Raw genomic sequence first — 44,812 nt, 5'->3', positions numbered from 1 at the left:
TGGATCTGCGCGAGCAATTCCTTCGGCACCGCGCCGTCGACCTCGACCAGAGCGATAGCGTCGCCGCCAGCGGCCACGCGGCCGAGATGGAAGGTCGCGATGTTGATCTTGGCGTCGCCCAACAGGCTTGCGAAGCGGCCGATGAAGCCCGGCTTGTCCTCATTGGTCACATAGATCATCGACTTGCCGAATTCGGCGTCGACGCGGATACCCTTGATGTCGACCAGCCGCGGCTTGCCGTCGGCATAGACCGTGCCGGACACCGCGCGCTGCTGATGCTCGGTGGTGAGGGTGACCGTGATCAGGCTTTCGTAGTCGCTCAGGCCGGCGCGCAGGATCTCGTCGACCACCATGCCGCGCTCCTTGGCGACGACAGGCGCCGAGACGACATTGACTTCGCCGAGCATCGGCCGCAGCAGGCCGGCCAGCACCGCCGAGGTCAGCGCCTTGGTCTTCATCTCGGCGACGTGGCCCTCATAGGTGATCTGGACCTTGTGAATGCTGCTTTCGGTGAGCTGGCCTGCGAACGAGCCGAGCTTCTCGGCGAGCGCAATGAACGGCTTCAGCTTCGGCGCCTCTTCGGCCGTGATCGAGGGAAAATTGATCGCGTTCGAGATCGCGCCCGTGAGCAGATAGTCCGACATCTGCTCGGCGATCTGCAGCGCCACGTTCTCCTGCGCCTCCGTCGTGGAAGCGCCGAGATGCGGCGTGCAGATCACATTGGCATGGCCGAACAGCGGATTGCTGGTCGCCGGCTCCTCGGCGAACACGTCCAGCGCCGCACCCGCGACATGCTTGGAATTGAGCGCATCGAGCAGCGCCGCCTCGTCGACGAGGCCGCCGCGCGCGCAATTGATGATGCGCACGCCCTGCTTCATCTTGGCGATGGCTGCGGCATCGATGATGTTGCGGGTCTTGTCGGTGAGCGGCGTATGCAGGGTGATGAAGTCGGCGCGCTTCAACAGCTCGTCGAGATCGACCTTCTCGACGCCGAGGTCAACGGCTCGCTCCTCGGTCAGGAACGGATCGAAGCCGATCACCTTCATGTGCAGGCCCTGGGCGCGGTTGCAGACGATCGAGCCGATATTGCCGCAGCCGATCACGCCTAAGGTCTTGCCGGTGATCTCGACGCCCATGAAGCGGTTCTTTTCCCATTTGCCGGCCTGGGTCGAGGCGTCCGCCTGCGGAATCTCACGCGCCAGCGACAGCATCATGGTGATCGCATGTTCGGCGGTCGTGATCGAATTGCCGAACGGCGTGTTCATCACGATGATGCCTTTGGCCGTGGCAGCCGGGATCTCGACATTGTCGACCCCGATGCCGGCCCGGCCGATCACCTTCAGCCGCTTGGCGCGCTCGATGATCTTCGCGGTGGCCTTGGTGGCGGAGCGGATGGCAAGCCCGTCATACTCGCCGATGATGTCGGCGAGCTTGTCCTTGTCCTTGCCGAGATTCGGCTGGAAATCGACCTCGACGCCGCGATCCCTGAAGATCTGCACGGCGGCCGGAGAGAGCGCGTCGGAAATGAGAACCTTGGGCTTGGACATGTTGTGTATCCTGCAAAGCGGAATTGGCATGGCACTCCAGACCGTCTCCGCTTATGGGAGAAGGCCGGGCGTAGCTCGAAAGCTTGGTAGGGTGGGCAAAGCGAAGCGTGCCCACCGTTCTTTCGTGTCAGCTAACATTCCTGGTGGGCACGGCGCGTAGCGCCTTTGCCCACCCTACAAGAGAGATCAGCGTCGCGCGCGATCTACGCCGCCTTCGGGAGCGCCGCCTTGGCCTCAGCGAAGGCCCAGTCGATCCACTGCGTCAGCAGCTCGACGTCATCAGCCTCCACCGTGGCGCCGCACCAGATGCGCAGGCCTGCCGGCGCGTCGCGATAATGAGCGAAGTCGAAACCGGCGTTCTCCTTCTCGACCAGCGCCACCAGCTTCTTCGCGAACTCGGCCTGGGCATCGGCCGACAGCGAGGTGATGGCGGGGTCGATCACCTTCAGGCACACCGAGGTGTTGGAGCGGATCGCCGGGTCCTTGGCGAGGAAATCGATCCAGGGCGTCCGCGCCTTCCAGTCGGCGAGCACCTTGGTGTTGGCGTCGGCGCGCGCAATCAGCGCCTTCAGGCCGCCGACCGACTTGCCCCAGTTCAGCGCATCCAGATAGTCCTCGACGCAAAGCATCGACGGCGTGTTGATGGTCTCGCCCTCGAAGATGCCGGCATTGAGCTTGCCGCCCTTGGTGAGGCGGAAGATCTTCGGCAGCGGCCAGGCGGGCTTGTAGGTCTCGAGCCGCTCGACCGCGCGCGGGCTGAGGATCAGCATGCCGTGTGCAGCCTCGCCGCCGAGCGCCTTCTGCCAGGAGAAGGTAACGACGTCGAGCTTCGGCCAGTCGAGCGTCTGCGCGAACGCCGCAGAGGTGGCGTCGCAGATCGTCAGGCCGGCGCGGTCAGCGCTGATCCAGTCGGCATTCGGCACGCGCACGCCCGAGGTGGTGCCGTTCCAGGTGAAGATGATATCGGTCGCAGGGTCGACCTTGGAGAGATCCGGAATCTCGCCATAAGCCGCGTGCAGCTTGGTGACATCCTTGAGCTTCAGCTCCTTGACGATGTCGCTGACCCAGCCTTCGCCGAAGGATTCCCAGGCGATGGTGGTGACAGCTCGCGCGCCGAGCAGCGACCACAGTGCCATTTCGACTGCGCCGGTGTCGGACGCCGGCACGATGCCGATCTTGTAGTCGGCCGGCACCTCGAGCACCTCGCGGGTCAACTCGATGGCCTGCTTCAACTTGGCCTTACCGATCTTGGCGCGATGGGAACGGCCGAGCGCCGCATCCTTGAGATTTTCGGGGGTCCAGCCGGGGCGCTTGGCGCAGGGGCCGGAAGAAAAATGCGGCACGACCGGCCGCTGAGCGGGCTTCGCTGCAGTCATGATCTACCCTTCCAGATAGTAAGCCTCCCGTTGGGGGGAGGTGTCCCGCCGTCGTGACTAAAGGAAACGCGCTGCAGCGTCAAGGAAGTTCGCGCGGGGCGCGAGATCGCTCACGCGGATGTGGCCGGTTGCGGCGTGCGCTACTCCGGCGCCGCGCCGAGCGGCGCCTGTCCCGCCGGCGGACGATGCAGAAATGTCATCGACGCATAAGCGCCGATCCACGAACCGATCGCGGCGAACCCGACATAGACCCAGTTCTCGGTGTAGCTGATCACCGCGAAGGACGAGAGCATGTACCAGATCGAGCTCCAGGTCGCAGCAGAGACACGCCGCCGCGCCACCACGGCCGAGGTGAACATCACATAGACCGCATCCGTCGCCGCGGTCGCAAGCACGACGCCGAGCGCCGTGAGCGGGTTGATCGCCGACATCGCACCTCCTCCCCTCATCCCTGTGCCGTGCCGCACAAACCGACTTCATTGTCTCGTCAATGATGATCATGCACAATGCGGCGGGGCAGCCATCTGCGCGGGTACGCGCCAACAAAAAGGATACAGCAATGGAACGCGTCCGTCTCGGGAGGAGCGGTCTCGAACTCACCCAACTCGGTCTTGGCACCGCCCCATTGGGCGGGCTGTTCACAGCGGTCAGCGATGTTGATGCGGAAGCGACGATCGCGCGCGCATGGTCGCTCGGCGTGCGCTATTTCGACACGGCGCCGCTCTATGGCTTCGGCCTCGCCGAACAGCGGCTCGGGCGCTTCCTGCGCACGCAACCGCGGGAAAGCTATGTGGTCTCGACCAAAGTCGGCCGGCTGCTGCGCGCGGCCGGTCCCGCCTCGGTGGAAGACGACCACTACAAGGGCGTGCCGGACCTGCGGCCGCAATTCGATTTCAGCTATGACGGCGTGATGCGCTCGGTCGACGAGAGCCTCGCGCGGCTTGGTCTCGATCGCATCGATATCCTGCTGGTGCATGATCCCGACGATCATTTTGACGGCGCCGTCAACGGCGCGTTCCGCGCCCTGCAGCGGCTGCGAGAGGACGGTTCTGTCAAGGCGATCGGCGCCGGCATGAACCAGTCGGAGATGCTGGCGCGCTTTGCCGAGCGCGTGCCGGTCGACTGCTTCCTGCTGGCCGGCCGCTATACCTTGCTCGATCAGGGCGCATTGGCTGAGCTGTTCCCGATCTGCCGGGCGCAGAACATCGGCATCATTCTGGGTGGCATCTACAACAGCGGCATTCTGGCCGACGCCTACGGCGCGGCAAAGTTCAACTACGAAGACGCCGATGCCGCCCTCGTTGCACGCGCACGTGAGCTCGATGACCTGTGCAAGCAGCACGGCACCGCGCTGAAAGCTGCGGCTATCCAATTCTGTCTTGCGCATCCGGCGGTCACGGTGGCGTTGCAAGGTGCGCGCACGGCTGACGAGGCGGCCGAAAACATCGCGATGGCGGGGATGCTGGTGCCGCCGTCCTTCTGGCGGGAGTTGCGCGCGCGCAACCTGGTCGACCCGCAGGCGCCGCTGCCGGGAGATCTTCCATGATGATCGATGCCCACCAGCACTTCTGGGATCCTGCAAGCGCCGATTATCCGTGGATGGAGGGCGCCGCGTTGGCACCGATCCGCCGCGCCTTCGGTCCCGCCGATCTGGCGCCCCTGCTTGCCGCGAACGGAATCGATGCCAGCATTCTCGTGCAGACCCGTTCCGCACTTGCGGAGACGCAAGAATTTCTACGCATCGCCGACGCGACGCCGTTCATCGCCGGCGTGGTCGGCTGGGTCGATCTGACTGATCCTGGCGTCGGCGATACGATCGACCGGCTGCGCACCCTGCCCGGCGGCCGCAAGCTGGTCGGCATCCGTCACCAGGTGCATGACGAGACTGATGCCGACTGGCTGTTGCGTGACGATGTCCAGCGCGGCATTGCGACCGTCATTGCGCGCGACCTGACCTATGATTTTCTGGTCCGCACCCGCGAGCTGCCGGCAGCGACCGCGACCGCGCGCGCATTCCCACGCGGTCGCTTCGTGCTCGACCATTGCGCCAAGCCGCCGATCGCAACTGGGTTCGATCAGTCCTGGGCGGACCGGCTCGCCGAGCTTGCCGCCTGCGGGAATGTCTGGTGCAAGATTTCGGGCCTGGCGACCGAAGCCGTGTGGACCGATTGGGATGCCGAACGGCTGTATCCGTCCGTGGCGCATGCCGCGCGCTGCTTCGGCGAGGACAGGCTGATATTCGGCTCGGACTGGCCGGTCTGCCTGCTCGCAGGCGACTATGGCACCATCAGCCGCGCACTGGAGCAATGTCTGGCCAGGCTTGGCCCCGTGGTCCGCGACAAGGCATTCGGCGAGAATGCGAAGACGGCATATCGGCTGCCGGTCTAGCCCGGCCTCAAAACCGGATGGTCATGCCCACATGGCTTCGTTCGAAGCCGAGCCGCTCATAGAAGCGCTGGGCATCGACGCGGCTGTGATGGGTGAGCAGCTCGATCAGCTTGCACCGCCGTTCGCGCGCCTGGCCGATCGCCCATTGCAACAGCTGTTCGCCAATGCCGCGGCTGCGCCGGTCGGAGGCAACGCGGACATCCTCGACCAATGCGCGCGAGGCGCCTTGCGAGCTCAGGCCGGGCAGGATGCAAAGCTGCAGGCAGCCGACCACCCGGCCGGCCTGCTCGGCAACGACAAGCGTGAGATTGGGATCACGAACGATCGCCTCGAACGCGGCAAAATACACGGCCGGCAGCGGATCCTCGATCCGTTCGCGCGCGCGGCCGAGATGATCGTCGGCGAGCATCGCGACGATGGCGGCGACATCGTCGCGGCGCGCATTGCGGATCGTGATGGCGGGTTCATTGATCATGAAGCGTCCTGACTTGGCTCAGCTGAGCGGCGCAAGGCCGAGGACGGCTTCTGCATCGCCGATCCAGCGCCGGATTGCGTCATAGCGGGCAAGATCGAAACCGCCCTGATGCGCCATGCGCGTGTACGCCAGCAGCGCGACGTCGGCGAGCGTGAGCGCCTCGCCGACCAGGAAGCGCGTGGCTTCAAGTTGGCGCTCCATGTGATCGAGCGCGCGATAGCCGCGGATGAAGAGATTGGGATCGAGCGCGCCGACAGACTTGCCGAGATAGGCCACCTGGAATCGCGCCACCGCGATATAGGGCTCGTGGCTGTACTGCTCCCAGAACAGCCAGGAATCCATCTGCGCGGCGGCAAAGGCATCCGCGGGAATGAAGCGGCTGTCGCGCGCCAGGTAGCGGATGATGGCGTTGGATTGAGCGAGCCTGCGGCCGTCGTCGAACACGACAGTGGGCACTTGTCCCCAGGGATTGAGCGCGAGGAAATCGGCGGTGCGGGTCTCGCCCTTCACCACGTCGACATCGACCCACGTGTAGGGCAGCGCGAGCTGGTCGCACACCCATTTCACCTTGAGACAATTGCCCGATATGCGATCGCCGTAGATTTTCATGCCCGCTGCCCCGTGATAAATCACAGAGCAGCAGGTGAGCACGATGGTGTCAACCGCCGGAAGCGATCAGCAGGCCCGAGAAAGTTTCAGAACTTGTAGCCGAGACCGGCGCGCACCGTGTTGATATTGGTATCGACGCTGGTGGTGAAGCGGACGTATTCATATTCAAAGCGGGCAAACAGTCCGGCGACCAGATTGACATCGACACCAAGACCGGCGGAATAGCCGTAGATGAGGCGATTGTGCTGGCCTTCGGCTGCGCTCAGCGACGCGCAGAACGGCGGCGTTGCGCTGTTGCAGGGCGAGACCGCAACGGCGTAGGTTGTGGCATAATTGTCGTCGACGGACACGGTCCGGGTGGTATCGGCTTTTCCCAGTGCCAGCCCGAAGAATGCGTAGGGCAGGAAGCTGCCCATAGCGTAGCCGGCCCGACCGCGAATGGTGGCCATGTCGGAGATCGATATGGACGACGTCGCGGTCGACGTGACGGCATGATAAAAGCCGTTCACGGGAGAGCTAAATGAACGCGACATGCTCGCGGACGCGGTACCACCGAAGGAGCCGTGCATATAGCTCATTTCAACGCCGAGGACGACGTCATCCCACTGAGAGTTATATCCTGCGAAGGCTCCATAGGCACTGGTTTGCGCCGTCGTCTTTCCGAAGGGGAGTGGCCACTGCGACACGCCATAGGCGCTTTCGATGGCAGTGTTGGCGAGCAGAGCGGCCGTCATCGTCTGATTGCTGCCGCTGAAACTCTCGTCCGACGAGCCGTAACCGCCCTGAGCACCGACATAGAAGCCTTCCCAATTGGTCCTGGACGCGGTGAGACCGTCGGTGACGCTGCCCCGCAGAATGGGCAGGTCGGGCAGATCGGCGGCATGGGCAGCAGCGGAAGCCAGGCCGCACATCACACCCGCCAATACAAGGCTACGCATTGCAACGCTCCAAATCAGACACCTGAACTCTGACGCGATCATCGCGCGTTAACCTTAATCATTCGTGTCCAAAGCTGCCGGGCTGCAAATCTTTCAGCCCCCCGGCTCGATCGGAGGATCGAGCGGGCAAAAGCAAACGGCGCGGGAGGACCCGCGCCGCGAAGCAGTCATGAGTTGGTGCCCGCTCAGCCCTTGCGGACGATGGGCATCATCGGAGGCGGCGGCGGATTGTCGAAATTCCAGCGCACGCCGAGCTTCAGGTCGTGCGAGGTGATGTCCTTGAACTTGTAGTAGTTGCCCGTCGTCGTTCCGTCGTAGGCCGTCAGGATTCCGGTCCGCCCTTCCCCCATGTCGACGTAGCTGTAGGCAAGCTCGAGCACGAGGTTGGTGTTGACCTGATAGGCGACACCCGCATGGGCCGCCCAGGCGAAATTCCACTTCGAGGCGCTCGGTGCGCTGGCGAAGCTCGGAACGCCGGTGAAGCTGTTGATGCCGGTATCGGTGAAGTTCGAGATGGTCACGCGCGCGCCGCCAACGCCGGCGCCGATGAAGGGAGTGATGCACCACCAGGTGCCGAGATCGACATAGGCGTTGGCCAGAACCAACCATTCGGATTTGCTGGCGCTGTAATTGTCGATGCCGGAATAAGGCGTACCGAATGCAGTCGCGGTGAAACGGTCCGTCCCCTTGAAGTTCGAATTGCCGCGGTACTGCCCGGTGACGTCGGCACGAAACCAGTTGTTGAAGCGGTAGCCGACGCCGACGCCGAAGATGCCGGCGGTGTCGAATGCCGTGGTCTGGCTGAACGACGTCATCGGCGTATAGGCCGACTCCCGAGTGTAGTGAACGTTACTGGTCCGCTGATTGCTGAAGCCGATTTCGCCGCGCAGATACCAACCGCCGAAGTCGGCCGGCGGCGGCGCGTAGACCGGCGGCGGTGCAATCGGCATGTCGGCTGCAAAGGCCAGTGTGGAAAACAGTGAGGCCGCTCCTGCGGCGATCAAAGACTTAACGCTACGCATTCCCTACGTCCCTTTGGCCGGTGAGGCGGCCGAAATCCGGGCCTCACATCAAAACTGACGGCCTTACGATGGCAGCAATTGCTTAAGCGGCGCTTAACCCTAATAATTAAGGTTGACATCTGCTTACCGTGCCAGATCCTGAAAACACGCGGCGCGGCTCGCGTCCTCAGCAACATTTCCTAACAATGTATTGACGAACCGAGCGGCGAACTTGCGCCCGCTCGTTCTGATGAGTTCACTCGAACCGGATTTCGAGCACGAACTAACAACGTTCAAAGACAGTTGAGCCGGCCGTCAACTCAATGACGACCGGCCCGAGACGTCGCGAAGCAAAAACGAACTAACAGCTCACGCCGCTGCGGCGGCGTGGCCGAGCGCATCGACAATGTTGTCGACAACCTCTTCGACCAGGATGCGATCATCACCCTCGCCCATGACCCGGATCACGGGCTCGGTGCCGGAAGAGCGCACCAGCAGCCGGCCGTGGCCATTGAGCCGCTTCTGGCCGCTGTCGATCGCAGCCTTCACCTCGGCGTCGTCGAGCGGCTTGCCGCTGCGATAGCGCACGTTCTTGAGGATTTGCGGCAGCGGATCGAAGCGATGGCAGACTTCGGAGACCGGCCTGCGCAGCTTCTGCACCGTGGCCAGCACCTGCAGGGCCGCGACGAAGCCGTCACCGGTGGTCGCGTAGTCCGACAGGATGATATGGCCGGACTGTTCGCCGCCGAGATTATAGCCGCCGGCCAGCATGCGCTCGAGCACGTAGCGGTCGCCGACCGGCGTGCGCACCAGCTCGAGCCCCTGCCCCTGCAGGAAGCGCTCCAGGCCGAGATTGGACATCACGGTGGCGACGATGCCGGGCCGCGCCAGCCGGCCGTCTTCCTTCCAGCTCTGCGCGATCACCGCGAGCAGCTGATCGCCGTCGACGATGTGGCCGCGCTCATCGACCAGGATGACGCGGTCGGCATCGCCGTCGAGCGCGATGCCGATATCGGCGCGCATCTCCCGCACCTTGCGGCACAGCGCCTCCGGCGAAGTCGAGCCGCATTCCTTGTTGATGTTGAAGCCGTCGGGCTCGACACCGATCGCGATGACGTCGGCGCCCAATTCCCACAGCGCTTCCGGCACCACCTTGTAGGCGGCGCCGTTGGCGCAATCGACGACGACGCGCAGGCCATCGAGCGAGAGGTCGCGCGGCAGCGTGCGCTTGGCGAATTCGATGTAGCGGTCATGCACGCCATCGATGCGGCGGGCGCGCCCAAGGCTGGCGCTCTGCGCCAGCTTCTTGTCGAGCGACTCGTCGAGCAGCTGCTCGATCTGCTTTTCGACTTCATCGGAGAGCTTGAAGCCCTGCGGCCCGAACAGCTTGATGCCGTTGTCCTCGAACAGGTTGTGCGAGGCCGAGATCATGACGCCGAGATCGGCGCGCATCGACTTGGTGAGCATCGCCACCGCCGGCGTCGGCATCGGACCGACCAGGAGCACGTCCATACCGACCGAGGTGAAGCCCGCCACCATGGCGTATTCGATCATGTAACCGGACAGGCGGGTATCCTTGCCGATCACGACGCGATGGCGATGGTCGCCCCGCTGAAACAGAAGACCCGCGGCCTGGCCAACCTTGAGCGCGAGTTCCGGCGTGATCAGGCCGTTGGCGCGGCCACGTATCCCATCCGTCCCGAAATAGTTACGGCTCATAAAACCCCCAGCAACAGCCCCCTGGATTCCCGTACCGGGGTCGCGAATCAGTCGATCCGTTCCAATCACCGGCCAGCCGCGGGGTTATAATCGCGTTACTGCTAAGATGGCTTCAAAAAATATGATGAATCATTACCGCAAAATTTCCGCATTGCGGTTAAGTCATTGTTAATACTGATATTTATCGAAGGAAGTAGCGCTTTATTGGCGTCGCCCTCTACCGCCTTTGTCGCGAGACGGCGCCGGCTGCGCAGCGCTCACGGGGTCCGAGGCCGGGAAGGTTTCTTCCAGTCCCTCCTCCAGCTCTTCCTCGAGCCGCGCCTTTTCCTTGGCATCACGGTCTTTCGGCTTGGTGCTCATGGCTGGCCTTCTCTCCGCTCGTGTTGACGCCTCGGCATCCACACCAGTTCCAAGTTCGATTTGGCAGCTGCCGCAAAGATGCTAGATGACACCCCGCGGGCCAAAAGCAAGACGGGGACCGGGAGGCAAATAGCGATGAAGCACATCACCTGCATCGAGGATCTGCGCGAGTTGCACAAGCGCCGCGTGCCCAAGGCCTTCTTCGACTATGCCGATCGCGGCTCCTATGCCGAGGAGACCCTACGCGCCAATCGCGAGGACCTGCAGAAGCTCAAGTTCCGGCAGCGCATCCTGGTCGACGTCTCCAAGCGCGACCTGTCGACCACGATCCTGGGCGAGCCATCCACGCTGCCGATCATCCTTGCCCCCGTCGGGCTGTTGGGCATGCAGCATGGAGACGGCGAGATCCATGCCTGCCGCGCCGCGCAGGCCGCCGGCATCCCGTTCACGCAGAGCACGATGTCGATCTGCTCGATCGAGGACATCGCAGGCAGCGTGCAGAAGCCATTCTGGTTTCAGCTCTACGTCATGAAGGACCGCGGCTTCATCAAGGCGCTGATCGAACGCGCGATCGCCGCCAAATGCAGCGCACTGTGCCTGACCGTCGACCTGCAGGTGATCGGCCAGCGCCATCAGGACATCAAGAACGGCATGAGCGTGCCGCCGGAATGGTCGCTGTCGAAACTGTTCGATTTCGCGACCAAGCCGGCCTGGGTGTCCGGCGTCTTGCAGGGCAAGCGCCGCACCTTCGGCAACATTGCCGGTCACGTGAAGAACACCGAGGATCTCACCAAGCTCTCAGCCTGGACCACGGCGCAGTTCGACACCAGCCTGAACTGGAAGGATATCGACTGGATCCGCACGATCTGGCCCGGCAAACTGATCCTGAAGGGCATTCACGACGTCGAGGACGCCAAGCTCGCCGCAGACACCGGCGCGCAGGCGCTCGTGGTGTCGAACCATGGCGGCCGTCAGCTCGACGGTGCGCCGTCCTCCATCCATGTGCTCCCCGGCATTGTGGACGCCGTCGGCGACAGGATCGAGATCATGTTCGACGGCGGCATCCGCTCCGGACAGGATGTGATGCGCGCGCTGGCGCTCGGCGCGAAGTCGTGCATGATCGGCCGCGCCTATGCCTATGGCCTCGGCGCCGCCGGACAGGCGGGCGTTGCGAAGGCGATCGACATCATCAGGAACGAGCTCAACACCACGATGGGCCTGTGCGGGGTCAACACCATCGCGGAGATCGACCGGCACGTGCTGGCGAATTAGGGTACGGCCTCAAGTGACGTGAAGTCGCCCCAGCCGACGGCATCAGGCGACAGCTAAATTGAGGCCGCCGAAACAAATTCGGCGGCCTCTTGTGTCGGCGAGGTTGCGGGGCACCAGCTCCACGTACCAGCCTACAATTACTTGAAGTATGCAAGAGAACTACCGCGTCCGGCCTCGTTCCGTAGCTCGGTGAATTGCTAGCTGGTAGATCTACGGGTTAGACGCGCTGCTCTGAGGCGCACTGGATGGTGAAGGCGGCATCAGGCCGCACCCGTCGTCAATTCGCTGCAGCATCGGGGCGTGGCTCGATCGGCAGAAGGATTTCGAACTGCGCGCCGCCGCCCTCTCCGGACGAGGCCAACAGTTGACCGCCGTGGCGCTCCACGATCATTCGACAGATAGCCAGTCCCAACCCCATGCCCTGGGATTTAGTTGTCACGAAGGCATCGAAGATCGTGTCGAGCCTCTCCGGATCGATGCCGGGTCCGGTGTCCGTGACCTTGATGCCAATCCCATCGTTTGGCCGCCTTTCGCTCGTCAATCGCAAGACCCGGAATTTACCTTGGCCTGCTTCCATGGCCTCGGTCGCGTTGCGAATCAGGTTGAGAAGGACGTCCTGCAATTGCCCGCGATGGCCCCAGACGGGCGGGAGTTCCGGCTGAAGTTCGGTCTGCACTTCAATGCGGTGGTCTGCCAGCTCGACATGCAAACTCTCCACGATGCTTGAGATGAGTTTGTTCATATCGATCGTCGTCCGCTGATGATTGGATTTCCGAAACAGGTCACGAATGTTATCGAATATCTCACTCGCTCGGCGTCCTTCGATTACGATCTTGTTGAGGGCCGACCGGGCCTTTTCGACGTCCGGCGGGGTATAGCCCAAGAACCGCAAAGCAGTGCTCCCTCTCATCACGATGGCAGCCAAGGGCTGCTTGACCTCGTGCGAGATCGACGCAACTGCCGCTTCCAAGTTCATCAACTTGTTGTCGCGTTCGCGTCGCAACATCGCGTTTGCGCGAGCAAGACGCGTGTACAACCCGGTTGTCTCCGCCAGCAGGATGACGAGCACAATGGTCGAGGTGGCAATTGACAGCATGCGGCTGACGTAAAATCCAAGACTAAAGCGGACCACCGTAAGAGCCAGTTCGCCGATCATTGCGCAAAGTACCACCATCAACCAGAGATCGAGAATAGATCGCCGATGTACCCACATCAACACGAGCGAGAGCACACAGAACAGCAAGTCAACCGACGGGATGAACGTACCGAGCGTAGTAAGACCCGTTGCGCTTGAGAAGAGGCGTGGCAAATACGGATCTGCCGCAATTGCGATTCCCGTTAGCACTAATACGATTGCAACCGTGATCGCCACGCATCGGCCGATAGCGGACCGGATCGAGCCTCGAATTCCGGACGGGTTGTCTTTCAGCAAGGCATAGGCTGAGAGCGCCGCTGGGAAACCAAAATGCCAGAAAATATAGAGCCAAGCGGTGGTCTGGATACCAGCGCCAAGGAAGCCTGTCGGAGAAAAAGCGCCCGGAAAAGTCAGCGCATGAGGAATGACAATGAGCGCCGTGAAAAGATAGCCGCCCGCAAGCACCAGAAGCGCGCGTGATCGGGAGATCGAGAACTGGGCGAACAACAGTATCGCCGTGATCAGATCGGTGACGAGAATCGTGGCGTTCAGGAATGGTATGAACGCAGCAAACATCGGCAGCGCGACTGATGCGAAGGGAGCAACAGTCGCCACCATAAAGAATACAAGCACGACGACTGCGAGCGCGATTCGACTTTGACTGGCCGTCGGCTGAAGATAGATGAGTCCGATCTCGCCGCCGAAGGCCTCGTCGGCAGGCGGCCGGCTAATGGTGTCTCCGTCACACGCACCTTTAGAGCCAGCTTGGTCGCTCATTTAGATTGCGCGAGATTGCTTGAGAGCCACAGACGAACCAGATCTGGCAGCGCTTTTGCCGCCAGCTTTTCCATGATATGCGCCCGATGGAATTCCACGGTGCGCGGGCTGATGCCGAGTTCGACTGCGATCTCCTTGTTTGCCTTTCCGGTCACCAGACGCTTGAAAACTTCGTCTTCTCGTGGCGTCAACTTCTGGAGGCTGCGGCGCGCCGTTTCGGCGTCGACAGTCCCGATATCGCTTTGCTGGGGATGCAGAGCCACATCAATCGCAGCCAGCAATGCATCAGCTTCAAACGGCTTTTCCAGAAAATCAACTGCGCCCAACTTCATTGCCGCTACGGCCATCGAAACGTCGCCATGGCCCGTGATCAGCATGAGCGGCAACTTCGAGCCAGCGGCCCGAAGCCTGCAAAGAAGGGTAAGACCATCCACGCCCGGCATGCGGACATCGCTGACGATGCAGCCGGGTTCCAACGCTGCGCATCGCGCCAGCAGTTCCTCAGCCCTGTTGTAGGCGCGAACCTTGTAGCCGGCATCTTCGAGCAGATCGAGCAGGGACTCGCGCATCGATCGATCGTCTTCGACGACATGGATCACCGATTTGCCAGGCACATCGTTTCCCCTAGCGTCAGCCAGCAAGCCGGATAGCAGCCGCGCCAGCCTCCGAGTTGATCAGGATCAACTCTCGTTTCTGAGCAGCGCCTTGGACCTACCCAGGCCGGCGGTATTTCGGCGCTCGAGACGCTCAATCCCGTAGGTCTACTAGCTCGCGAATTCCCGAGTTACGCGCCCACGCGTCCACCGCTAGGCTTTTTACGAATGGTCAAATGGCCGGGCCGCGAGCAGGCGCCGCAACTTGGAAAAGGCGAAAGGAGGGCTCATGAAGGTGGTCGATCCCCCAAATATGCAGTCTTGCGACGGTTCGCATGTTGATGCGTTGGCGACCTTCGTCACTGCTCAGAACATTGAGCTCTACAAGGCACGGCTGGCGACCGAAGCAAACCTGGGCAGGCGAAGAGTGCTGCTCGAGCTGCTCGCGAACGAGTTTGCGAAGCTGTCCAAGACACGGAGGCGCGTTGAGCAGATGAAGGTGGACCTGTCCTAGATCTTAATCGCCGTCTTCGGTCGGTGTGATGACCCAAACCGCCCCCACGGTTGTCCCCACATCACACGCGAACCGCGAAGGCCGTCGAACGGCAAGTTTCGACGGCCTTTTTTTTGGAATCGCCAGCAGGGTGAGGGAACGGTAGCCATGTCAGATACCAGCAAGGTAGTTGTTCCTGGTGCGATTGCAGCGGCACTGACCGTCGGAGCCGTGCAGTTTGCGCCAGGGGACGATTTGACCGTGGGGCTGCTCAGCGCAGCTTTAACCACAACCAACTCAGTCAACCGGTCCGCCAAGGCGGATCGCGCAGAGGCTCTGCCCGCCATCGGGCAGACTAAGATCATCTCGCTTCACTATTCAGTGTTTGCCAATACGTCGTTTCTCCTCCGTATTCCGGCCGCGGCGCCGGCTCCGGCAGAAACCGTACGCAACACAACAGGCACGGCAGCTTCATCGTCGCAACCCGTGATCAAGTCTGGGGCGATCAAGCCGCAGGACACCAAGCGCCCGATCGCCTGCGAGCCAAGCGTGAGCATCCTGACCGAGATTGCCAAGAGCCTGCAGCCCGGCCGCTGCGTGACCTGATCACGAGCGAAAACCGAGTGGTGCGAAGCGGAAAATCGACTTTCCGCCAGCGACAGCAAATCGTCTCTCTATGTCGGTGAGTTGCTGGCGAGGGAGCCGACACGGCAACTGTTCCACGACAAGAATCCTAGCTTTCGCGGAGTAGCGTCATGTCACCTGTCACGCTCCATCAGTCTCGAGCCGATCGTTGCACCATCTTACGGGATGTTCTACGAGACGCCGCCCGAACGGTGCCCGGTCCGATGCGGACCCCGCCATTGTTGGCATGTCTCGCCGAGAAGATCTTGACCCTGGCGGCCGACGGCGAGTTGGACCCCGCGAGTCTGCGCCGCTTGGCAATCGACCGGCTGCAGGAGTCATGTCCCAGCTGTCGCGGATGCGACGGCTTGCGACTGCATCAGCGCGCCCCGACAGGAGAATAGCGTCGGTTCGAATCTTTGTGAGATGTGCAGGCTTGGTCGAACGTTCAGTTTGCGTCGCCAGAAGCTGATCAGAAACAGACGAAGTCAATTAGTCCCAAAGTTGATCCGCATCGCGGTGCGGAGATTTTGGGTCCCTGCTTTCGCAGGGACCACACTGTTGTTGTGGCCCGCATTGCAGCGGAATGACAAGTTCGGCGTCACATCGGCGGCGTGATGCCGTCGCGGCCGACATTGACGCGGTTGGCCTCGAGCATGTCGTCCTTCTTGGTGGCGCCGAAGATGATGATCTGCGCGCCCGGTTTCACTTCCGACTTGTCGCCGGCGACGAAGGTGACCACGGGCGTGTCCGGTGGCACCACGACCTTCTTCTCGCCGTCCTTGTACCTGACCAGGATGTTCTGACCGTCAGTCCCCTTGACGGTCTGCGCGACCGTCGCGTTGGTCATGGTCGAATTTGCCCGCAGATCCCAGGGCCGGAAACCTTCCGCAGCGCCCCGCTGGTTTTCCGGGAAGATGTGCACGGCGATGGCCTTCTGCGTGCCGTCCGGCTGCGGCATGCCGGTCACGCCGATATAGGATCCCTCCTTGATCTCGGACAGCGCGGTCTTGACGACGCCAAACACCGCGACGTTGTCGGTCATCTTGACCTTCACATCGCTGCCCTCGCGGGTCTTGATGGTGAGCACGGGACCATCGACCGCCTCGATCTGCCCGCGAATGCGGACGGTCGTTGGCTGCTGAGCGAGCGCAAGCGTGGAGACGAGACCGAGTGCAAGCGCCGCAAGGCCCGACTTCAAGGACAACAGTTTTGACATAACCTCTCCTACCGATGCTGAACGATCCACCACTGCGAACCCCGCCGCTGGAAGGCTATTCCTGTGACGGGGGCGCGGCGGATCGTGGGAACTACGTACCGAAGCGGCGTCTGTTACATCGGCGGGGTGATGCCGTCGCGGCCGACGCTGACGCGGCTGGTCTCGAACGAGCCGTCAGCCAACTGCTTCATGAAGGCGATCACCTTGGCGCCGGCCTTCAGCTCGGACTTGTCGGCGGGCACGAACGTCACGACCGGCGTATCCGGTGTCACATCGACCTTCTTCTCGCCGCCCTTGTACTTGACCATGAGCGTGTGGCCGTCATTGGAGACGACGCTTTCTGACACCGTCGCATTGGTCATGCTGGAATTCGGTTTGAGATCGTAGGGCCGAGAGCCCTCGCCGGTGCCGCGCATGTCCTCCGGAAAGATATGCACCTCGACTGCCTTAGGCACGCCGTCCGGCCCCGGCACCGTGGTGGCGCCGATGAAGGAGCCGACCTTCACGTCTGAAAGCTGCGCCTTGACCACGCCGACGACGCGCAAATCGGGGGTCATGTGCAGCTTGACGTCCTCGCCGCTGCGCGACTTCACCGTGATCACGTTGCCATCGACGCTTTCGATGGTGCCGCGCACCCGCGTCGGCACCGGCGCCTGTTGCGCAATTGCGAGCACAGACGGCGCCGCAACCATTGCGAGTACGACAAGAGGACGGATCAAGGCAGAACGAACAGACATGATAGGCTCCGGAGCTTACCAAGGATGAACTCTCATCCAGGTCCCGCACGAGATCGTACGGGTGACGAGGAGTAATACGCCTCGTCGCCGGGCTTATTCCGTCCTCAAGCCCTTGTGAGATCGGCTTCGACCAACGCTCGCAGTTCCCCAGTCACTTGCGGGCGCTCGCCGAACCACAGTTCGAACCCGCGCACCGCCTGGTGCAGCAGCATGCCGAGGCCGTCAACTGTGCGCAGGCCCCTCGCCTGCGCGGATGCCAGCAATTCCGTCTCGAGCGGCACATAGACGAGGTCGGCGACTACGCATTGTTCCGGTAGCGCACCGACGTCCAATGCGAGCGGCGGCTGGCCGTGCATGCCGAGCGAGGTGGTGTTGACGAACAGGCCGGCACGCGGCAGCAGCGCGCCGACGCTGTCCCACCCGGCCGGCACCACGCGCGCGCCGAACTGATCGGCGAGGCCTTGCGCCCGCGCCAAGGTGCGGTTGACGATATGAACGCGACCGATGCCGCGCTCCAGGAGCCCGAATACGACCGCGCGGGCGGCGCCGCCCGAGCCCAGCACCAGCGCCTCGTCGGTGCGATCCCAACCGGGCACCGCGGCATCGAGATTGTCGACGAAGCCCTCGACGTCGGTGTTGGTCGCACGCAGCACACCATCGCCGTCGTACCAGAGCGTGTTGGCAGCGCCGACCGCGCGGGCGCGGTCATCGGGCTCGGTCAATGCGAGCACACGCTCCTTGTGCGGGATCGTGACATTGGCGCCGATGAAGCCATGCCTCGCAAGATGCGTGATGAAGTCGGCCAGTTCCTCCGGCGGGACGGCTTCGATCGAGTAGCCACCGGCAATGCCAAGCTTATGCAGCCAGTGATGGTGGATCAGCGGCGAGCGCGAATGGGCCGCCGGCCAGCCGATCAGGCAGGCGGCGCGGGGCTTGGGAGCGGCGGTCATAGCCGTGACATCGGCCAAGCGGGCCGTTGAGTCAATGCTTGCGCGCAACGGTTGCGGCCACGAACACAGCGAGCAGGAACGCAAATCCGGCGGCAACCCCGATAGCCATCAGGTTGATCCGGAGATAGGTCCAGGCGCCGACGGCCGAACCTGTCACCAGTGCGGCCCAGAGCAAAACGTTGGGAACCCAGCCGAACCAGGGTCCGCCGGTCAGCGCAGCCGCAAGCTGCTGGCCGACCTTGACCAGCGCGCCGGTCACATACGTCAAGCCCAGTCCCCCGCCACCCCGGATCTGGAATGCCGCGTTCTCAAGTCCCATCGCCAGCACGATGCCGGCCACTGCGCTCTGCGGCAGGCCCATCAGATGGCACAACGTTGCCGCGGTCAAAAGCCCACCTTCGAGCATCAACAGCAGCACCTGCGAATAGGCGCTGCGAAGGCGCATGATCAGGCTGCCAAGGGCGGCGCCCGCCACGAACAGGCCGATCAGGCCGGCCGCATAGGCCGCGTCCCCCCAATGCGCCTCGGCAAGGCTGACACCCATGCGGGTCGAGTTGCCGCTCATGAAGGAGACGAACAGGCCGCCGAGATGCAGAAACCCGATGCCATCGACGAAACCTGCGAGCGCGCTCAACGCGAGGGCGAGGAAGAGGTTGCGGGGTGAATCAAGCATGCTCAGCTAGAGTCCCGGCGTTAGCGGCCCTTTGGCGCCAAGGCTCGCAAGAGTTCTCGCGGGCGGGAATGCGAATGCTGGCCTCGGACTCCTAGCTTCGTGCACGCCACTCGTAGACCTCCTTGTCATAAGCCTCCACGAACCCCGCGCGTTGCAGATTGCGGTAGGAATGCTCGAGCATGTGTAGCGTCTCGGAAACCAGGACTTGGCAGCCGAGGCGCTCGGCCTGTGCCACGCGCCTCGCAATCAACGCCTGCTGTGCGCCGCGCCGGCGGTCGCTCTCCGCGGTCGCCGCCATTGCGAGGTAGCCAATGTCCTCGAACAGGCAGAGCACTCCGATCGCGACCGGCCGGTGGCCATCGAACGCCATATAGTGGAAGAAGCCGTCCTTCCCGGCAGACGTCGCATACGTCGGCCAGAGCGTGGACCCTAACTGCTCGCGATATGCCGCGATCTCGGCGCGGCTGACCTCGCGAACCTCAAGATCTGTCTCGGCACGCACCGGTTCCCGACCTTCACGGATGAGCGTCGGATAGCCGGTCCAGGGATTGCGCGCGAAGCCGAAGGCGTCGAGCAGCCTTCTTGCCTCGTCCATGTCCGGTCCCGGGCTGAGCCAGACAAAGAACCGCTGCACCCCATGGTCAGTGAAGAACTCGATCAGGCGCCGGACGCCATCGGCACTCATGCCGTGTTCCGCGCCGCAGAGGTGGACCCGGTTGAGGTTACCGGAGGCGTTCGGCGCCTGATGTTCAGGATCAATCGTGAGATAGGCGTCCCCGAACGGGAGGCCCTGGAAGCGCCTGCCGGCAAGGCCGTCCGGCTGGAGCCGTGTATCCAGCCAAGCCGTCAGCCGTTTCATCCTCCGCGCCAGATCAAACCTGTCCATGCTGTGCACCGAAGCCGCGGCGCACAGTCTGGACGAAGGCTGGAGAAAATTCAAAGTGCTTGGGCGTCTCAGCTCGCGGCCAGCGCCTCGGCCGCGATGTCTTGCGCCGCTTCGCCGCTCTTGATGTCGGCGACCGCCCGCTCGATGCTCTCACGGTAACGCGCCATCGGCGGGCGCACGCCATGCATCAGCAGCGCGCGGCGCACGGTGGGCGAAGCGCCGGTGATGAAGAGCCTGATGCGCTGGCGCTTGGCTTTCGCCGCTACCCGGCTCATGGCGTTGGCGGCGGTCGAATCCAGGAAGGGTACGGCGGAGAAATCGACCACGAAGGCCTTGCGGCGGTCGGCAATGGAATCGAGCACGCTGCCGACCGTCGAAGCCGCGCCAAAGAAGAAGGCGCCGGTGATGCGGTAGATCAGCACGTCCTTGTCGGCGCCGAGCTTGGGATTGTAGGGCACGCGCGCATCGTCGAAGTCCGGGCGATCTTCGGCGACCAGCGGAGTGCCGTCCTCGACGCCGGTCATTTCCGCCATGCGGTGAATGAAGAGGACCGCGCCGAGCGCGAAGCCGACCAGGATGCCCTCGGTGAGGTCGCGGAAGATGGTGAGCAGGAAGGTCGCGAGCAGCACGACGGCATCGCCCCAGGAGGAGCGCAGCAGCGTGACGAATTCCTGCTTCTCGGCCATGTTCCAAGCCACCACGACCAGCACCGCGGCCAGTGCGGATAGCGGGATGTAGCTCGCAAGCGGCGCCGCGATCAGCATGAACGCGAGCAGGAACACCGAGTGCAGCATGCCCGAGACCGGCCCGCGGGCGCCGGCACGCACATTGGTCGCGGTGCGTGCGATGGTTCCGGTGACGCAGATGCCGCCGAACAGCGCCGAGCCGACATTGGCGAAGCCCTGCGCCACCAATTCGCAATTGGAGCGATGACGCCGGCCGGTCATGCCGTCGGCGACCACGGCCGACAGCAGCGACTCGATCGCACCGAGCAGCGTAAACGCAATCGCGTCCGGGAACACGGCCTGCACCTTGGCCAGCGAAAACGCCGGCAGGGCTGGCAGCGGGAGCTCGCGGGGAATGCCGCCGAAACGGGTGCCGATGGTTTCGACCGGAAGATCGAAAGCCCAGGTGATGGCAGCGGCGACCGCCACCGCGATCAGGATGCCGGGCCAGGTCGGCCGCAACCGCTTCAACCCTACGATGATCAGGATGGCCGACGCAGCGAGCAGGACCGCAGAGGTGTTGGCCGTCGGCGCGCCATGCGCCAGCGCGACCAGCTTGGGGATCAGTTCGCCCGGCTCCTTGGCCGTCAGCGTGATGCCGAACAGATCCTTGAGCTGGCTTGCGAAGATGATCACGGCAATGCCGGCGGTGAAGCCGACCGTCACCGGATAGGGGATGAACTTGATGTAGGTGCCGAGTCGCAAATAGCCGGCGATCACCAGCATCATGCCGGACATGATGGTCGCAAGGATGACGCCGTCGAGACCATGGACATCAACGGTGTGGGCCACCAGCACGATGAACGCGCCGGCCGGACCGCCGATCTGGAAACGGCTGCCGCCGAGCAGCGAAACCAGGAAGCCGCCGACCACCGCGGTGTAGAGCCCACGGCCCGGCGACACGCCGGACGCGATCGCGATCGCCATCGACAGAGGAAGCGCGACGATCGCAACGGTCAGGCCGGACAGCGCGTCCGCGCGCAGGTCAGCGAAGCCATAGCCCTCGCGCAGCACCGTGAGCAATTTTGGCGCATAGAGTTCGGCGAAGGTCGGCTCATGCTGCCCGACCCGGCTCCGCGTCCCGCGCTCGCTGGCGATATCCATATCCGCAATGCTCCCGCGATACCGTCCAGCGCCCTGCCCACGCGGCGCGACGGCGACCCTGGACACGATCAGACAACAGCCCATCGTGCCGCGCGACAAGCCTATGATGCGTCGCGCTCTGTCTCGATGTGACGGCCCACGCGGCGGGGCGGCCCCGGCTCTCTCAGGCGAACCCCGCGCCCGCCATCGTCGCTGCGCGCATGCTCGCCAATCAGATCCACGCCCGCACGATTGAACGCGTCGATGACCTTGGTCAGCGTATCCACGACGCCGCGGACATTGCCCGTCGAGGCTTCCATCCGCTGGATCGTCGGCAAGGACACGCCAGCCAGTTCGGCCAAAGCTTTCTGATCTATCCCGAGCAGCGCCCGCGCTGCCCGCATCTGGAACGACGTGATCACGATGGCCTCACGTGACATACACCATAATTGATGCATGAGATAAAGACAATGATGTAAAATACATCATCAAGGGACGTGAAGCAAGCACAAGCCCCACCCTCGTGGGAGGGTGAGGCTTGCACGAGAATGACGGGCGCTGCGGTGGCAATCAGGCCGCGTCGCGATGTGCGGCGATGATGTGCTCGGCGGCGCGGCCCGTCACCTCGGCCATGTGGTCGAATTGGCGGGTGAAGCTGCCGGCGCCGGCGGTGGCCGAGCGCAGTTCGACGATGAGCTCGCCGATCTCCGCTTCCGGCATCATCGCCCGCACGCAATCCCAGCCCGACCAGCCGTCGCGGGTGTCGAACGATAGGATCTGCCCACGCCGCGCCGACAGGATCGCATTGATCTTGGCGGTCGCATCGGTCGGGCAGACGATCTCGACCGTATAGATCGGCTCGAGCAGCACCGGCGCGCACTGCGGCAGCGCCTCGGCGATCCCGACCCGCGCCGCCGTGCGGAACGCAAGATCCGACGAATCGACGCTGTGATAGGAGCCGTCGGTCAGGGTGACCGCGACATCGATCACGGGAAAGCCGAGCGGCCCGCGCGTGAGCCCATCGACGACACCCTCCTCCACCGCCGGGATGTAGTTGCGCGGCACCGCGCCGCCGACCACGGACTCCGCGAACTTGAAGCCCTCGCCGCGCGGCAGCGGCTTGATGTCGAGCACGACGTCGCCGAACTGGCCGTGGCCGCCGGACTGCTTCTTGTGCCGGCCGCGCTGGGTGATGGCTTTGCGGATGGTCTCCTGATAGCCGATCCCTGGCGCATGCGATTTGACATTGACGCCGAACCGATCGCGCAGACGTTCGAGCGCGACCCGCAAGTGCATCTCGCCCTGCCCCCACAGCACCGTGTCATGGGTGCGCTGGTTCTGCACCATCGACAGCGAGGGATCCTCTTCGTTGAGGCGCAACAGCGCCTGGCCGAGCTTGACATCGTCCTTGCGGTCGACCGCAGCGATCGACATCGCCAGCACCGGCGAACACGGCTCGACCTTGGCGAGCGCCGCAGGCGCGGTCTTGCCGGTTGCGACAGTGTCGCCGGTCTTGACCGGGTCGAGCTTGCACAAGGCCACGGTGTCCCCGGCCTCGGCCGCCGCACGCTTGCTGTCATAGCTGCCATTGGCGGCCAGAATGCCGGAGACCCGCGCGGCCTCGCCGGCGGCCGCATGCAAGGTCGCGCCGTCGTCAAGGTGACCGGCGAGCAGCCGCGTCAGCGACAGCTTGCCGCCATGCTGCAGATGCAGCGTCTTGAACACATAGCCGAGCGCCTCCTTCGTCTCCTTGATGCCGAGACGCTTGGCGGTTTCGGCAACGCCGGGCGCCTCATGCCGTAGCGCCTTCAAAAGCCGCAGCACACCGTTCTCGCGCAGCGCCGAGCCGAGCAGCACCGGGCAGATCTGGCCCTCGCGCAGCTCGCGGGCGAGATCGTCGAACACGGCGTCGCGCGGCGGCTGGATGTCCTCGAGCAGCTGCTCCATCAGCGCGTCGTCATGGTCGGCGAGCTTCTCCAGCATCGAGAAGCGCGCCTCCTTCTCGCGATCGAGATCGCCGCCCTCGAGCGCAATCACCTCGGAGGCCTTGTGCTCGCGATAGACGAAGGCGCGCTCCAGCGCGAGATCGACGAAACCTTCGATCAGCTCGCCGTTCCAGATCGGAATCTGTCGCAACACCAGCGGGACGCGCGAGGCCGGCTGCAACGTCGCCAGCGTCTCCCGGATCCGCGCATTGGCGCGATCGATCTTGTTCAGGAACAGGAAACGCGGAATGCCGAGCTCTTCCAACTCGCGCAGGATGATCTGCAACTGCGGCAGCTTCTTCTCGTCCGCCTCGCAGACCACGATCGCAGCGTCCACCGCCGGCAGCGCAGCGCGCATGTCATGCGCGAATTCGATCGAGCCCGGGCAGTCGAGGAAGGTGTAGCTGTCGTCCATGAACGTCGCGGTCGCGACCGTCAGCGCGGTGCTCATCTTGTGATGGCGCGCCTCAGGGCTGGCATCGCCGACGGAGGTGCCGGCATCGACGCTGCCGACGCGAGGGATTGCGCCCGTCCGCGCCAGGATCGCCTCTAACAGGGTGGTTTTACCGCTTTGGAAAGGGCCCACCAGTGCGATGCACCGTGGACCGCGGGGACTTCTGACGTCTTGTCCCATTCGCCGTCTCCTCGATGTGGAGCTCGGCCCTTGATTGGGTCGGCGATCGTCCATGCTCTGCCTGTGCTGCTGCTTTGGCAAGCTGGAAAACGTCGCTGCAATGCAGAGAGCGCGACCCCTCCCTACCTGGGGAGAGGTCATGTTCACAATGAGAGGAAGATTAACGTCCCGGACGCAGTTCCAGGCTTTCGAGGCCGGCAGACACGGCGAGTCCGACCTGCCCCTGCACACTGAGCGGCTGCAGCGCGATCGAATTGGCGGAGCCGCCGATCAGCACGTTGCCGCCGAGGCCGACGCCGACGGCCGCAGAGCCCTGCGCACCGGCGTAGTCACCGGAGAGATCGCCGATTCCGAGCCGGGCAACCGGCGCATAGACCACCCAGGCGAGCGTCGATTCCTCGGTAATGCCGAGATCGACGCCGACTTTCCGGATGGTGGCGATGTAGCGGTCCTCCGGCACGCCGTCGGCGCGCAGCACGCAGCCGAGATGGGTCACCGAGCCGACGATAAATCCAATGCTCGCGCCGCCGCGGCATTCGAGCACACCGACGCGGACGCGATCCATCTGCTGCGCGTTGGCGGCGACGCAACTGCCGGCCATGACGATGGCTGTGAGCCCCGCAAGGAGAGACGAGCGCATGAACAAAACTCCGGATAAAATGAAAGATGTGATGCAGACCCGATGATCAGGACGCGCGATCAGCGGATGTCACATCTATGGCACAACGAAACGCCTCCTGCCAGAAGCCCGCTGGCATATTGCTGCAAATAACAATCAGGAAACATGAACGATGAACGCGCGCGCGGACTAAGTGTTCGCCAAGGCCAAGACATCACCATTGATAACAAGTTTTTCTGAACCGTTGTTCATGCACCCTGCTGAGTCCTCAACGATAGAGTCGTGCGAAATAGGAAGACGGATGGCTCGGACTGCGATGCAGTGGCAGCACCGGCAACAGCTCGACCTCGGCGACGCCGGCGGCGACGTTGAGGCCGGTCTGGCCCTGCAGGCTGATCGGCTGCAGCGCGGCGGCGCGATCCGATCCACCGAAGAGAAAATTGCCGCCGAAACCAACACCGGCCGAGCCATTGGCCGTGAACCCGCCATAACGTCCGCGCAACTCACTGCGACCGAACTCGTTGATTGGTGCATTCACGACCCAGGCGAGCCTGGTGTGCGCGGTGACGCCGAGGTCGAGACCGAAGCGGCGCAGTTTCGCGGCATAGCGCTCGGGGCGGTGGCCGTGGCTGCGAAACATGCAACGCAGGCGCGCCGACGAGGTCACGAAAAAGCCCGCAGCCCTGCGGCCCTCGCATTCGAGGATGCCGGCGCGCATCGGCCTGATCTCGTTGACCGCGATCTCACGGGCCGTGATCTCATGGGCCCTGATCTCATTGGCCCTGATTTCGTGGGTATCGGCGCGCGGCGCGAATACCGCCAGCAACAGGACGAGGCGCTTCAACGCGATCTCCGCAAACGCTACAAACTTGCAACGAGACACAAAGAAAGCGCCATGTTGAAAACATGGCGCTTTCCCGAGCGGAAATTGACCTTTTTGGATTCGAGGAGTCTGTTGCTCGACTACCTCAAATTGCCGCAGAAGCGCTGGATACGCTTGCAGGCATCTTCGAGATCGGAGGTCTTGGTCGCGTAGGAGATGCGGAAGGCCGGGCCAAGGCCGAACGCCGAGCCGTGCACGACCGCGACGCCTTCTGCTTCCAACAGCTCCGTCACGAACGCCTCGTCGTTCTCGATCACCTTGCCGGACGGCGCGGTCTTGCCGATCGTGCCGGCGCAGGACGGATAAACGTAGAACGCGCCTTCGGGCCGCGGGCATTCGATGCCGCTGGCCTGATTGAGCATCGAGACCACGAGGTCGCGCCGCTCCTTGAAGATCTTGTTGTTCTTCGGAATGAAGTCCTGCGGACCGTTCAAGGCTTCGACCGCGGCCCATTGCGCGATCGAACACGGATTGGAGGTCGACTGCGACTGGATGGTCGCCATCGCCTTGATCAGCTGCGCGGGGCCGCCGGCATAGCCGATGCGCCAGCCGGTCATGCAATAGGATTTCGAGACGCCGTTCACCGTCAGCGTGCGGTCGAGCAGGCTCGGCTCGACCTGCGCCGGCGTCGTGAAGACGAACTCGTCATAGACCAGGTGCTCGTACATGTCGTCGGTCATGATCCAGACATGCGGATGCCTGACCAGCACATCGGTGAGCGCCTTCAGCTCGGCCTTGCTATAGGCCGCACCGGTCGGGTTCGACGGCGAGTTGAGGATCAGCCACTTGGTCTTCGGCGTGATCGCCTTCTCCAGCGCTTGCGGCTGCAGCTTGAAGCCGTGCTCGGCGGTGCAGACCACCGACACCGGCTCGCCGCCGGCCAGCGCGACCATCTCGGGATAGCTGACCCAATAAGGTGCCGGCACGATCACCTCGTCGCCCGGATTGATGGTCGCCATCAGCGCGTTGTAGAGCACCTGCTTGCCGCCGACGCCGACGATCACCTGGTTCGGCTTGTAGGACAGCCCGTTCTCGCGCTGGAACTTGGCGATGATCGCCTCTTTCAGCTCAGGAATGCCGTCAACCGCGGTGTACTTGGTCTTGCCGTCCTGGATCGCCTTGATCGCCGCCTGCTTGATATTGTCGGGCGTGTCGAAATCCGGCTCGCCAGCACCAAGGCCGATGACGTTGCGGCCCGCCGCTTTGAGGACGCGCGCTTTGTCCGTGACCGCGATGGTCGCGGACGGCTTCACACGGTCGAGCGCAGCGGCGAGAAAAGGCATCATCAGCTCCTTGAGCAGGCGTCATGGGTCGTTGTCCGGCCACGACGCGTCATGTTGGGGAAACAGCGTATCGTACGGCGTGCCGCGCTGCATCGCAAGAACGTTGGCGCAACCCTGCCAACAGTTTAGGGAACGTTAAAACGGGCCGGCTACGCTGCCGCGCAACATTATTCGGATTTGCCGGCCAAAATGAACGAGATCCTTCGCGCCTTGCGAACCGGCGACTGGCTGACGGCCGCCCGCATCAAGAGCTACAGCGTGATGCTGCTGGGCTTCACGATGGTGGCCGTCGTCGGCTGGATTGCGCTATCCGACCACCTGGTCGACCGCAACGGCAAGCCGATCGGTACCGATTTCTCCAACGTCTATGCGGCAGGGATACTGACCCTTCAGGGCAAGGCGGCCGACGCCTATGACCCGCCGCTGCAGCACGCGGCGGAGAAGGCCGTCTTCGACGGCCGCGACGTGCCGTTCTTCGGCTGGCACTATCCGCCGTTCTTCTTCGCCATTGCCGCCGTCACGGCGCTCTTGCCCTATGCCGGCGGGCTGGCGCTGTGGGTCTTTGCCAGTCTCGCCCTCTATCTCGCTGTGATGCGAGCGATCCTGCCGCGCCCCGAGACCCTGCTTGTCGCCGCTGCCTTTCCGGCCACGTTCGTCAATATCGGTCATGGCCAGAACGCGTTCTTCACCGCGGCGCTGCTCGGCGGCGCGATGCTCACATTGGAGCGCAGGCCCTGGCTGGCCGGTGTCCTGATCGGCCTGCTCGCCTACAAGCCGCAATTCGGCGTGCTGATCCCGCTCGCGCTGGTCGCGGGCTCGCGCTGGTCCACCATCGCAGCCGCTGCCGCCACCGTCGCAGCCCTGGTCACGATCAGCTACCTCGCGCTCGGCCGCGAGGTCTGGCATGCCTTCTTCCAGTCGATGAATTTCACCCAGACCGTCGTGCTCGAACAAGGCGGCACCGGCTGGGAGAAGATCCAATCGGCGTTCTCCGCCGCACGGCATTGGGGCGCTGATATCCACACCGCCTATGTCGTGCAGACGACACTTGCGCTCCTGCTCGCCGCGGGCGTGGCGTGGCTTTGGCACAGCGATGCTGCGTTCGAACTGAAGGCCTCGGCGCTGGCCACGGCCAGCCTGCTCGCGACGCCTTACGTGCTCGATTACGATCTCGTCGTCCTCGCCGTTGCGATCGTCTTCTTCGTGCGCCACGGGCTTGCGCACGGCTTCCGCGACTATGAGATCAGCCTGCTCGCCTGTGCCTGGATCGTGCCGCTGCTGTCGCGCAGCGTCGCCGGGCTCACCACAGTTCCGCTCGGACTGATCGTGATGCTGATGCTATTCGCTCTCACCCTGCGGCGCGCGTCGCTTGATCGCGCGAGCGAGATCGGTGTGCCGGCGCATATCGCGCAAGCGTGATCTTAATTCGACACGCTTTGTACGTAAGTTGTTGCTCGCCGCTGCAGTGCGGCAGTGGTTTTCGACTTTTTCCAGTCCCCGGCTCTTGCAGCGCGCCGCCAACCGCATCATTGTCTGGCCGCATTGCAGGACGATTTGCTATCCTGCTTAGGTATCGTGCGCGTGGGTATCGTGCGCGTGGAGCTCAAACCGAAACGGCCGAATGTACAAGCTCTATTCGATGCAGCGCTCTGGCAACAGCTACAAGGTCCGCCTTGCGCTGGCGCTTCTGAACGCACCCTATCATGCAATCGAGATCGACATTCTGCGGGGCGAAAGTCGCACGCCCGATTTCCTTGCCATGAATCCCAGCGGCCAGGTGCCGCTGCTCGAGGTCGGCGACGGTCGCCACATTGCGGAGTCCAATGCGATCCTCTGGTATGTGGCGGGCGGCACGCCGCTGGTGCCGGAGTCGCGCATCGAGCGCGCGGAAGCGCTGCAATGGATGTTCTTCGAGCAGCATGCGCTCGAGCCGAATATCGGCGCGGCCTATTTCTGGCTCCTGCTGGTGAAGGGCGGCCGCGACCTGCAGACGCACGCGCTGGAGGACTGGATGGAGCGCGGCTATGCGGCGCTGCAGGTGATGGAGAACCACCTCAAGAGCAACGACTACTTTGCCGCCGGCCAGCTCACGGTCGCCGATATCGCGCTCTATGGTTATACGCATGTCGCGGATCGCTGCGACTATGATCTGTCGACGTTTCCGCGGGTGCGTTCCTGGCTGCGGCGGGTGGAGCAGACGCCCGGCTTCGTCACCATGGAGTGGCAGCCGGCCGACCTGGTCGACAGCGCCGGCATCGCCGCCGACTACGACTAGTGACCGGGCGTTCGCGTCCCTCCGCCACCTCAGCGGATGCGGGCTCCGGAACATTGCGCTCCCGCTCGGGCAAAAAGAAAAATAGCGGGTAAAAAATCGCGATTAGCGGGAACAAGCTCCTGCATTGCCCTGGTTTTGCCTTTTTTCACCCCGCGCCGCCGCAATCCTGCCGGGCATTCCCTTAGAATTTACTTCTGCGGGTGATTCGCTCGCGCATGTCCGTGTAAGGGATTCCGGTTCATGGTTCGGTCGCGTTGCGCCACGCTCGTTAGGCTTGCGAGTCTTCCCGGCAACCACCCGTCGCGAATGTCGCGGCGGCCTGGCTCTGGCCCGAACCTGTCCGACGGCGGCTTCCACGGCGAGACGACACTCACGCTGTCGTCGCATCTCACCAACACGGTGGTCGCAATCATCGCGGTCGGCACGCTGTCGCTCTGCGTCAGCGTCACCATCGCCGTCCTCTCGATCAAAGCCAGCCTGTTCGTTCCCACGTAGTTTCAAAGCCATTATGACAACCCATCGCGGTTTTCGCGACAAAAGGCGATGATCGTCTCGCGCGCAGCTCATGGCGATGAAATCAACTGTCGTAATTGTTGCCGTCACACTGGCTCTTGCGATCCTGTTGGCGGCTTCCCTCGTCATCGCCATCGAACGGCGCGGCGAGCTCTCGCTCTGGCCGCTCAGCGATGGCCCGGTGGTTCAAGTCCGCGCCGCTGAGCCGCCTCTGCAACCATCATCCGAGCCGGATTGATCTTGCCGGCTGTGCCGCGTATCGAAGGTTCGTGTTCACGTAGGGTGATGCGAACTGACGATGTCCGAGATGCTCACGATCCGCGCTGTCACGCGCGAGGACTACCAGCGGTGGCTGCCGTTGTGGGATGGATACAACGCATTTTATGGACGTAGCGGCGCCACCGCACTGGCGCCGGACGTGACTGCCATCACGTGGTCGCGCTTCTTCGATGCCTATGAGCCTGTCCATGCGCTCGTTGCCGAAAGTGATGGCGAATTGCTTGGACTTGCGCATTATCTGTTTCACCGCACCACCACGACGATCGCGCCGCTTTGCTACTTGAACGATCTGTTCACGGCGGATGCCGCGCGCGGCAAGGGCGTGGGCCGGGCTCTGATCGAGGCCGTCTATGACGCGGCCCGACGTGCCGGATCGCCGCGCGTCTACTGGCAAACCCACGAGACCAATGCCGTCGCGCAGGCTCTCTATGACAAGGTAGCGGAGCGTTCGGGCTTCATCGTCTACCGCAAGGCGCTGTAACGGCACGCAGCGAACCGTACTGATTCAATCATCCAACTGTCACGACGGCGTAACACGGCAACGCTAGCGTCACCCGGCGTTTGATCAGCCCCCCGTCACAGATCATGCGCCAGCGGTCCCGTCAGTCGCCGCGTCTGACCGGGGCCGCACTTTTTTTGTAAGTTGCGCGAGTTTATGGACGCCATTCAGCGCAGTGCGCAGCAACGTCCTACTTCCCGCCCACCGTTTGCCGCACCTCAAAGCCTTCGAATTGCGGCGGGCCGAGATACATCACTTTGTTGTCGCCGGCGCCCTTGTGCGCGGCGCGGAAGGCTTCCGACTTGGTCCAGTCCTCGAACGCCGAGCGGCTCGCCCAGATCGTATGCGAGGCATAGAGCGTGTGGTCTTCGGCCTCGGGGCCCTTCAACAGATGAAACTCCACGAAACCCGGCACCCTCTCGAGATGGCTGTCGCGCGACGCCCAGACCTGCTCGAAGGCGGCCTCCGACCCCTTGGCGACACGAAAACGATTCATGGCGATGAACATGCTGATCTCCTGCATCCGATGATGGCCGCGGAGTTGGAGTAGCAGATTTTGCGATGGCGCGCGCCCGCAGGATCAGTCGTAGCGATCTTTTGAGCAGGCCCTGGCGCTGTCCGACGATCGGAAGACTTCAGGCCACGAGCCCCTTCATCGGCTTCACGACGGCGCTGTCTGGAAACACGGACGTCGCCAGCGCGCGCTCGCCGATGCCGAGATGATCGGCCAGCACGCCCTTTAGCACCGCGCGCAGATCGGTGGTCGGCGCGAGGTCGCGCGCCTGGTAGAGGCTCGTCGGCTTCAGGCTTGGCCAATCCGCAATCACGCGGCCGCCATTCACCGCGCCGCCGGCAAGCAGTGCGATGGTGCCGGTGCCATGGTCAGTGCCCTCGGTGCCGTTGATTTTCGCCGTGCGGCCGAATTCAGTCGCGACCACCACGACGGTGTCGCGCCAATGGGCACCCAATCCGCTTTCAAATTCGGCCAGGGCGCCGTCGAGCCCCGAGAGCAGGCCCGCAAGCCGGCCGACTGCACCACCTTCGTTGGCGTGGGTGTCCCAACCATCGAAGGCAAGCGCTGAAATGCGCGGCCCGTCATCTGCGGCCATCAACTTCGCCGCACCGCGCGCCACTTGGCGCATGGCTGTGGCCGCGTTGCCGCCGGGCTTGACCTTCATGTCGTCACCGCGCGCGACCTTCTCCAGCTGGAGGCCTTGCGACAGCGCGCTCGCCAGCGCCGGATCGCGATGAGTGTAGAGATCAACCAGTCGCATCGCCGTGTCGTCGTCCGCCTGAGGCAACGTCACCGGCGCCCAGCCTACGGTCGGCGCGGCCCCGCGCAACACCAGCGGCGTGGTCGGTCCCACCGCGAGCGCGCTCGCGACGCGCTCGCCACGTGGCAACGCCTCGACCGCGCGGTTGAGCCAGCCGGACTGCACGCGGCCGGGCCCGGCAAAGCCGCTTTCCAGCACGTCCTGCCCGTCGAAATGCGAACGATCGCGATAGGGTGTCGCAACCGCATGCACGACCGTCGCATGCTTGCTCTGATACATGCGGGCGAATTCCGGCATTGACGGATGCAGCGCGAAGAACGAATCGAGCATGACGGCGGGATGTGGTCCATCTGCGCTCAATGCGATTGCACCGTGCAGGCCGGCATAATCGGGATCGCCTGTTGGCGCTACGGTGGCGAGACCATCGAGGGCGCCGCGCAGGATCACGACGACGAGGCGCGGATCGCGCTGCTCTGCGGCGCGCGCGAAGCGCGGCAGGTAGGCCCAGGCCGCGAAGGAAGCGCCGGCGAGCAGGAGCTGGCGGCGTGACGTGACCAGCGGCGTCCTGATGAGTTCCATCCTCACCTCCTCTGGAATTCCGGCGACATCAACAAGAGCGCCAGCGCCTGCTGGCGTGATTCCGCACGCTCAATGGTGCGACGGGTTTCGCCGGACGCCGCATCCGCGGCGACCAGCTCCAGCAGCTCGCGCGCGTCGATGGTGTTGCCGACCTTCGAGCCGAGTTGCGCGGCGATGTCGAGCCGGAGCTTCAGGCCCTCCGGCGCCGCCCAGGCAGCGTTGGTGTCCGGAAAGCCATTCGGCCCGGCCGGCGTCCACAAGGGCTGGCCCAAGGCGTTGAGCGCACCGAGATAAGGACCGGGATCCTCCGGCACGCGCGCCAGAAGCCGCCCGCTGGCGACCACGAACTCATAAGGATTGCGCATCTTGGTGAGCGGCGCCGACCAGGCTTCGTCGGAATCGATCAGCGCCAGCGTGAGGGCCTTCAGATCGCCGTCGGTCCTCTTGAATACCGTCTCGAGCCGCGCCACCAGGGCCGGCGGCGGATCATCGGCGATGAAATGACGCACGAATTTGGTTGCGATGAATTTCGCAGTCGAAGGGTGGCGCGCGATATCGGCAAGCGCGGCTTCGCCCTGCGCCAGGCCATCGTCCTGGTACACCTTGCCGAGCAGGGTCTGCGGTCCCGGCTGATGCGCATTGGCGTTGAACACGAACTCGCCCGGCGCCCCGAGCTTGCCCTGCCGGCCGGCGAAGGTCCACCCCGTGATGATGCGCGCGAGCGTGGTGACGTCCTCCTGCGTATAGCCGCCGCCGACACCGAGCGTATGCAGCTCCATGATCTCGCGCGCGAGGTTCTCGTTCAGCCCGCGCTTGCGGTTCTGCCCGGCCCGCGAGTCCGGCCCCAGCGATTGCTGATTGTCGAGGAAGAACAGCATCGCCGGATGCTGCTCGACCGCCTTCACCATGTCCGCGAAGCGCCCGAACACATGCGGGCGGATCGCCTCGCGCTCGAAGGCGCCGGCCCAGATCCGCGCCAATTCGCCCTTGTTGGCGGAAATGCAGAAATGGTTCGACCAGAACGCCACCAGCCGCTCGGTGAAGCCGCAATCGGCCAGCACCGCACGCTGCAGCCGCGCCAAGGCCTCGGCGCGATAGGTTTTCTGGATCACGTTGAGCGGCTGCTGGGGCTGCGATACGGGCTTGGCCGCATTGGGCTGCATTACCGCATTGGACTGCGCCGCTTCGGGCGCCATGCTCATATTGCCCTCGGCCGGCTTCGTCTCCGGCGCAACGTTTCCGATGTTGTTCGCCACCTTGTTGAGAGAAAGGCCGCGTTGCTGTGGTGACGCCGCCGTCGGACTGGACTGAGGTCCAACCGCATCAGCGGCGGGCGCGGCGGATTTCGCCATCTCGCGGGCACGCTTCACCTCGTCCTGATAGGCGAAGACTGCCTCCGCCAAGGCTTGCGTCGACTGCAAGCCGGGCGCCTCCAGCAGCGCGCCGCTGGCGCGGCCGAGCTCCGATTTGACGAAGCCGCGTGGATCGGAGGCGGCGCTGGTGAAATCACCTGATGCGCCGCCGCGCGCACCGAGGCCGAAACGGTTGAGCGCAACGAGGGCAGCTTGCGGATCCCGGGCCATCGTCATCACCTACACAATCTCGTGCACCCTCATGCACCGTTCTCTTGCACCGCTGATTTGCCGATGCCACGCAATTCATCATTGCGAGGAGCAATGCAGAGCGCCACTATACGTCGCAGCAACCTGAACCTCACATGAAAAGGGCGCTCGAAGCGCGGTTCCGATCGTGACAAATCGTTTAGAAAGCGTTAGCGCCCGCCGTCTCGCCTGCGCCCGATGCGGAACGGAATTCACCTGCGACCCCAGTGGCGCCTGCTGGTGCTTCGAGGAAACCGTTCGCCTGCCGCTGCCGTCCGAGGGGCAAGAGTCCGCCTTTCATGACTGCCTGTGCCGCGACTGCCTGCACGCGTTCGCTGCAACGACGGCGGCACGTTGATGGCGCGCTGGCATATCAAGGCTGTCCTGCTCGACATGGACGGAACGCTGATCGACACCGAGCGGGTCTATCTCGAAAGCTCGATCGCGGCGTTCAGCGCGTTGGGCTACACCGATGGTGTCGCCGCGCTTTGTCACACGATGATCGGCATTCCCGGCCCAGAGTGCCAGAAGATGATGCGCGCGCATTTCGGCCCCGACTTCCCGATCGCCGAGGTGAACCGACTGTTCGCAGCCAACACCGCCGCCACGCTTGCCGCGGGAATGCGGCTGAAGCCCGGCGCGCTCGCGCTGCTCGATGCAATCGAGGCGGCCGACCTGCCGAGGGCAATCGTCACCTCATCGTCGCGTCGCACGGCGGCACAACATCTCGCAGCCGCAGGGATCGATGGCCGCTTCGATGCGATCCTGACCCGCGACGATGTGAGCCGCGGCAAGCCACATCCCGATCTCTACCTGTTGGCCGCCGCTCGGCTCGGCACGCCGGCGCAAGCCTGCGTCGCAGTGGAGGATTCCAATCCCGGTGTCGCCGCAGCCCACGCCGCCGGCGCGATCACTTTGATGGTCCCCGACATCGTGCCGCCAACCGAGGAAACACGGCAGTGCTGCGCGGCCGTCCTGCCGGACCTCGAAGCGACCATCGATCTGCTCGCTGCGAATGGCGTTCTACGCAGCCCGCGCCGTAGCGGCGAACCCGGTGCAGGCTGATTCCATCGGCACAACCTTATGCCATCCAACAACGAGCCGTCGCGTCTGCCCACAGACGATATGAAATCGTTAGACTTCGTTTACGTTCTTTGTCGCGCGTCAGGCGCAAATATTTGGCATGAATTAATATGACGCTGGTACCCACGCCGGGATTTCCACGCGAGCATTTCTTCATGATCCGTTTCATTGCTTTTGTTGTTATGGCCTTTGTCACGGCCTTCGTCGGTGTCAGCTGGGTTGTTCGCGGCTTTCCGATGCACACCCCTAGCCCTCAAATCGTGGCGGAGCTGCCTGCGCTGGTGGACAAGAGCTTCGGCGGCAAAGACGCCGAGGAGTTCGAACGCAAAGCCTGGGTCGCTCAGCATACGTCGCAGAGCGACAAGAACCCGAAGCTCGATGCGTTGCGTCTCGATGCGCTGCAGGCGGCCACCGCCTACAAGATGTCGCCCTGCGATGAAACCATGAAGCGGAATTTGGTAGACGCGTTGACTGCCTATGCGCGCGCCTATCAAGCCAAGCTGGGCTGTTCGCCCAGCATGAGGATGTTTTGCGGTGACAAGAAGATCAAAGAGACCGCCGACACCTTCTCGACCCCGCTTGACCAGCGGGTGAAGGAGGCCTTGTTCGAAGCCTTCGACCAGAAGGGCGTCGTCAGGGCAGATTTTGCCGGTGACGTGCGCGAAGAGGTGCTGCAATTCGCCGGGCCCGGACTCTGGTTCGACGAGTCACCGGTCTGCCTGCCGCGTCAACAACATACGGGAGCGGCCCGCGGATGAATCGTCTCTGGTTCATCGTCTGGGCGGTGGTGATCTGGCAAGTTGCCGCCTGGGCCTTCGCACCCGCCCCCTCGGTCGCACCGCAGTCGTTCACCCCGATCGGCGACCGCGACTTCGACGAGCACGAGAAATACATCACGGACGCCCGCGAGTCGCAGCGGAAAGGCGCTCTGGCCGCGCTCGACCGTCCCTGGAGCGATCGCTGCGGCAACGCCCGCAAGCAATTCATCAGCGGCCTGAACGAGTACTACTATCACCGCCAGAACCAGAGCGAGCGCTATCCCGAAACCTACGGGCCCGCCGGAGCCGGCTATATCGCCAGGCAATGGCTGACAGCGGACGACCGGCGGATCGAGCGGCTGACACAGGAGGCCTATGCTGCCGGCTATCTGAAGCCGTCGGACTTCGACGGCATGGCCAGCAAGATGGTGGCGACAGTCGTTCACGCCGAGCGCGTCAACGGGCGCGGCTGCGACGCCTAGCGCGGCCCGCAACCCCGGCCGAGACAAGCGCGCGCGCCGCCGCACCCGCCGTCTCCATATAGCTGGCGTCGCGATGCAACAGGACGACGGCGAAGGCGCCGTCGAGCAGCAGCAGCATCTGCCGGGCAAGCTCGCTCGCCTCGCTGACACCCTCGGCCTCGAAGGTGTCGCGGAGCCAACTCTCGAACTTCTTCTTGTGCGCAGCGCCGATCTTGATCGCGGGATGCCCAGGCAGATTGGCGAGCTCGGCCGTGGTGCGCAGGAAGCCGCAGCCGCGCCATTTCGGATGCCGCACCGAGCGCGCAAGATGGGTAAAGATGGCTGCACACTTGTCCGGTAGGCCGCCGTCGGCGTCGTCGAACCAACGCTTGAACAGCGCCAGGTTGGGCTGGTCGCGCGCGGCGAGATAGGCCGCGACCAGATCGTCCTTGCTCCTGAAATGATAGTACAGCGTCTTCTTGGTCAATCCCGCCTTGTCCGCGACGGCGTCGACCGACACGGCGCGAATGCCCTCGCTGTAGAACAGCGCGCTCGCCGCCTGGATGATGCGCGCACGGGTCGGATCGGAGGAGCGAGCCATGGCACCAATGTATACCGACCAGTGAATATACACAATGGCGGAGCTCTCCTATGCTTGCGACAACGTCTCTTGGAGAAACCGAAATGCCCGATAACATCCTGGTCGATGTCGCCGACAACATCGCGCTCCTCACGCTGAACCGTCCCGCGCGCCTGAACGCCCTGAACTACGCCTTGATCGACGACTTGATGGCGGCCCTCGACCGTATCGAAACCGATGCTGCGGTGCGCGCGGTGATCCTGACCGGCGCGGGCGAGCGCGCTTTCTCGGCGGGCGCCGACATCCATGAATTCTCCGAGAGCGTCCGCGCCGGCCGCGACGCCGCCATCCGCGATTTCGTGCGGCGCGGCCAGGCCATGACGGCGCGGCTGGAGGCCTTCGCCAAGCCGGTGATCGCCGCAGTCAATGGTCTTGCCTATGGCGGCGGCTGCGAGGTCACCGAGGCCACCCATCTCGCCATTGCCAGCGAGCGTGCCTCATTCGCCAAGCCGGAGATCAGGCTCGGCATGCCGCCGACCTTCGGCGGCACCCAGAGGCTGCCGCGGCTGATCGGGCGCAAGCGCGGCCTTGAACTGCTGGTAACCGGCGATCCGTTCTCGCCGCAACGGGCGCTGGAGATCGGGCTCGTCAATGCGGTCGTGCCGCACCATGAGCTCCTGCCCGCAGCGCGCCAGCTTGCGCAACGCATCATCCGACATTCGCCTGATGCCGTCGCAGCTATCATCACCGCCGCGACGCGCGGCCTGAACATGGCGATCAGCGAGGGCCTTCAGGTCGAGAGCGAGCAATTTGCGAGCCTGGTCGGAAGCCCCGCTCTCACGGACGGATTGGCGGCCTGGCGCGCGAGCCGGCCGCCGAATGTCTGAGCGTCACACCGGATGGCCCGGCGAAGTCCGCGCCATCCCGTCGAACGCGTCGAGCAGCCGCTCGCGCCAGGCGTAGACGGGATCGGCCTGCTCGAGCAGCTTGAATGGGCTGACCACGCGCGCCCATTGGAAGCCGCCGAATACGATGTAGTCGGCATAGTTCGGCGCGTTGCCGCCGATGAAAGCCTGCGACTTCAAGGTCAGGCGCAACGGGTCCAGCGATTTGCGGAAATTGACCACGGCCTGGTCGCGGCTTGCCATCACCTCTTCCAGGCTCTTGCCGAACCGCGCCTCGCGCGAGCTGCGGAAGTAGTCGGCATCGACAGCGGCGAGATTTTTCGGGATGTCGGCGATGATCAACGGGAAGATGCCGCCGACAACGGCGATGTCGCCCCACCAGTTCATGAACCGCGCCATTGCGCGGCCGCCGTCGCCGCCGAACAGCGACGGCCGCTCCGGATAGGTGTCTTCCAGGTAGTTCGCGATCACCCAGGAATCGGCGATCGTCCTGTCGCGGTCGAGCATGACAGGCACCTTCTCCGAACCGTGCGGCGCGATGGCAGCCTTCTCGGTGAAGCGCCAGGGAATCGATTCCGCTGAGAGCCCCTTATGCGCCAGCGCCATGCGGATGCGCCAGCAATACGGGCTGAACGGCCGGCCCGCGTCGGTCCCGACGAGTTCGTAGAGCTTGAGTGACATGCGTGCTTACCCCCTCTGTCATGCCCCGCTTCAGGCGGGGCATCCAGTACGCCGAGCCGGTCATTGTTGATCGAAACAGCAGCGCCTACTGGATCATCCGCTTTCGCGAATGATGACAGCGGGAACGCGGCTCGTCTACCGCACCACCGAGGCGGTCTGGCCGAACAGGACCTTGCGCTCCTCCTCGGTGCGGATCGTCGGCTGGCCGAAATTCGGATTGACCTCCTTGGCCTTGGCATAGGCGCGCTGGGTGGCCGGCCGTGCCTCGATATCAGCAAGCCAGCGCTTGAGGTTCGGGAAGTCGTCGATGTTCTGGCCCTGGTTCTTGTAGGGCACGACCCATGGATAGCAGGCCATGTCGGCGATCGAATAATCGTCGGCGATGAATTCGCGCCCCGCCAGGCGCTTGTTCAGCACGCCATAGAGCCGGTTGGTCTCGTTGACGTAGCGGTCGATCGCATAAGGGATCTTGTCCGGCGCGTAGTTGCGGAAGTGATGGTTCTGCCCGGCCATCGGTCCGAGCCCCGCCATCTGCCAGAATGTCCACTGGATCACGTCGTAGCGGCCATAGATGTTGGCCGGCAGGAACTGCCCTGTCTTCTCGGCAAGATACAGCAGCATCGCGCCGGACTCGAACAGCGAGATCGGCTTGCCGCCGCCCTTGGGCTCGTGGTCGACCAGCGCCGGAATCCGATTGTTCGGCGCCACGCTGAGGAAGTCGTGGCCGAACTGCTCGCCCTTGCCGATATTGATCGGGACGATCCGGTAAGGCAGCCCGGTCTCCTCCAGGAACATCGTGATCTTATGGCCGTTCGGCGTGGTCCAGTAATACAGGTCGATCATCGGCGCGTTTCCCTGTGGCTCATGCAAAAGATGCATTTGCATGAAGCTCGCCGGAACGCGTCCGCGAGTCAATATCCTGACCGGAGCCCGCAGAAATGTGATCGCGCTTCAGGGACAGCGGCCGTGCTCGCGCAGCAGCTGCTCGCCCGCGTCCGTCACCGTGATCACGAGACCGAACCCTGCGATCGTCTCGCGCGCGACGTAGCCGCACTCGGCCGCATCCTCCCAGATGGTCAGCCGCGGACACGAGGTCTTCCAGGTCGCGACCACCTCGGCGTGACTGCGCGGTGCGCGGGCGATCCATTCGACGAAGTCCAGCACCAGCGGATCGGCTCTTTCGCTCATGCTCGCTCTCCTTTAGTCGGCGGCGAGTGTGCTGCGGGCAAACAGCAGCAGCCACCCGCCATAGAGTATGTAGTAGCTCGCAACCGTCGTGATCAGGCGGTTGGCCCAGACCCGGAACTGCTGGTCGCTCATCGCCTCCAGGATGCGGCGGGCCAGGCTGGTCCCGAGCATCGAGGCTGTGACCGCAACGATCGCGAGCACCGGATCGAGGCTCGCGGCCTGGTCGATGATGCCGCCGAAATAGATCAGCTTGGTGAGGTGGCTCGCGACCTGGCACGTCGCCTTGGTCGCGACGATCGATCGCCGGTCAAAGTGGGCGCCGAGAAAGAACGTATCCATCAGCGGGCCCGAGACGCCGGTCATCAGCATCAGCCCCATGCAGATCGAGCCGTAGAATGCGCCCTGCCAGATGCTGTCCGGATCGGGCTTCAGGCCCGCCGGCATCATCCGCGCCAGGAACGGTGTCACGCCGAGCATCAGCAGCGCCGCCGGCTTGTCCGGCACGTAACGCAGCAGCGACCAGGCGCCGAGCGCCAGCGCACAACCGATGAGATAGACGAACACCGGCCGCCACCGGATATGCCGGTGCCACAGCACCGCGCGCCAGCCGTTCGAGGCCATCTGCGTGATCGCGTGCAGCACCATGGCCGCGGGCAGCGGCATCAGCGCCAGCAGCACGCCGATCAGGATCAGCCCGCCGACCATGCCGAAGATGCCGGACAGGAAGGCGGTTCCAACCATCAGCAATCCAAGCGCTGCAATCAGCATCGGCGTCATGTCGATTCTCCTCGGCACCTATGAATTGCCTGATGTTGCCTGCAGCGCAAACTGAGTTATCTTGCCCTCCATCAGCTTTTCTGGGGGTCTATGCGGCGGCTTCTGTTTCTCAACGGCATCAAGGCATTCGAGGCGGCGGCGCGCAGCGGCAGCTTCGCCGCGGCCGGCGCCGAGCTCAACGTCTCGGCCGCCGCGATCAGCCGCATGGTCAGCCTGCTCGAGCAGCGGCTCGGCGTGGTGCTGTTCGAGCGCAAGGCCAACCGCCTGGCGCTCACCGCCGCAGGACGCGCCTATCAGGCCGGACTGACGCCGATCTTTGATGCGCTGGCGAGCCTCACCGCGCAAGTGATGGCGCCGGCCAACCGGCGCGTGCTGACGCTCGGCGTCGGACCGACCTTCGCGATGAAATGGCTGATCCCACGGCTCGCCGATTTCAGCAAGGAAGAGCCCGACATCGAAGTGCGCATCACCACCGGCGGCGCCGCGGTGCCGTTCGGCGACGATTGGAGCTGCGGCATCAGGCTCGGCGATGGCGCCTGGCCGGGCCTGGTCTCGGAGCCGCTGTTCGCCGCCGACCTGTTGCCGGTGTGCACGCCGCGGCTCGCGGCGTCATTGAAGCGACCGGCGGATCTGAAGGGGCCGAGCCTGCTGCGCGTCGCGCACGCAGCCGAGGACTGGCCGCTTTGGTTGAAGGCGGCCGGCATCACGCGGATCACGGCGCGCGGCACGGTGTTCGAATATTATGGCCAGGCGCTGCAGGCTGCGGTCGACGGGCTCGGCGTCGCGATGGGCATCCGGCCCTATATCGATGACGACCTCGCCGCAGGCCGGTTGGTTGCACCGTTTGCGCTCAGCGTCCCGAAAGGCGAGCGTTGGTATTTGGTGTATCGCAGCTTTCAGACGGGGCACCGTGATTTTACGGCGTTTCGCCGCTGGATCATGCGCGGGGCCGCAACACAACCTGATAGTTCGCACGCACGCGACGGCAGCCGACAAAAAAGACGTGATCTTGTGAACCGCTTCACACATGGTGTTACGAATCCATGATGAGGTTCTGGTGCAATATGCTGAGATCCGTTGACCGAGATTCGCGCCGCGTGGCCGCCGCAACACGTTCTGCGACAGGTTGGAAGGATATCGGCACCTATGAGTTGCGTACCGCTTTCGATCTGACGTCCCTGGGACGATTCGCGGCACAATGCAGGGCATTCGGACTGCCGGTACTTAGGACTGCTAGATGACGTACAGGTATGAGGACTTCACCATCGAACCGTTCGAGGCGGGTCGCGGGCTGTGGCACGCGCGGATTCGCCGGACGGACATGAGCCCCGTGGTGATCAATGGAGTTTCGTTCCCGAGTCTCGAAGTTGGCTTCGCGTGGTCGGATGTCGAAATGGCCGTTGCCGACGCGAAGAGCCATATCGACCGCTTCCGAAAGCGGTGGGGATAGCCATTGAACCGCCGGCGCATGTCGGCTGACAGCATCTTGACCAGCCCCTCCTAAACGCGGACCGCCATCATGGCCGAGCCTCAAATCCGGCACTGGAGTGCCTTGATCCGCTCTCGTTGTCCCGAGTGCGACGGGCAGCTCGCGGTGCTGCGCGTGATCAACGGCCGCGGCGGCGCCGAATACTGGGCGCTGCAATGCATGGCGTGCCAGGGCGTTCATCTCGACATCATCGAGCCGCCGACGCGGCATTAGTCTTAACTGCGCCACAAGCGCGGGACACGACTTCCTTCACCGTCATTATTCCGCACGACAAAATGGCAACGCCATTTTGCGCGGAGGGCTGAATCCGGACTCTCGAGATTCTCAGGTGCGTAAGTGCGCGCCATCGTTCGATGCTGTGGCATCGCGGGCCCTGAAAGACGGCGCTGGTGACGCTGTCAGATAAGCCTACTCCACCGCGGTCTTGCGCGGCTCGACGATCTCGAAGCCGCCGGCGAACTCGTCGAACATCGCAAACAGCTCCTGCAGCTTCTGCGGATTGCCCGACAGCACCACGTCACCGCTGGTAACGGCCCCGAGCATGGTGCGCTGCTTGGCCGAGATCGCGTCGAAGGTGGCGCGGCTGAGCCTGACGCCGGCATCGGCCTTGTCGTCGAGCGGACCGGCGCGATGGGTCAGCGCGGAATTCTCCAAATTCATCACCTGCGTCTCGCCGGTATCGGTGAAGGTCCAGTCGATGACGATATGCTTGCCCTCAGCCTTGGCCGCGTTGAGGCGTACGCCGAGGAAATCGAAGGCGAGATCGATGCTGACGCCCTTGAGCAGCTCGGCATTCGCAGCCGTAGCTTGCGGCTTCGGCGGACCGCTGCGCAGCTCGGCTGCGCCGGTGAGATAGGCGTCGCGCCAGGTCGCGGCCTCGCTCTGATAGCCGAGTTGCTCCAGCGCGTCGGCGCCGAGCGCACGCGCCGCCTTGTTGTCGGGGTCGGCAAAGACGAGCTGGCTCATGATGCTCGCGACCCAGCGATATTGTCCGGTCTTGAAATCCTCTCGCGCCCGCGCCAGCACGGCGTCCGCGCCGCCCATGTAGTCGATCGTCTTCTTGGCAGCCTCGGCGCGCGGCAGCGGATCGAGGTCGGCGGGATTGGCGTCGTACCAGCCGAGATAGAACTGATAGACCGCTTTGGCATTGTGGCTCAGCGTGCCGTAATAGCCGCGCGCCGACCAGTCTCCGGCGAGACTCGCCGGCAGCCTCAAGCGCTCCGCGATCTCGGTCGGCGTCAGCCCGTGATTGAGCAGCCGCACCGACTGGTCGTGGATGAACTTGTAGAGATCGCGGTGCCGCTTCAGGAAGGCGGTGATCCGCTCATTGCCCCACATCGGCCAATGGTGCTGCGCGATCACGATATCGGTGCGGTCGCCATAGCGGGCGATGGCGTCGCCGATATAGCGCGACCAGATCCTCCCGTCGCGGATCTCGGCGCCGCGCAGCGTGTAGAGATTGTGCATGTTGTGGGTGGCGTCTTCCGCCATGTCGAGCAGTTTGAACTGCGGAAAATACAGCAGCATCTCGGCCGGCGCCTCCGAGCCCGGCACCAGATGGAATTCGATCTCGACGCCGTCGACCGTGCGCGTCTCGTAGTCCTGCTTGATGACATCGTTGGGCGGGACCAGCGACGGCGTGCCGCGCGACAGCGCCTTGCCGAGCCCGACATCGATCTGCCCGCGCTCGCCGACCGGCAAGTTGATGCCATACATGTATTGGGCGCGGCGGGTCATCGCGGTGCCCGCGATGACGTTCTCGGCCACCGCATGCTCCATGAAGCCGTCGGGCGCGATCACCTTGACCTTGCCGGCGGCGGCATCATCAGCAGTGATGACGCCTTTGGCGCCGCCGAAATGGTCGATGTGACTGTGCGTGTAGATCACGGCGACGACCGGTTTGGCCGGACGGTGTTTCAGATAGAGCTCGAGCGCGGCCTTCGCAGTCTCGTTCGACAGCAAGGTATCAATCACGATCAGCCCGGTGTCACCTTCGATGATGGTCATGTTGGAGATGTCGAGCCCGCGCACCTGGTAGACGCGCTCGGCCACCTGGAACAGGCCGTTGACGGCGTTGAGCTGCGCCTGCCGCCACAGGCTGGGATTGACGGTCGGCGGCACCTGATCGCTGTTCAGGAATGCGAACGGCCGGGTGTCGAACGCCGGCGCGCGCGGGCCGGCGATCACGCCGTCCGGCACCGTGGCGATGAAGCCGCGCTTGGCGTCCTCGAAATCGGCGCGATCGGATAAGGGCAGATCCTTCGCGAAGGCCTCGTTGGCAGCGCGTGTCGCCGGCTCGGCGGCCTGCTGTGCTGCCAGCTGCTGACAATGCACCAGCGCGGCGGCGAGCGCCGCTCCCGCGATCAAGGCCTTGCGCGTTCCGCTCATCGGTTTCCCCCGTGTTCCAGGCTGGCGCGGCAAACGCCGGCCTTCGCTCTTTTCTGCCGGCCGTTTCAGTCCCATATTCCGGCCATGGCGAAGAATCCAGACGCTCCCAAGAAACCCGCGAAATCTCCCAAGTCCAAAGCACATCGGCCAGACGTGCAGCCGATCGGGCCGGCGCTCGCCGAGCTCCTGAATCCCGCGATCAACAGGGGTGAAAGCGGCATCGGCTCCTCGACCGGATTGCAGCCGCCGCCAGACAATTCCTGGGACCGCCGCTCCGGCGGCGAAGCCGCCGCACATCGCGCCCGCGCCTCGACGCGCGGCAAAAGCGCTGAGGTCACCAAGCGCGACGCGGCCGAGCCGCCCGCGATGCCGCTGCGGCCGAACCCGCAGCCGGTGGGAGCGCGGTCGTCTGCGCGTGAAAGGACGCAAGATTCATCCACGCAGGACGCTGCACTCCCTCCCCCCTTGCGGGGGAGGGTTGGGGAGGGGGGTGCCCCA

The 44,812-nt window shown here is 63.9% G+C and carries 48 protein-coding genes and 1 pseudogene; 18 read left to right on the top strand and 31 right to left on the bottom strand.

What is annotated here, in order from left to right:
- From serA to BRAS3843_RS11055, 3 genes are all read right to left on the bottom strand, one after another.
- On the bottom strand, positions 1-1,547 hold a 1,547-nt coding region (gene serA / locus BRAS3843_RS11065), incomplete at its 3' end, for a phosphoglycerate dehydrogenase (protein WP_035981400.1).
- A gap of 203 nt (positions 1,548-1,750) precedes the next feature.
- Complete coding sequence (locus BRAS3843_RS11060) at positions 1,751-2,923, bottom strand: phosphoserine transaminase (RefSeq protein ID WP_008968953.1); 1,173 nt, start codon at positions 2,921-2,923, stop codon at positions 1,751-1,753.
- Positions 2,924-3,063: 140 nt separating this feature from the next.
- Positions 3,064-3,354, bottom strand: coding sequence for a hypothetical protein (locus BRAS3843_RS11055; protein WP_008968952.1), 291 nt, complete (start codon positions 3,352-3,354; stop codon positions 3,064-3,066).
- A 128-nt stretch (positions 3,355-3,482) separates the two neighbouring features.
- Here BRAS3843_RS11055 and BRAS3843_RS11050 point away from each other — a divergent pair, with 128 nt between their 5' ends.
- The gene (locus tag BRAS3843_RS11050; protein ID WP_008968951.1) at positions 3,483-4,469 is read left to right on the top strand and encodes an aldo/keto reductase; all 987 of its coding nucleotides are present in this window, start codon (positions 3,483-3,485) and stop codon (positions 4,467-4,469) included.
- Positions 4,466-5,311, top strand: a complete 846-nt coding sequence (locus tag BRAS3843_RS11045; protein WP_008968950.1) for an amidohydrolase family protein — start codon at positions 4,466-4,468, stop codon at positions 5,309-5,311. The genes BRAS3843_RS11050 and BRAS3843_RS11045 overlap by 4 nt, the downstream gene beginning before the upstream one ends.
- A 7-nt stretch (positions 5,312-5,318) precedes the next feature.
- On the opposite strand, the gene BRAS3843_RS11040 is transcribed toward BRAS3843_RS11045, so the two are convergent.
- From BRAS3843_RS11040 to BRAS3843_RS41445, 6 genes are all read right to left on the bottom strand, one after another.
- On the bottom strand, positions 5,319-5,786 hold the full coding sequence (locus BRAS3843_RS11040) for a GNAT family N-acetyltransferase (RefSeq protein ID WP_008968949.1): 468 nt from the start codon (positions 5,784-5,786) through the stop codon (positions 5,319-5,321).
- A gap of 18 nt (positions 5,787-5,804) precedes the next feature.
- Positions 5,805-6,395, bottom strand: a complete 591-nt coding sequence (locus BRAS3843_RS11035) for a glutathione S-transferase family protein (protein ID WP_008968948.1) — start codon at positions 6,393-6,395, stop codon at positions 5,805-5,807.
- Positions 6,396-6,481: 86 nt separating this feature from the next.
- A complete protein-coding gene (locus BRAS3843_RS11030; RefSeq protein ID WP_008968947.1) occupies positions 6,482-7,333 on the bottom strand; it encodes an outer membrane beta-barrel protein in 852 nt (283 codons plus the stop codon).
- Between the two features lie 185 nt (positions 7,334-7,518).
- Positions 7,519-8,355, bottom strand: a complete 837-nt coding sequence (locus BRAS3843_RS11025) for an outer membrane beta-barrel protein (RefSeq protein WP_083841351.1) — start codon at positions 8,353-8,355, stop codon at positions 7,519-7,521.
- Positions 8,356-8,703: 348 nt separating this feature from the next.
- Positions 8,704-10,053 (bottom strand): phosphoglucosamine mutase, encoded by a 1,350-nt coding sequence (glmM, locus tag BRAS3843_RS11020; protein ID WP_008968945.1) that lies wholly within the window; start codon positions 10,051-10,053, stop codon positions 8,704-8,706.
- 201 nt (positions 10,054-10,254) lie between these two features.
- Positions 10,255-10,413 carry a hypothetical protein gene (locus tag BRAS3843_RS41445; protein ID WP_008968944.1) on the bottom strand — a complete coding sequence of 53 codons (159 nt, stop codon included), beginning with the start codon at positions 10,411-10,413 and terminating at the stop codon, positions 10,255-10,257.
- A gap of 135 nt (positions 10,414-10,548) precedes the next feature.
- Here BRAS3843_RS41445 and BRAS3843_RS11015 point away from each other — a divergent pair, with 135 nt between their 5' ends.
- Positions 10,549-11,685, top strand: coding sequence for an alpha-hydroxy acid oxidase (locus tag BRAS3843_RS11015; protein WP_008968943.1), 1,137 nt, complete (start codon positions 10,549-10,551; stop codon positions 11,683-11,685).
- Positions 11,686-11,962: 277 nt separating this feature from the next.
- On the opposite strand, the gene BRAS3843_RS11010 is transcribed toward BRAS3843_RS11015, so the two are convergent.
- Both BRAS3843_RS11010 and BRAS3843_RS11005 read right to left on the bottom strand, forming a co-directional pair.
- Positions 11,963-13,597, bottom strand: coding sequence for an ATP-binding protein (locus BRAS3843_RS11010; RefSeq protein WP_008968942.1), 1,635 nt, complete (start codon positions 13,595-13,597; stop codon positions 11,963-11,965).
- Complete coding sequence (locus BRAS3843_RS11005) at positions 13,594-14,211, bottom strand: response regulator (protein ID WP_008968941.1); 618 nt, start codon at positions 14,209-14,211, stop codon at positions 13,594-13,596. Before BRAS3843_RS11005 ends, BRAS3843_RS11010 begins: the two co-directional genes overlap by 4 nt.
- A gap of 268 nt (positions 14,212-14,479) precedes the next feature.
- Here BRAS3843_RS11005 and BRAS3843_RS11000 point away from each other — a divergent pair, with 268 nt between their 5' ends.
- A complete protein-coding gene (locus BRAS3843_RS11000) occupies positions 14,480-14,704 on the top strand; it encodes a hypothetical protein (RefSeq protein ID WP_008968940.1) in 225 nt (74 codons plus the stop codon).
- Positions 14,705-14,851: 147 nt separating this feature from the next.
- Positions 14,852-15,289, top strand: a complete 438-nt coding sequence (locus tag BRAS3843_RS10995) for a hypothetical protein (protein ID WP_008968939.1) — start codon at positions 14,852-14,854, stop codon at positions 15,287-15,289.
- 619 nt (positions 15,290-15,908) lie between these two features.
- On the opposite strand, the gene BRAS3843_RS10990 is transcribed toward BRAS3843_RS10995, so the two are convergent.
- From BRAS3843_RS10990 to BRAS3843_RS10940, 11 genes are all read right to left on the bottom strand, one after another.
- The gene (locus BRAS3843_RS10990) at positions 15,909-16,526 is read right to left on the bottom strand and encodes a hypothetical protein (protein ID WP_008968937.1); all 618 of its coding nucleotides are present in this window, start codon (positions 16,524-16,526) and stop codon (positions 15,909-15,911) included.
- A gap of 113 nt (positions 16,527-16,639) precedes the next feature.
- Positions 16,640-17,263 (bottom strand): hypothetical protein, encoded by a 624-nt coding sequence (locus BRAS3843_RS10985; RefSeq protein ID WP_035981399.1) that lies wholly within the window; start codon positions 17,261-17,263, stop codon positions 16,640-16,642.
- Positions 17,264-17,367: 104 nt separating this feature from the next.
- A complete protein-coding gene (locus BRAS3843_RS10980) occupies positions 17,368-18,213 on the bottom strand; it encodes a shikimate dehydrogenase (RefSeq protein ID WP_008968935.1) in 846 nt (281 codons plus the stop codon).
- Between the two features lie 31 nt (positions 18,214-18,244).
- Complete coding sequence (locus BRAS3843_RS10975) at positions 18,245-18,886, bottom strand: YoaK family protein (RefSeq protein ID WP_008968934.1); 642 nt, start codon at positions 18,884-18,886, stop codon at positions 18,245-18,247.
- A gap of 91 nt (positions 18,887-18,977) precedes the next feature.
- Entirely contained in the window at positions 18,978-19,772 is a 795-nt protein-coding gene (locus BRAS3843_RS10970) for a hypothetical protein (protein ID WP_008968933.1), read from the bottom strand.
- A 68-nt stretch (positions 19,773-19,840) separates the two neighbouring features.
- Complete coding sequence (locus BRAS3843_RS10965) at positions 19,841-21,601, bottom strand: SulP family inorganic anion transporter (protein ID WP_008968932.1); 1,761 nt, start codon at positions 21,599-21,601, stop codon at positions 19,841-19,843.
- A gap of 101 nt (positions 21,602-21,702) precedes the next feature.
- On the bottom strand, positions 21,703-22,002 hold the full coding sequence (locus tag BRAS3843_RS10960; RefSeq protein WP_035981403.1) for a helix-turn-helix transcriptional regulator: 300 nt from the start codon (positions 22,000-22,002) through the stop codon (positions 21,703-21,705).
- A 148-nt stretch (positions 22,003-22,150) separates the two neighbouring features.
- A complete protein-coding gene (locus BRAS3843_RS10955) occupies positions 22,151-24,199 on the bottom strand; it encodes an elongation factor G (protein ID WP_008968930.1) in 2,049 nt (682 codons plus the stop codon).
- A 160-nt stretch (positions 24,200-24,359) separates the two neighbouring features.
- Complete coding sequence (locus BRAS3843_RS10950) at positions 24,360-24,839, bottom strand: DUF992 domain-containing protein (RefSeq protein WP_008968929.1); 480 nt, start codon at positions 24,837-24,839, stop codon at positions 24,360-24,362.
- Positions 24,840-25,086: 247 nt separating this feature from the next.
- Positions 25,087-25,662 carry a DUF992 domain-containing protein gene (locus tag BRAS3843_RS10945; protein WP_008968928.1) on the bottom strand — a complete coding sequence of 192 codons (576 nt, stop codon included), beginning with the start codon at positions 25,660-25,662 and terminating at the stop codon, positions 25,087-25,089.
- A gap of 119 nt (positions 25,663-25,781) precedes the next feature.
- Positions 25,782-26,984: a pyridoxal phosphate-dependent aminotransferase gene (locus tag BRAS3843_RS10940; RefSeq protein ID WP_008968927.1), complete on the bottom strand. Its 1,203-nt coding sequence runs from the start codon at positions 26,982-26,984 to the stop codon at positions 25,782-25,784.
- Positions 26,985-27,173: 189 nt separating this feature from the next.
- On the opposite strand from BRAS3843_RS10940, the gene BRAS3843_RS10935 reads away from it, so the two are divergent.
- From BRAS3843_RS10935 to BRAS3843_RS10915, 4 genes are all read left to right on the top strand, one after another.
- Entirely contained in the window at positions 27,174-28,403 is a 1,230-nt protein-coding gene (locus tag BRAS3843_RS10935; RefSeq protein ID WP_008968926.1) for a glycosyltransferase family 87 protein, read from the top strand.
- Between the two features lie 202 nt (positions 28,404-28,605).
- Entirely contained in the window at positions 28,606-29,259 is a 654-nt protein-coding gene (locus BRAS3843_RS10930) for a glutathione S-transferase family protein (RefSeq protein ID WP_008968924.1), read from the top strand.
- Positions 29,260-29,499: 240 nt separating this feature from the next.
- A complete protein-coding gene (locus BRAS3843_RS10925) occupies positions 29,500-29,754 on the top strand; it encodes a hypothetical protein (RefSeq protein WP_035981396.1) in 255 nt (84 codons plus the stop codon).
- A gap of 316 nt (positions 29,755-30,070) precedes the next feature.
- The gene (locus tag BRAS3843_RS10915; RefSeq protein WP_008968921.1) at positions 30,071-30,532 is read left to right on the top strand and encodes a GNAT family N-acetyltransferase; all 462 of its coding nucleotides are present in this window, start codon (positions 30,071-30,073) and stop codon (positions 30,530-30,532) included.
- 208 nt (positions 30,533-30,740) lie between these two features.
- Here BRAS3843_RS10915 and BRAS3843_RS10910 read toward each other — a convergent pair whose 3' ends face one another.
- From BRAS3843_RS10910 to BRAS3843_RS10900, 3 genes are all read right to left on the bottom strand, one after another.
- Complete coding sequence (locus BRAS3843_RS10910) at positions 30,741-31,058, bottom strand: antibiotic biosynthesis monooxygenase (protein WP_008968920.1); 318 nt, start codon at positions 31,056-31,058, stop codon at positions 30,741-30,743.
- Positions 31,059-31,185: 127 nt separating this feature from the next.
- Entirely contained in the window at positions 31,186-32,403 is a 1,218-nt protein-coding gene (locus tag BRAS3843_RS10905) for a DUF1501 domain-containing protein (RefSeq protein ID WP_085966948.1), read from the bottom strand.
- 2 nt (positions 32,404-32,405) lie between these two features.
- Entirely contained in the window at positions 32,406-33,986 is a 1,581-nt protein-coding gene (locus tag BRAS3843_RS10900) for a DUF1800 family protein (RefSeq protein WP_008968918.1), read from the bottom strand.
- Between the two features lie 166 nt (positions 33,987-34,152).
- On the opposite strand from BRAS3843_RS10900, the gene BRAS3843_RS39560 reads away from it, so the two are divergent.
- From BRAS3843_RS39560 to BRAS3843_RS10885, 4 genes are all read left to right on the top strand, one after another.
- Positions 34,153-34,362 (top strand): cysteine-rich CWC family protein, encoded by a 210-nt coding sequence (locus BRAS3843_RS39560; protein ID WP_008968917.1) that lies wholly within the window; start codon positions 34,153-34,155, stop codon positions 34,360-34,362.
- Positions 34,362-35,069 carry an HAD family phosphatase gene (locus BRAS3843_RS10895; protein ID WP_008968916.1) on the top strand — a complete coding sequence of 236 codons (708 nt, stop codon included), beginning with the start codon at positions 34,362-34,364 and terminating at the stop codon, positions 35,067-35,069. Before BRAS3843_RS39560 ends, BRAS3843_RS10895 begins: the two co-directional genes overlap by 1 nt.
- A gap of 128 nt (positions 35,070-35,197) precedes the next feature.
- Positions 35,198-35,845, top strand: coding sequence for a hypothetical protein (locus BRAS3843_RS10890; protein ID WP_008968915.1), 648 nt, complete (start codon positions 35,198-35,200; stop codon positions 35,843-35,845).
- Positions 35,842-36,327 carry a hypothetical protein gene (locus BRAS3843_RS10885; RefSeq protein ID WP_008968914.1) on the top strand — a complete coding sequence of 162 codons (486 nt, stop codon included), beginning with the start codon at positions 35,842-35,844 and terminating at the stop codon, positions 36,325-36,327. The genes BRAS3843_RS10890 and BRAS3843_RS10885 overlap by 4 nt, the downstream gene beginning before the upstream one ends.
- On the opposite strand, the gene BRAS3843_RS10880 is transcribed toward BRAS3843_RS10885, so the two are convergent.
- Positions 36,302-36,907 (bottom strand): TetR/AcrR family transcriptional regulator, encoded by a 606-nt coding sequence (locus tag BRAS3843_RS10880; RefSeq protein ID WP_008968913.1) that lies wholly within the window; start codon positions 36,905-36,907, stop codon positions 36,302-36,304. The genes BRAS3843_RS10885 and BRAS3843_RS10880 overlap by 26 nt on opposite strands.
- 83 nt (positions 36,908-36,990) lie before the next feature.
- Between BRAS3843_RS10880 and BRAS3843_RS10875 the strand changes: the two genes are divergently transcribed.
- On the top strand, positions 36,991-37,773 hold the full coding sequence (locus BRAS3843_RS10875) for a crotonase/enoyl-CoA hydratase family protein (RefSeq protein WP_008968912.1): 783 nt from the start codon (positions 36,991-36,993) through the stop codon (positions 37,771-37,773).
- A 3-nt stretch (positions 37,774-37,776) separates the two neighbouring features.
- Here BRAS3843_RS10875 and BRAS3843_RS10870 read toward each other — a convergent pair whose 3' ends face one another.
- From BRAS3843_RS10870 to BRAS3843_RS10855, 4 genes are all read right to left on the bottom strand, one after another.
- Complete coding sequence (locus BRAS3843_RS10870; protein ID WP_008968911.1) at positions 37,777-38,472, bottom strand: glutathione S-transferase family protein; 696 nt, start codon at positions 38,470-38,472, stop codon at positions 37,777-37,779.
- Between the two features lie 135 nt (positions 38,473-38,607).
- Positions 38,608-39,315, bottom strand: a complete 708-nt coding sequence (locus BRAS3843_RS10865) for a glutathione S-transferase N-terminal domain-containing protein (RefSeq protein ID WP_008968910.1) — start codon at positions 39,313-39,315, stop codon at positions 38,608-38,610.
- Between the two features lie 108 nt (positions 39,316-39,423).
- Positions 39,424-39,660, bottom strand: a complete 237-nt coding sequence (locus BRAS3843_RS10860; protein WP_008968909.1) for a hypothetical protein — start codon at positions 39,658-39,660, stop codon at positions 39,424-39,426.
- 12 nt (positions 39,661-39,672) lie between these two features.
- Positions 39,673-40,437 carry a sulfite exporter TauE/SafE family protein gene (locus BRAS3843_RS10855; protein ID WP_008968908.1) on the bottom strand — a complete coding sequence of 255 codons (765 nt, stop codon included), beginning with the start codon at positions 40,435-40,437 and terminating at the stop codon, positions 39,673-39,675.
- 90 nt (positions 40,438-40,527) lie between these two features.
- Here BRAS3843_RS10855 and BRAS3843_RS10850 point away from each other — a divergent pair, with 90 nt between their 5' ends.
- The 3 genes from BRAS3843_RS10850 to BRAS3843_RS10840 all read left to right on the top strand — a co-directional run bounded on the left by BRAS3843_RS10850 (position 40,528) and on the right by BRAS3843_RS10840 (position 42,139).
- Positions 40,528-41,484: a LysR substrate-binding domain-containing protein gene (locus BRAS3843_RS10850; protein WP_008968907.1), complete on the top strand. Its 957-nt coding sequence runs from the start codon at positions 40,528-40,530 to the stop codon at positions 41,482-41,484.
- 190 nt (positions 41,485-41,674) lie between these two features.
- A complete protein-coding gene (locus BRAS3843_RS10845) occupies positions 41,675-41,887 on the top strand; it encodes a hypothetical protein (protein WP_008968905.1) in 213 nt (70 codons plus the stop codon).
- Positions 41,888-41,956: 69 nt separating this feature from the next.
- Positions 41,957-42,139 carry a hypothetical protein gene (locus BRAS3843_RS10840; protein WP_035981394.1) on the top strand — a complete coding sequence of 61 codons (183 nt, stop codon included), beginning with the start codon at positions 41,957-41,959 and terminating at the stop codon, positions 42,137-42,139.
- Positions 42,140-42,334: 195 nt separating this feature from the next.
- On the opposite strand, the gene BRAS3843_RS10835 is transcribed toward BRAS3843_RS10840, so the two are convergent.
- Positions 42,335-44,314, bottom strand: coding sequence for an alkyl sulfatase dimerization domain-containing protein (locus BRAS3843_RS10835; protein WP_008968903.1), 1,980 nt, complete (start codon positions 44,312-44,314; stop codon positions 42,335-42,337).
- Between the two features lie 84 nt (positions 44,315-44,398).
- Between BRAS3843_RS10835 and BRAS3843_RS41875 the strand changes: the two are divergent.
- Positions 44,399-44,812, top strand: a pseudogene (locus BRAS3843_RS41875) (excinuclease ABC subunit UvrB); the annotation flags it as partial.

It is taken from the genome of Bradyrhizobium sp. STM 3843, assembly GCF_000239815.1.
Lineage (GTDB): Bacteria > Pseudomonadota > Alphaproteobacteria > Rhizobiales > Xanthobacteraceae > Bradyrhizobium.
This window is presented reverse-complemented; position numbering and strand designations above follow the sequence as displayed.

Coding starts and splice junctions, on each gene's coding strand:
- BRAS3843_RS10850 (WP_008968907.1), top strand. CDS start 40,528: ATGCGGCGGCTTCTGTTTCTCAACGGCATCAAGGCATTCGAGGCGGCG.
- BRAS3843_RS10875 (WP_008968912.1), top strand. CDS start 36,991: ATGCCCGATAACATCCTGGTCGATGTCGCCGACAACATCGCGCTCCTC.
- BRAS3843_RS10935 (WP_008968926.1), top strand. CDS start 27,174: ATGAACGAGATCCTTCGCGCCTTGCGAACCGGCGACTGGCTGACGGCC.
- BRAS3843_RS10860 (WP_008968909.1), bottom strand. CDS start 39,660: ATGAGCGAAAGAGCCGATCCGCTGGTGCTGGACTTCGTCGAATGGATC.
- BRAS3843_RS11060 (WP_008968953.1), bottom strand. CDS start 2,923: ATGACTGCAGCGAAGCCCGCTCAGCGGCCGGTCGTGCCGCATTTTTCT.
- BRAS3843_RS10995 (WP_008968939.1), top strand. CDS start 14,852: ATGTCAGATACCAGCAAGGTAGTTGTTCCTGGTGCGATTGCAGCGGCA.
- BRAS3843_RS11030 (WP_008968947.1), bottom strand. CDS start 7,333: ATGCGTAGCCTTGTATTGGCGGGTGTGATGTGCGGCCTGGCTTCCGCT.
- BRAS3843_RS10955 (WP_008968930.1), bottom strand. CDS start 24,199: ATGGGACAAGACGTCAGAAGTCCCCGCGGTCCACGGTGCATCGCACTG.
- BRAS3843_RS11010 (WP_008968942.1), bottom strand. CDS start 13,597: ATGAGCGACCAAGCTGGCTCTAAAGGTGCGTGTGACGGAGACACCATT.
- BRAS3843_RS10985 (WP_035981399.1), bottom strand. CDS start 17,263: ATGTCTGTTCGTTCTGCCTTGATCCGTCCTCTTGTCGTACTCGCAATG.
- BRAS3843_RS10885 (WP_008968914.1), top strand. CDS start 35,842: ATGAATCGTCTCTGGTTCATCGTCTGGGCGGTGGTGATCTGGCAAGTT.
- BRAS3843_RS10915 (WP_008968921.1), top strand. CDS start 30,071: ATGTCCGAGATGCTCACGATCCGCGCTGTCACGCGCGAGGACTACCAG.
- BRAS3843_RS10900 (WP_008968918.1), bottom strand. CDS start 33,986: ATGGCCCGGGATCCGCAAGCTGCCCTCGTTGCGCTCAACCGTTTCGGC.
- BRAS3843_RS41445 (WP_008968944.1), bottom strand. CDS start 10,413: ATGAGCACCAAGCCGAAAGACCGTGATGCCAAGGAAAAGGCGCGGCTC.
- BRAS3843_RS10980 (WP_008968935.1), bottom strand. CDS start 18,213: ATGACCGCCGCTCCCAAGCCCCGCGCCGCCTGCCTGATCGGCTGGCCG.
- BRAS3843_RS10970 (WP_008968933.1), bottom strand. CDS start 19,772: ATGGACAGGTTTGATCTGGCGCGGAGGATGAAACGGCTGACGGCTTGG.
- BRAS3843_RS11040 (WP_008968949.1), bottom strand. CDS start 5,786: ATGATCAATGAACCCGCCATCACGATCCGCAATGCGCGCCGCGACGAT.
- BRAS3843_RS10870 (WP_008968911.1), bottom strand. CDS start 38,472: ATGTCACTCAAGCTCTACGAACTCGTCGGGACCGACGCGGGCCGGCCG.
- BRAS3843_RS10895 (WP_008968916.1), top strand. CDS start 34,362: ATGGCGCGCTGGCATATCAAGGCTGTCCTGCTCGACATGGACGGAACG.
- BRAS3843_RS10950 (WP_008968929.1), bottom strand. CDS start 24,839: ATGCGCTCGTCTCTCCTTGCGGGGCTCACAGCCATCGTCATGGCCGGC.
- BRAS3843_RS10880 (WP_008968913.1), bottom strand. CDS start 36,907: ATGGCTCGCTCCTCCGATCCGACCCGTGCGCGCATCATCCAGGCGGCG.
- BRAS3843_RS10930 (WP_008968924.1), top strand. CDS start 28,606: ATGTACAAGCTCTATTCGATGCAGCGCTCTGGCAACAGCTACAAGGTC.
- BRAS3843_RS11000 (WP_008968940.1), top strand. CDS start 14,480: ATGAAGGTGGTCGATCCCCCAAATATGCAGTCTTGCGACGGTTCGCAT.
- BRAS3843_RS11050 (WP_008968951.1), top strand. CDS start 3,483: ATGGAACGCGTCCGTCTCGGGAGGAGCGGTCTCGAACTCACCCAACTC.
- BRAS3843_RS10975 (WP_008968934.1), bottom strand. CDS start 18,886: ATGCTTGATTCACCCCGCAACCTCTTCCTCGCCCTCGCGTTGAGCGCG.
- BRAS3843_RS11015 (WP_008968943.1), top strand. CDS start 10,549: ATGAAGCACATCACCTGCATCGAGGATCTGCGCGAGTTGCACAAGCGC.
- BRAS3843_RS10905 (WP_085966948.1), bottom strand. CDS start 32,403: ATGGAACTCATCAGGACGCCGCTGGTCACGTCACGCCGCCAGCTCCTG.
- BRAS3843_RS10840 (WP_035981394.1), top strand. CDS start 41,957: ATGGCCGAGCCTCAAATCCGGCACTGGAGTGCCTTGATCCGCTCTCGT.
- BRAS3843_RS10990 (WP_008968937.1), bottom strand. CDS start 16,526: ATGTCAAAACTGTTGTCCTTGAAGTCGGGCCTTGCGGCGCTTGCACTC.
- BRAS3843_RS10855 (WP_008968908.1), bottom strand. CDS start 40,437: ATGACGCCGATGCTGATTGCAGCGCTTGGATTGCTGATGGTTGGAACC.
- BRAS3843_RS11055 (WP_008968952.1), bottom strand. CDS start 3,354: ATGTCGGCGATCAACCCGCTCACGGCGCTCGGCGTCGTGCTTGCGACC.
- BRAS3843_RS10890 (WP_008968915.1), top strand. CDS start 35,198: ATGACGCTGGTACCCACGCCGGGATTTCCACGCGAGCATTTCTTCATG.
- BRAS3843_RS10845 (WP_008968905.1), top strand. CDS start 41,675: ATGACGTACAGGTATGAGGACTTCACCATCGAACCGTTCGAGGCGGGT.
- BRAS3843_RS10910 (WP_008968920.1), bottom strand. CDS start 31,058: ATGTTCATCGCCATGAATCGTTTTCGTGTCGCCAAGGGGTCGGAGGCC.
- BRAS3843_RS10835 (WP_008968903.1), bottom strand. CDS start 44,314: ATGAGCGGAACGCGCAAGGCCTTGATCGCGGGAGCGGCGCTCGCCGCC.
- BRAS3843_RS10925 (WP_035981396.1), top strand. CDS start 29,500: ATGGTTCGGTCGCGTTGCGCCACGCTCGTTAGGCTTGCGAGTCTTCCC.
- BRAS3843_RS11025 (WP_083841351.1), bottom strand. CDS start 8,355: ATGCGTAGCGTTAAGTCTTTGATCGCCGCAGGAGCGGCCTCACTGTTT.
- BRAS3843_RS10940 (WP_008968927.1), bottom strand. CDS start 26,984: ATGCCTTTTCTCGCCGCTGCGCTCGACCGTGTGAAGCCGTCCGCGACC.
- BRAS3843_RS10965 (WP_008968932.1), bottom strand. CDS start 21,601: ATGGATATCGCCAGCGAGCGCGGGACGCGGAGCCGGGTCGGGCAGCAT.
- BRAS3843_RS10865 (WP_008968910.1), bottom strand. CDS start 39,315: ATGATCGACCTGTATTACTGGACCACGCCGAACGGCCATAAGATCACG.
- glmM (WP_008968945.1), bottom strand. CDS start 10,053: ATGAGCCGTAACTATTTCGGGACGGATGGGATACGTGGCCGCGCCAAC.
- BRAS3843_RS11045 (WP_008968950.1), top strand. CDS start 4,466: ATGATGATCGATGCCCACCAGCACTTCTGGGATCCTGCAAGCGCCGAT.
- BRAS3843_RS11035 (WP_008968948.1), bottom strand. CDS start 6,395: ATGAAAATCTACGGCGATCGCATATCGGGCAATTGTCTCAAGGTGAAA.